45 protein-coding genes, 3 tRNA genes and 1 other RNA gene (1 of these 49 cut by a window edge) are annotated in these 51535 nt (G+C 34.6%); 29 read left to right on the top strand and 20 right to left on the bottom strand.

What is annotated here, in order from left to right; all coding sequences use genetic code 11:
• Nucleotides 1-315, bottom strand: the 5' end (the start) of a protein-coding gene (locus D778_RS07645; RefSeq protein WP_238307618.1) for a translocation/assembly module TamB domain-containing protein. The gene continues 4092 nt to the left of window position 1, outside the view; the window shows 315 of its 4407 coding nt (coding positions 1-315); the start codon lies at nucleotides 313-315; the stop codon falls past the left edge of the window.
• A 93-nt stretch (nucleotides 316-408) separates the two neighbouring features.
• On the opposite strand from D778_RS07645, the gene tsaD reads away from it, so the two are divergent.
• The 8 genes from tsaD (at nucleotide 409) to D778_RS07685 (ending at nucleotide 7250) form a co-directional block, all read left to right on the top strand.
• Nucleotides 409-1431: a tRNA (adenosine(37)-N6)-threonylcarbamoyltransferase complex transferase subunit TsaD gene (gene tsaD, locus D778_RS07650; RefSeq protein ID WP_007649359.1), complete on the top strand. Its 1023-nt coding sequence runs from the start codon at nucleotides 409-411 to the stop codon at nucleotides 1429-1431.
• 110 nt (nucleotides 1432-1541) lie between these two features.
• Nucleotides 1542-2174, top strand: a complete 633-nt coding sequence (locus tag D778_RS07655) for a peptidylprolyl isomerase (RefSeq protein WP_007649361.1) — start codon at nucleotides 1542-1544, stop codon at nucleotides 2172-2174.
• Nucleotides 2174-2881 carry a 16S rRNA (uracil(1498)-N(3))-methyltransferase gene (locus tag D778_RS07660; protein ID WP_007649363.1) on the top strand — a complete coding sequence of 236 codons (708 nt, stop codon included), beginning with the start codon at nucleotides 2174-2176 and terminating at the stop codon, nucleotides 2879-2881. Before D778_RS07655 ends, D778_RS07660 begins: the two co-directional genes overlap by 1 nt.
• A gap of 17 nt (nucleotides 2882-2898) precedes the next feature.
• Nucleotides 2899-3546: a DUF4159 domain-containing protein gene (locus D778_RS07665; protein ID WP_040491851.1), complete on the top strand. Its 648-nt coding sequence runs from the start codon at nucleotides 2899-2901 to the stop codon at nucleotides 3544-3546.
• Between the two features lie 181 nt (nucleotides 3547-3727).
• Complete coding sequence (locus D778_RS07670; protein ID WP_007649367.1) at nucleotides 3728-4234, top strand: TrmH family RNA methyltransferase; 507 nt, start codon at nucleotides 3728-3730, stop codon at nucleotides 4232-4234.
• A 38-nt stretch (nucleotides 4235-4272) separates the two neighbouring features.
• The gene (locus tag D778_RS07675) at nucleotides 4273-5364 is read left to right on the top strand and encodes an AI-2E family transporter (protein WP_007649369.1); all 1092 of its coding nucleotides are present in this window, start codon (nucleotides 4273-4275) and stop codon (nucleotides 5362-5364) included.
• A gap of 7 nt (nucleotides 5365-5371) precedes the next feature.
• Nucleotides 5372-6562: a THUMP-like domain-containing protein gene (locus tag D778_RS07680; protein ID WP_007649370.1), complete on the top strand. Its 1191-nt coding sequence runs from the start codon at nucleotides 5372-5374 to the stop codon at nucleotides 6560-6562.
• A gap of 31 nt (nucleotides 6563-6593) precedes the next feature.
• Entirely contained in the window at nucleotides 6594-7250 is a 657-nt protein-coding gene (locus D778_RS07685) for an HAD family hydrolase (RefSeq protein ID WP_007649372.1), read from the top strand.
• Nucleotides 7251-7330: 80 nt separating this feature from the next.
• On the opposite strand, the gene D778_RS07690 is transcribed toward D778_RS07685, so the two are convergent.
• The 4 genes from D778_RS07690 to D778_RS07705 all read right to left on the bottom strand — a co-directional run bounded on the left by D778_RS07690 (nucleotide 7331) and on the right by D778_RS07705 (nucleotide 9752).
• A tRNA-Arg gene (locus D778_RS07690) sits at nucleotides 7331-7404 on the bottom strand.
• Between the two features lie 17 nt (nucleotides 7405-7421).
• A tRNA-Pro gene (locus tag D778_RS07695) sits at nucleotides 7422-7496 on the bottom strand.
• Nucleotides 7497-7525: 29 nt separating this feature from the next.
• Nucleotides 7526-7609 (bottom strand) — tRNA-Ser (locus tag D778_RS07700).
• A gap of 94 nt (nucleotides 7610-7703) precedes the next feature.
• On the bottom strand, nucleotides 7704-9752 hold the full coding sequence (locus D778_RS07705; protein WP_007649374.1) for an HD family phosphohydrolase: 2049 nt from the start codon (nucleotides 9750-9752) through the stop codon (nucleotides 7704-7706).
• Nucleotides 9753-9880: 128 nt separating this feature from the next.
• Between D778_RS07705 and D778_RS07710 the strand changes: the two genes are divergently transcribed.
• Nucleotides 9881-11062 (top strand): acetyl-CoA C-acyltransferase, encoded by a 1182-nt coding sequence (locus D778_RS07710; RefSeq protein WP_007649376.1) that lies wholly within the window; start codon nucleotides 9881-9883, stop codon nucleotides 11060-11062.
• Between the two features lie 110 nt (nucleotides 11063-11172).
• Complete coding sequence (locus D778_RS07715; protein ID WP_007649378.1) at nucleotides 11173-11922, top strand: C40 family peptidase; 750 nt, start codon at nucleotides 11173-11175, stop codon at nucleotides 11920-11922.
• A gap of 57 nt (nucleotides 11923-11979) precedes the next feature.
• Here D778_RS07715 and D778_RS07720 read toward each other — a convergent pair whose 3' ends face one another.
• Nucleotides 11980-13224 carry a tetratricopeptide repeat protein gene (locus D778_RS07720; RefSeq protein WP_007649380.1) on the bottom strand — a complete coding sequence of 415 codons (1245 nt, stop codon included), beginning with the start codon at nucleotides 13222-13224 and terminating at the stop codon, nucleotides 11980-11982.
• Nucleotides 13225-13257: 33 nt separating this feature from the next.
• Complete coding sequence (gene gyrA, locus D778_RS07725; protein WP_007649382.1) at nucleotides 13258-15804, bottom strand: DNA gyrase subunit A; 2547 nt, start codon at nucleotides 15802-15804, stop codon at nucleotides 13258-13260.
• Between the two features lie 259 nt (nucleotides 15805-16063).
• On the opposite strand from gyrA, the gene D778_RS07730 reads away from it, so the two are divergent.
• Entirely contained in the window at nucleotides 16064-18613 is a 2550-nt protein-coding gene (locus tag D778_RS07730; RefSeq protein WP_007649384.1) for an ATP-dependent Clp protease ATP-binding subunit, read from the top strand.
• 106 nt (nucleotides 18614-18719) lie between these two features.
• Entirely contained in the window at nucleotides 18720-19091 is a 372-nt protein-coding gene (locus D778_RS07735; protein ID WP_007649386.1) for a hypothetical protein, read from the top strand.
• On the opposite strand, the gene hutH is transcribed toward D778_RS07735, so the two are convergent.
• Nucleotides 19088-20596 (bottom strand): histidine ammonia-lyase, encoded by a 1509-nt coding sequence (gene hutH, locus D778_RS07740; protein WP_007649388.1) that lies wholly within the window; start codon nucleotides 20594-20596, stop codon nucleotides 19088-19090. The genes D778_RS07735 and hutH overlap by 4 nt on opposite strands.
• 125 nt (nucleotides 20597-20721) lie before the next feature.
• Here hutH and D778_RS07745 point away from each other — a divergent pair, with 125 nt between their 5' ends.
• Complete coding sequence (locus D778_RS07745; RefSeq protein WP_007649391.1) at nucleotides 20722-21756, top strand: TlpA family protein disulfide reductase; 1035 nt, start codon at nucleotides 20722-20724, stop codon at nucleotides 21754-21756.
• 50 nt (nucleotides 21757-21806) lie between these two features.
• Here the strand turns inward: D778_RS07745 and D778_RS07750 are convergent, their stop codons facing one another.
• Nucleotides 21807-23366: a bifunctional ADP-dependent NAD(P)H-hydrate dehydratase/NAD(P)H-hydrate epimerase gene (locus tag D778_RS07750; RefSeq protein ID WP_007649396.1), complete on the bottom strand. Its 1560-nt coding sequence runs from the start codon at nucleotides 23364-23366 to the stop codon at nucleotides 21807-21809.
• Between the two features lie 122 nt (nucleotides 23367-23488).
• Between D778_RS07750 and D778_RS07755 the strand changes: the two genes are divergently transcribed.
• Complete coding sequence (locus D778_RS07755) at nucleotides 23489-24004, top strand: GNAT family N-acetyltransferase (protein WP_040491827.1); 516 nt, start codon at nucleotides 23489-23491, stop codon at nucleotides 24002-24004.
• 29 nt (nucleotides 24005-24033) lie between these two features.
• Here D778_RS07755 and D778_RS07760 read toward each other — a convergent pair whose 3' ends face one another.
• Complete coding sequence (locus D778_RS07760; RefSeq protein ID WP_007649408.1) at nucleotides 24034-25668, bottom strand: aminopeptidase P family protein; 1635 nt, start codon at nucleotides 25666-25668, stop codon at nucleotides 24034-24036.
• A 210-nt stretch (nucleotides 25669-25878) separates the two neighbouring features.
• Between D778_RS07760 and gcvT the strand changes: the two genes are divergently transcribed.
• From gcvT to D778_RS07790, 6 genes are all read left to right on the top strand, one after another.
• Nucleotides 25879-26961 carry a glycine cleavage system aminomethyltransferase GcvT gene (gene gcvT, locus D778_RS07765; RefSeq protein ID WP_007649416.1) on the top strand — a complete coding sequence of 361 codons (1083 nt, stop codon included), beginning with the start codon at nucleotides 25879-25881 and terminating at the stop codon, nucleotides 26959-26961.
• A 3-nt stretch (nucleotides 26962-26964) separates the two neighbouring features.
• Nucleotides 26965-27879, top strand: coding sequence for a glutaminase (locus D778_RS07770; RefSeq protein ID WP_007649417.1), 915 nt, complete (start codon nucleotides 26965-26967; stop codon nucleotides 27877-27879).
• A 26-nt stretch (nucleotides 27880-27905) separates the two neighbouring features.
• Nucleotides 27906-28739 carry a sugar nucleotide-binding protein gene (locus tag D778_RS07775; protein WP_007649418.1) on the top strand — a complete coding sequence of 278 codons (834 nt, stop codon included), beginning with the start codon at nucleotides 27906-27908 and terminating at the stop codon, nucleotides 28737-28739.
• Nucleotides 28740-28794: 55 nt separating this feature from the next.
• Complete coding sequence (locus D778_RS07780) at nucleotides 28795-29085, top strand: 4a-hydroxytetrahydrobiopterin dehydratase (RefSeq protein ID WP_007649422.1); 291 nt, start codon at nucleotides 28795-28797, stop codon at nucleotides 29083-29085.
• Between the two features lie 138 nt (nucleotides 29086-29223).
• Entirely contained in the window at nucleotides 29224-29946 is a 723-nt protein-coding gene (locus D778_RS07785; protein ID WP_007649424.1) for a YebC/PmpR family DNA-binding transcriptional regulator, read from the top strand.
• Nucleotides 29947-30058: 112 nt separating this feature from the next.
• The gene (locus D778_RS07790) at nucleotides 30059-31525 is read left to right on the top strand and encodes a carboxypeptidase-like regulatory domain-containing protein (RefSeq protein ID WP_007649425.1); all 1467 of its coding nucleotides are present in this window, start codon (nucleotides 30059-30061) and stop codon (nucleotides 31523-31525) included.
• Nucleotides 31526-31659: 134 nt separating this feature from the next.
• Here D778_RS07790 and D778_RS07795 read toward each other — a convergent pair whose 3' ends face one another.
• The 5 genes from D778_RS07795 to D778_RS07815 all read right to left on the bottom strand — a co-directional run bounded on the left by D778_RS07795 (nucleotide 31660) and on the right by D778_RS07815 (nucleotide 36368).
• A complete protein-coding gene (locus D778_RS07795; RefSeq protein WP_007649426.1) occupies nucleotides 31660-32208 on the bottom strand; it encodes a 1-acyl-sn-glycerol-3-phosphate acyltransferase in 549 nt (182 codons plus the stop codon).
• Nucleotides 32209-32210: 2 nt separating this feature from the next.
• The gene (locus tag D778_RS07800) at nucleotides 32211-33293 is read right to left on the bottom strand and encodes an iron-containing alcohol dehydrogenase family protein (RefSeq protein WP_040491829.1); all 1083 of its coding nucleotides are present in this window, start codon (nucleotides 33291-33293) and stop codon (nucleotides 32211-32213) included.
• Nucleotides 33294-33320: 27 nt separating this feature from the next.
• The gene (locus tag D778_RS07805; RefSeq protein ID WP_007649428.1) at nucleotides 33321-34067 is read right to left on the bottom strand and encodes an HAD family hydrolase; all 747 of its coding nucleotides are present in this window, start codon (nucleotides 34065-34067) and stop codon (nucleotides 33321-33323) included.
• Between the two features lie 29 nt (nucleotides 34068-34096).
• Nucleotides 34097-34825 carry a 3-deoxy-manno-octulosonate cytidylyltransferase gene (kdsB, locus tag D778_RS07810; RefSeq protein WP_040491830.1) on the bottom strand — a complete coding sequence of 243 codons (729 nt, stop codon included), beginning with the start codon at nucleotides 34823-34825 and terminating at the stop codon, nucleotides 34097-34099.
• A gap of 118 nt (nucleotides 34826-34943) precedes the next feature.
• Entirely contained in the window at nucleotides 34944-36368 is a 1425-nt protein-coding gene (locus D778_RS07815) for an ATP-dependent DNA helicase (RefSeq protein WP_007649430.1), read from the bottom strand.
• Between the two features lie 123 nt (nucleotides 36369-36491).
• Between D778_RS07815 and D778_RS07820 the strand changes: the two genes are divergently transcribed.
• From D778_RS07820 to D778_RS07830, 3 genes are read left to right on the top strand one after another with little or no spacing between them, the layout of a single operon-like run.
• Nucleotides 36492-37226: a hypothetical protein gene (locus D778_RS07820; RefSeq protein ID WP_202898526.1), complete on the top strand. Its 735-nt coding sequence runs from the start codon at nucleotides 36492-36494 to the stop codon at nucleotides 37224-37226.
• A complete protein-coding gene (locus D778_RS07825; protein ID WP_040491856.1) occupies nucleotides 37210-38031 on the top strand; it encodes a DUF3822 family protein in 822 nt (273 codons plus the stop codon). Before D778_RS07820 ends, D778_RS07825 begins: the two co-directional genes overlap by 17 nt.
• Nucleotides 38031-38561, top strand: a complete 531-nt coding sequence (locus D778_RS07830) for an RsmD family RNA methyltransferase (RefSeq protein WP_007649437.1) — start codon at nucleotides 38031-38033, stop codon at nucleotides 38559-38561. Before D778_RS07825 ends, D778_RS07830 begins: the two co-directional genes overlap by 1 nt.
• Before the next feature lie 75 nt (nucleotides 38562-38636).
• Here D778_RS07830 and rnpB read toward each other — a convergent pair.
• Nucleotides 38637-38950: RNase P RNA component class A (rnpB, locus tag D778_RS14180), an RNA gene on the bottom strand.
• Between the two features lie 204 nt (nucleotides 38951-39154).
• Here rnpB and D778_RS07835 point away from each other — a divergent pair.
• The 4 genes from D778_RS07835 (at nucleotide 39155) to D778_RS07850 (ending at nucleotide 43394) form a co-directional block, all read left to right on the top strand.
• The gene (locus D778_RS07835; RefSeq protein ID WP_007649438.1) at nucleotides 39155-40906 is read left to right on the top strand and encodes a DNA polymerase III subunit gamma/tau; all 1752 of its coding nucleotides are present in this window, start codon (nucleotides 39155-39157) and stop codon (nucleotides 40904-40906) included.
• A gap of 134 nt (nucleotides 40907-41040) precedes the next feature.
• A complete protein-coding gene (locus D778_RS07840) occupies nucleotides 41041-41622 on the top strand; it encodes a hypothetical protein (RefSeq protein ID WP_007649439.1) in 582 nt (193 codons plus the stop codon).
• 58 nt (nucleotides 41623-41680) lie between these two features.
• The gene (locus D778_RS07845; RefSeq protein WP_007649440.1) at nucleotides 41681-42262 is read left to right on the top strand and encodes a MiaE family protein; all 582 of its coding nucleotides are present in this window, start codon (nucleotides 41681-41683) and stop codon (nucleotides 42260-42262) included.
• A 34-nt stretch (nucleotides 42263-42296) separates the two neighbouring features.
• A complete protein-coding gene (locus tag D778_RS07850) occupies nucleotides 42297-43394 on the top strand; it encodes a T9SS type A sorting domain-containing protein (protein WP_007649441.1) in 1098 nt (365 codons plus the stop codon).
• A gap of 75 nt (nucleotides 43395-43469) precedes the next feature.
• On the opposite strand, the gene D778_RS07855 is transcribed toward D778_RS07850, so the two are convergent.
• From D778_RS07855 to D778_RS07870, 4 genes are all read right to left on the bottom strand, one after another.
• A complete protein-coding gene (locus tag D778_RS07855) occupies nucleotides 43470-43997 on the bottom strand; it encodes a porin family protein (RefSeq protein WP_007649442.1) in 528 nt (175 codons plus the stop codon).
• A gap of 99 nt (nucleotides 43998-44096) precedes the next feature.
• On the bottom strand, nucleotides 44097-45002 hold the full coding sequence (locus D778_RS07860; protein ID WP_007649443.1) for a Ppx/GppA phosphatase family protein: 906 nt from the start codon (nucleotides 45000-45002) through the stop codon (nucleotides 44097-44099).
• A gap of 1 nt (nucleotide 45003) precedes the next feature.
• Nucleotides 45004-47079 (bottom strand): polyphosphate kinase 1, encoded by a 2076-nt coding sequence (ppk1, locus tag D778_RS07865; RefSeq protein WP_007649444.1) that lies wholly within the window; start codon nucleotides 47077-47079, stop codon nucleotides 45004-45006.
• 162 nt (nucleotides 47080-47241) lie between these two features.
• Complete coding sequence (locus D778_RS07870; RefSeq protein ID WP_007649445.1) at nucleotides 47242-47730, bottom strand: SixA phosphatase family protein; 489 nt, start codon at nucleotides 47728-47730, stop codon at nucleotides 47242-47244.
• Between the two features lie 476 nt (nucleotides 47731-48206).
• Here D778_RS07870 and D778_RS07875 point away from each other — a divergent pair, with 476 nt between their 5' ends.
• Both D778_RS07875 and D778_RS07880 read left to right on the top strand, forming a co-directional pair.
• Nucleotides 48207-48713 carry a hypothetical protein gene (locus tag D778_RS07875; RefSeq protein ID WP_007649446.1) on the top strand — a complete coding sequence of 169 codons (507 nt, stop codon included), beginning with the start codon at nucleotides 48207-48209 and terminating at the stop codon, nucleotides 48711-48713.
• Between the two features lie 30 nt (nucleotides 48714-48743).
• Nucleotides 48744-51535 (top strand): SprB repeat-containing protein (locus D778_RS07880; protein WP_051052643.1); only part of this gene is annotated, 2792 nt, incomplete at its 3' end.

Below are 51535 nucleotides of genomic sequence, written 5' to 3' on the forward strand. Positions count from 1 at the left end.
GGTCTTTAAGTTAAATACCAAACCATCCAAGTCTATATCTCCAAAGACCAATTTGGAGTTTAAAATATTTTTGAAACTTAAAATGGAAGTGTTTAATTCTTTCGCAGCGAATAAGGTGTCTTTTTTATAATCCCTTATTAAAATTTCCTTTAATTCAACATCGCCATTAAACTGAAGCCCAATTTTACCAATGTTTATGTTGGTACCAAAGTCATCGTTCAATCTTTTGGTAACTTTTTTTCCCAAGTGTGTTTGAATGGAAGGAATAGACAACAACAGCACCAAAATGATGAAAAGCAGCAAAATAATTGCCACCAATTTAGATACTATTTTTAAAAATTTTTTGATACGTTTTAAAGTTATAACTTTGAAACCAAAATTAACAATTATTGTGCCTAAAATTCACTAATGACCTCAGAAAATATTTATATTCTTGGAATTGAGTCTTCATGCGATGATACTGCTGCCGCTGTAATACATAACGGAAAGATATTAAGCAATGTAATTGCCAACCAAAAGATACATGAAGCTTATGGAGGTGTGGTTCCGGAATTGGCATCAAGGGCACACCAACAAAACATTGTCCCTGTTGTAGATCAAGCTCTTAAAAAAGCTAATATTGCCAAAGAACAACTTCATGCCATAGCGTTTACTCGTGGACCTGGTTTAATGGGTTCGTTACTGGTTGGTACTTCTTTTGCCAAATCGCTAGCCATGGGTTTAAACATCCCTTTAATAGATGTTAACCACATGCAAGCCCATATTTTAGCTCATTTTATAGATGAAGAAGGTTTTAACAAGCCTCCATTCCCCTTTTTGGCCATGACCATTTCTGGAGGGCACACACAAATTGTAAAAGTTTCCAATTATTTCGATATGGAAGTTATTGGAGAAACCATAGATGATGCCGTTGGCGAAGCTTATGACAAAAGTGGTAAAATTCTTGGTTTGGGTTATCCTGCTGGTCCTCAAATTGACAAACGTGCACAATTGGGAAACCCAAAAGCTTTTAAGTTTACCAAACCCAAAGTAGCAGGTTTGAATTTTAGTTTTTCGGGCTTAAAGACAGCCATTTTATATTTTATTCAAAAAGAAACGGCAAACAACCCAAATTTTGTAGAGGAAAACATCAACGATATCTGTGCGTCCATTCAGTATACCATTATTGGCATTTTAATGGATAAACTAAAACTGGCTTCCAAACAAACAGGTATTAAACACATTGCCATTGGTGGAGGTGTTTCGGCAAACTCGGGAATTAGACAAGCTTTAAAAACAGGCGAATCCAAATTTGGCTGGACCACTTATGTTCCTAAATTTGAATTCACAACAGATAATGCAGCCATGATTGCCATTGTTGGTTACTTGAAATTTCTGGAAAACGATTTTACTGAACAAGATGTTACTGCTTCAGCAAGATTAAAAATTTAAACACCTTGAAAACCATTGAAAACTCTGTTGATAACCTTACAAAATCGTGTTGTTTTAAGCCATTATTTTTGTTTTTTTGTGGTTATAAACGCTAAAAAAATACTTGCAAAATGAAAAAACTATTACTTGTATTCGCTCTATTTACATCAATAATACATGCACAAGAAGACAACACCACAGAATTGGACTTAATAACAGACACCAGTTCTGCCGAGGCCTTCATAAAAGCCAATAAATCCAAAGGGAACAAACTCATTACCTTCAATGAAGAAAAGCATAAATCGGTTTTGGCTACAGACCTTTTTAAATTACCATTTGGAGGCAAAACAACCACAGAAAACAATTTTGAAAAAACCACCTACAAAGTGGTAGAAAAAAATACAGTCACTCACTATCGTTTAAGTTACATCCTTTTGGATAGCCAGCAAATGGAAGCCAGCAAAACCAAAGCGTATAGAGAACGGATTATCGCAAGCTATCACAATGGTTCCCCTTTTGATTTTTTGGCAAAAAAATACTCTGTAGCAGACAATGCCACTCGTGGAGGTGACACTGGATGGTTTACAAAAGACAACGTTTCTTTGTTTTTTGATGTGGATGTAATAGAAAACAATCATACAGAACATGAAATATACACCTTGGACAACGAAGAAAAAGGCTTGTATTATATTGTTCTAAACACACACCAACCTAAAGAAATAAAAGAAATAAAAGTTCTAAAAATAGTAGAACAAAAAAACTAATGCAGTTATTTTATAATCCAGACATATCTGAAAACACGTCTCAAATAATCTTTACTAAAGAAGAGAGCAGGCACATTGTTAAAGTTTTACGAAAAACTAAAGGTGACTTATTGCATATTACCAATGGTTTTGGTTGGCTTTTTACTGCTGAAATTTCAGTGGCAGATATTAAAAACTGTGTTGCCATTGTCACTGATTCGCAAAAGCAACCACAGAGAGAGTATCAAGTCCATTTAGCTGTGGCTCCAACCAAAATGAATGACAGATATGAGTGGTTTCTGGAGAAAGCAACCGAAATTGGTATTGACATCATTACACCTATTATCTGTGATAATAGTGAACGAAGGGTTATTAAAACAGAACGTTTTGAGAAAATACTGCAAGCTGCCATGAAGCAGTCTTTATCTTGTTACAAGCCTACACTTCAAGAAGCCATCGTGTTTAAGGATTTTATGGAACAACCTGTTTTGGGTCAAAAATTTATAGCACATTGCGAAGAAACAAATAAAAAATCTTTAAAGAAAGAGATAAAACCCAACCAAGATATCACCATATTAATTGGACCAGAAGGCGATTTTAGTGTTAAAGAAATAGAACAAGCCATTCAATCTCAATTTATTCCTGTAACTTTGGGAAACACAAGGCTTAGAACCGAAACAGCTGCCATTGTTGCCTGTCATTCGGTTGCTTTTGTAAATGAATTATAAACTTTTTCATGAAACACATGACTAAATCACGTTTTTTTACTTTGGTATGTTGTTTATTTTCTGTTTTAATCTTTTCACAGGAAATAGCCGTTTTAAAATATAAAGGTGGTGGCGATTGGTATGGCAACCCTACAGCTTTGCCAAATTTAATCAGCTTTTGCAATTCCAACATCAACACCAAAATCAACCCAAAGCCAGAAACCGTAGAAGTTGGAAGCTCAGATATTTTTCAATATCCATTGGTGCACATGACAGGTCATGGCCATGTGTTTTTTAGCGAGGAAGATGCCGACAACTTAAGAGACTATTTATTATCTGGTGGTTTTTTGCATATTGATGACAATTATGGTATGCAACCCTATATTACAGAAGAATTAAAAAAAGTGTTTCCAGATAAAGAACTTACGGAACTACCTGCAAACCATCCAATTTTCAATGTGGCTTACCCATTCCCTAAAGGATTGCCAAAAATTCATGAACACGATGGCAAAAGACCTCAAGCTTTTGGAATTTTTAACGAAAACCGATTGGTTTTACTTTTTACATTTGAAAGCGATTTAGGTGATGGCTGGGAAGACGAGGTAGTCCATAACGATCCAGCTGAAGTTAGGGAAAAAGCATTGAGAATGGGAGCAAACATCATAAAATATGCTTTTGAAAATTAATTAAACCCTTAATGACAAACCGATAACCAACCAGTGAATACCATTAAGCTCAAAATTTAAATAAAGCCTGTCAAAAGCTGTTAAATTTATCAAGCTCAGTTTAATTGAAACATAACATTTTATTTCTAAATACACTACAGTTGTTTTTTAAAGATATGTGTGTATTTATAGCTTTAAAAAAATGCAACTAACTCATTACAACACTCATTTTACCAAACAAACCTTTCCCATTACTTTGGTTTGCGACAACATTACCAACGCTCCCAACATTGGGAGCCTGTTTAGGACAGCAGATGCGTTTGGAGTAAAAAAAATTATTTTTTGTGGCTCTCCTATTCCTAAAGGGCGAAAAATGACCAAGACTTCCAGAGCCACAGAAAACATTGTGCCTTTTGAAGAAAAGGAAACCATTTTAGAAACGCTTGATCAATTAAAATCTGAAAATTATTTTCTAATATCCTTGGAAATCACCAATAACAGCCAAGAAATCAATACGTTTAGGTTTCCACACAATCAAAAGATTGCTTTGATAATTGGAGATGAAAATTTTGGAATATCTGAAACTGTTTTAAACCTTTCGGATGCTATCATCCATATAAACATGTTCGGGCAAAATAGCAGTATGAATGTGGTTCAGGCAACAAGCATTGCCCTTTATGAAGTAACCAAACAGTTCAGCAAAAAATAAACCCTTGGACATTTAAAAGCAAAATGTATCTTTACTAAATGAATTCAAACGACATTTCAAAAGGAATTTTAAAGGCTTTGGCAACAGTATTGGGAATTAGCATCCTACTGTTTTTTCTATATAAAATCCAGTCTGTTATTGTTTATATTGCCATTTCTGCAGTGGTTTCCCTTACCGGAAGACCCATTGTTGGTTTTTTAAGATATCGTTTAAAATTAAATAACTTATTGGCAGTTGCCATAACCATGATTCTTTTATTAGGTGTTATTATGGGTCTCATTGGCTTATTTATACCTTTAATAGTAGAACAAGGTCAGAATTTATCATTGCTAAACATTGAGCAACTGCAAAGCAACATCAAACATATTTACACAGAATTTATTTCTCACTTTAACCTTGGCAAAATTCAAGCAAACGAAGATCCTTTGGCCAATTCCAGTTTGCTCTCTAAAATAAATTTTGCTTTGATTCCTGAATTTTTAAATTCTGTGGTTAGCGGTTTTGGAAGCTTTAGTATGGGGTTGTTTTCTGTGCTTTTTATTTCATTTTTCTTTTTAAAAGACAGCAAATTGTTTGAGAACAGCTTAATGACCCTAATTCCTGATAATAAAGAAGCTCGTTTAAAAAAATCTATGGATAAAATTAAAAATCTATTATCTAGATATTTTGTTGGCCTTGTTTTTCAAATTTCCATATTATTTGTTATTTACACTATTGGATTGTTGATTATTGGAGTAAAAAACGCAGTGGTTATTGCTTTTTTATGTGCCTTAATAAACTTAATCCCATATTTGGGACCAGTAATTGGAGGATGTATCATGATTTTATTGACCATGACCAGTAATTTGGGGAGTGGGTTTAGTGAAGTAATCATACCTACAACTCTCAAGGTCCTTTTAGTAATCATTATTGGTCAATTAATAGATAATTTTATAAGTCAGCCGCTTATTTTTTCAAAAAGTGTGAAATCGCATCCACTAGAAATTTTTCTGGTTATCATTATAGCTGGTTTGTTGTTTGGTATTGTTGGGATGATTATTGCCATTCCAACCTACACAGCCATAAAAGTTATTTTAAAAGAATTTTTATCAGACAACAAAGTGGTTCAAAGCCTAACAAAAGACCTATAACATCACTTTGAATAAGTCGATTTTACATATTGAAAATCAAGATTTTATAAACAATAATCTAAATGCAGACACCAGTACTTTATTGTTTAAAAAACACGCTGGACTGTCCTTGGACATAAAAGTGTTGATAGAGCAAATTGAAGCAAAAAAAAGATGTCAAAAAAAACTGCCTACCTGGTTTGAAACTTCAAATATCTATTATCCAAACAAATTAAATATTGAGCAAACATCTTCTGAAATCACTGCAAAATATAAGGCAAACCTTATCTCTGGAAATTCCATAATAGATTTAACTGGTGGTTTTGGAGTAGACAGTTTTTACTTTTCCAAGCATTTTAAATCAGTCATTCATTGTGAAATCAACAAAGAACTTTCTCAAATGGTTTCGCATAATTACAAACAACTTGGGGCAGAACATATTCAAACCATAGCTAAAGATGGATTAGCGTTTTTAAAGGAATCAACCTTGAATTTCGATTGGATATACATAGACCCATCCAGAAGACATGACAGTAAAGGCAAAGTGTTCTTTTTAAAGGATTGTTTGCCAAATGCACCAGAACACCTTCATGTTTTGTTTGAACATTCCAACAACCTAATGATTAAAACTTCTCCTCTTTTAGATCTATCCGTAGGTTTAAAGGAATTGAAACACGTTAAAACCATCCATGTGGTAGCTGTAAACAATGAGGTAAAAGAACTGCTATGGATGTTGGAAAAAGAAATGCATACAGAAGACGTACAAATAGAAACCATCAATATAAAAAACAAGGATAATCAATATTTTGGCTTTAGATTTCAAGATGAAACCCAGGCTCAATCCAAATGGAGCCTACCTCTTAATTTTTTATACGAACCCAATGCTGCTATTTTAAAATCAGGTGGATTTCATAGTGTTTCCAAGCAGTTTCAATTAAAAAAATTACACCAACATTCACATTTATACACTTCAAGCGATTTAATGGAATTTCCTGGCCGAAGATTTAAAATTGAAGATATTTTGCCTTTCAACAAAAAAGCCTTTAAAAAAGCAGCTATTGCCAAAGCCAATATTACTACAAGAAATTTTCCGGAATCGGTTGATAGCATTAGAAAAAAACTGAACCTTAAAGATGGAGGCAACACTTACATTTTTGCCACTACCAATTTAGAAAACGAAAAAATTTTAATAGTTTGTTCTAAATTATCAAGAAAATGAAAGCTTCTGTATCTTTGAAAAAAATTTAACCGTGTTAAAAGCAGTATTATTTGATATGGATGGCGTGATAGTGGATACAGAGCCTCTTCACCACAAAGCCTATTTTGGGATGTTCAATAGCTTAAAAATAGAGGTTAGCGAAGCACATTACCAAACTTTCACAGGACAATCTACCATGAACGTTTGCAAAAGCCTTTGCAGCCAATTTAAACTACACAACAATCCAGAAGAATTGGTTCAAATAAAGAGACAAATTTTTAAGGATTTATTTAAAAACGACCCTAATTTACAGCTTATTGATGGTGTTTTGGATTTGATAAAGGATTATCATGAAAATGGTTTGACACTTGTTTTGGCTTCCTCTGCCTCTATGGGGACCATAGAAAGCGTTTTTAACAGGTTTGATTTGGATCAATACTTTTTGGCAAAACTAAGTGGAGCCGATTTAAAAGCTTCAAAGCCTCATCCAGAGATATTTGTTAAAGCTGCCGAAGTAAGTGGTTACAACAAAAAGAATTGTTTGGTAATTGAAGATTCCACTAATGGCATTAAAGCAGCAAATGCAGCTAACATATTTTGTGTTGGCTATAAAAGTGCCCATTCAAAAAATCAGGATTATAGCAAAGCCAATTTTATAATAAACGATTTCAAAGAAATTGAATATAACCGTGTTAAGTTGTTTTTTTAACCTTTTTTAATCCAGAATTACAAGATACATTAACATGTTATGAAAACAAAAAAGACCTACCGTAACAGTAAGTCTTTTTGTGAGCCCGATAGGATTCGAACCTATGACCGCCTCCTTAGAAGGGAGGTGCTCTATCCAGCTGAGCTACGAGCCCGTAACTCTTAAAAATTGTCGGGGTGGCAGGATTCGAACCTGCGACCTCCGCGTCCCAAACGCGGCGCGATAACCGGGCTACGCTACACCCCGAATTGGTTATCTTTTTGTCAAAAAAATTGCGGAGAGACAGGGATTCGAACCCTGGCGACACTTACGCGTCGACAGATTAGCAATCTGCTCCATTACCACTCTGGCACCTCTCCTTAATATTTAATGAACTTTAGCAATAAAATTGCGGATGCAAATGTAACGCATATCACTTAAGAACGCAACTATTTTTTTTAATTTTTTAAATATTTATTCTGGATATTCAATACGTAAGTGATAAATGTTTGCTAGCTTGTGTTTTAGCACTTTTTTTATGGATTGAATTTCTTTAAAAGTAATGTTGGCATTTAAAAATTGTTCGTCGACCATTTGTTTGTTTATTATGTTTTCAACAAATGCATCAATTTTACTGGAAGTAGGCTCTTTTAAGCTTTTTGAAGCTGCTTCCACACTATCGCACATCATTAAAATAGCTGTTTCTTTACTAAAAGGTTTGGGTCCTGGATATTTAAATTGGTTTTTATCAATGCTGTCGTCTATTTCTTTTTCTTTCATATAAAAATAATAAACCAAACTGGTGCCATGATGCGTTCTTATAAAGTCTATAACACGATCTGGCAAATTGTTTTTCTTTGCTATTTCTATACCATTGATTACATGGTCTATAATAACCTTGGCACTTTCCTTGGAAGACAATTCATCATGAGGATTGATTCCGGTAGATTGGTTTTCTGTAAAATAAGTGGGATTCATCATTTTACCAATATCATGGTACAAAGCACCTACTCTAACCAACATGGCATTTGCACCAATCTCGTTCGCAGATGCTTCTGCTAAATTGGCTACATTTAATGAATGATGAAAAGTTCCTGGGGCTTTGTTGGAAAGTTCTTTCAATAGTTTGGTATTGGTATCGGATAATTCCAAAAGCGACACATCAGACACCAGGCCAAATAGTTTTTCATAAGCATAAATTAAAGGTTGAACAAACAAAGTAGCCAACCCACAAAGCACAAACATCCCAAAGGTTTCCCATTTTAATGTTTCCACACTCCCTTCATGAATGACAAAAAAAGCAAAATATGCTATAATGTATATTAGTGTGATCTGTCCAACTGAAATGAACAAATTAGCTCGTTTGTAAAGCTCTGAAACAGTTAAAATAGTTACAATTCCCGCAATTATTTGAAGGAACATGTATTCATAGCTGTTAGGTACAATGGAACCTAACAAAAGCACTGTAATAACGTGGGAAAACAACCCTAAACGTGCATCAAAAAATGCTTTTAATACTAAAGGTAAAATACATATGGGAACTACATAGATATACTGAGAGTTATAGTTTACAACCAGAGTGGTTATAAAAACCATTAAAAACACGTTAAAGAAAATAAAAGTTACTTTGGTGTTGTTTTCAAAAATATCATTTCTGTACTTTCTTAAAAACAACAACAGCATTAATAAAGCCAAGGAAACCAATAAGGTATAAGCAAAAACAATCCAATAATAATTGGATTTTGTCCACACTTGGGATTCGTATTCCGATTCCAAGGATTTCAGTTTTTGGTATTTATCCCCTTCAACCACTTCGCCTTTGGAAATAATAAGGGTACCTTTCTCCACACTTCCCCTTGTAAACGAAATTTTTTCCAGATCGCTCTGCAAAGCTTTTTCAGTAAATGCTTTATCGTAACTCAGGTTAGGTTCTATAACTTCAAAAAACAAAGCAATAAAGGGTTTTTGAAACTGCATGAAGCCCTCCTTGGCAAGTTGGCTCGTAAGGATATCCTTAATGTTGTTTTGTTTTATTAAATCGGAATACCTTACAGTTTGTTTTTCTGTACGTCCTTCCAGTAAAATGGCTTTTTTACCCTCTGCGAATGCATAATCTTCATCTAAAACGCCATTAACATAAAGTTTATCAATAATGTTCAATCCCAAATTATATAAATGGGTTTTATTGGAAGTTACCAAAGAGTCTGGAAGTTCCAGTTTAAATTCAGATTTATATTCAGAAATAACGCGATCAACAACTCCCAATTCAACGTTAAAATACAAATTGGCTTTATCTGTAATTTCTTTTTTTTCTGCTTTTATTTCATCATCCGTTTTCTTGATTGCAAAATCAAATGGTGCATATAAATTTTCAGACTGCCAAGGTTTTCCTTTTTCAAAATTGTATTTAAATTTACCACTCTTTGGAAATAAATAAACTATTAAAAATGTGGTGCTTATAAAAAGTATAAGCTTGTAAGCCAAGGAATGATTTCTATATAAAAAATTAATAAAGTCTTTCATTGATAAGGTTCAAGTATTCAAATGTAATAAAAATAACAGCGAAATTGGTGACTTATAATAAGGGAAACATTCTAAATTCTATTAAAAATTGATTAATTTTGCGTCATTAAAAATTAAACCCACATAAAATGAGCAAAGAAGTCGTAATTGTATCAGCAGCAAGAACACCAATAGGAAGTTTTTTAGGCGCATTATCTACTATTCCAGCACCTAAATTAGGAGCAATAGCCATAAAAGGAGCCTTAGATAAAATCCATTTAGATCCAAGCTTGGTCCAAGAAGTAATTATGGGTCATGTGGTTCAAGCTGGAGCAGGTCAAGCACCTGCAAGACAAGCTGCCATTTATGCTGGGATTCCAAATACAGTTCCATGTACAACCGTAAATAAAGTTTGCGCTTCTGGAATGAAAAGTGTTATGCAAGCTGCTCAAGCCATTGCTCTTGGTGATGCTGACATAATAGTAGCTGGAGGAATGGAAAACATGAGTATGATTCCACATTACTACCATGCCAGAACAGGAACAAAATTTGGTCCTGCAACCATGGAAGACGGCATGCAAAAAGACGGTTTGGTAGATGCCTATGACAATAATGCCATGGGAGTTTGTGCTGATGCGTGTGCAACAGAATATAAATTTTCACGAGAAGATCAAGATGCTTTTGCCATTCAGTCCTACAAACGTTCGGCTGCTGCTTGGGAAGCAGGCAAATTTGACAATGAAGTTGTTCCTGTTGAGGTGCCACAGCGTCGTGGCGATGCAATTGTAGTCTCCAAAGACGAAGAGTTTACTAATGTTAAAATAGATAAAATCCCTGCTTTACGACCTGCTTTTACAAAAGACGGAACCGTAACTGCTGCTAACGCTTCCACTATTAATGATGGTGCAGGAGCCATGGTTTTAATGAGCAAGGAAAAAGCCTTGGAATTAGGCTTAAAACCTTTGGCCACCATAACTGGATATGCTGATGCCGCCCAAGAACCAGAATGGTTTACCACAGCTCCTGCTAAAGCCTTGCCAAAAGCTTTGAACAAAGCTGGTATTTCTTTAAACGATGTAGATTATTTTGAATTCAACGAAGCTTTTTCTGTGGTTGGTTTGGCCAATATGAAAATTTTGGGGCTTAACGACACTAATGTAAACGTTAATGGTGGAGCTGTTTCTTTAGGTCATCCACTTGGTTGTTCTGGAGTTAGGATTTTAATTACCTTACTTAATGTTTTAGAACAAAACAATGCTAAAATTGGAGCAGCCGCTATCTGCAATGGTGGTGGTGGTGCTTCTGCTGTTGTAATTGAAAGAAACCAATAATTGTTATTTTTATTGTTATTATTCAATAAACATGAAACTTCAACTAATTGTCTTTTTTATTTAACGTGCTTATAAATAATTAACAATAATAGCGAATAAAAAATTCTTCTATGCAATACGGAATTTGTAATTTAAGCATTGTTCCTTTAAGATCTGAACCAGCCGACACCAGTGAATTGGTATCCCAAGTGTTGTATGGCGATTATTTTAAGGTTTTGGAACAACGTAAGTCTTGGAGCAAAATCCGTCTTGGTTTTGACAAATATGAAGGTTGGGTTGACAACAAACAATACGTTGAGATTACTGTAGAGCAATATGAAGCACTTCATCTGGAAGCCCCTATTTTATCAAAGGATTTGGTAGAGTTTGTTGAAGATGTTAACCAACAGCTTTATGCCATACCATTAGGGTCTTCCCTTAACGGATTGCCTCTTTTAAAGCACACTCATGATGGTGCTGTTATTAACGAGATAAAACCTAAACAAAATATTATTGAAACAGCATTTATGTATTTAAATGCGCCTTATTTATGGGGAGGAAAAACGCCTTTTGGCATTGATTGCTCCGGATTTACACAAATGGTTTACAAATTAAATGGTTACAAACTTTTAAGGGATGCTTCGCAACAATCCACTCAAGGGGAACCTTTAAGCTTTATAGAAGAAAGCGAGCCAGGAGATTTGGCTTTCTTTGATAATAATGAGGGACAAATTGTTCATGTAGGTATTATTATGAAAGACAACTACATTATCCATGCCCATGGCAAAGTGCGTATAGATAGGTTAGACCATTCTGGCATATACAATCATGAGAAGCGTATGCATACACATAAGCTTAGGGTTATAAAGAAAATTATATAAAATAAAAAAAAGCTGCAATTTTAAATTGCAGCTTTTTTTATGTTAATGTTAAAGGAATTAATTTCCTATTAAAGCATCTACTTTTGCTTTCATGGCTTTATACTTTTCAGTATCACCAGTAGCACTGTAAATATTCATTAGTGTTTTTGCAGCATCAATATTATCTGGATCTACTTTCATAACAGATTCCAAATAAGGAATGGCGCTTTTGTAAATTTTGGTACGTTGTAACTTTAATTCGTCATAACGTTTGTTGTCTGCAGGCGAACTACCAAGACTGTTCATTTCTTCGATTAAAGCTTTTTCTTGGTCCAAAATCATGGCTGCCATGTTAATTTCGGCATTGGTATAAGTTGGATCCAATTCTATAGCTCTATCGTAGTATTTTTTTGCAGAATCAAAATCACCAGATTCTTGAGACATTACTCCTAAATTAAATTGTAACTCTGGGTTGTTTGGATCTTTCTCTGTAGCTTCTTGTAACAATTGCTTGAATTTTTCTTTGTTTCCAGATTGGAAATACAAGTTAGCATGGGAAATCAATAAATTTAAATCGTCTGGATTTGCCTGTCTTGCTTTTTCCATGGCTGCCAAAGCTTTATCATTCTCGCCTCTGTTGGTGTATATTAGAGCTATGTTTTTAACTATTTCTGCTTGTTTGGACTCGGTATCTCTCTCGCCAGGTTTTAAATGAGTACCACCTTTTACAGATAAATCCCTAATGGATTTATTTTGAAAGATTTCTTCTTCTCCTGTTTCTTTGTCAATAGCATAATATTCTTTTTCAATACCAGTATATCCCAAATCATCCAATTCTTCAAATAACACCAAAGCTCTATCAAACTCTTGAACTCCTGTTGCTGTTATTGCAGCATAGTATAAATACAAAGTGTCTTTAGTTGAAACCCTGTAAGCATTTTCAAAGTTTTTTGATGAAACACTGTAATCTTTATTTTCATAGGCATCATTTGCTTTTTTAACAAAAGACTGAATCATGGTTTTTTTCAATTCTGCAGTTTCTTCAGTCAAATCACCTTCTATCAACCCTAAGCTTTTAAGCGCTTTGGATACATCATCGTTACTGGCAGCTCCATTGGCATATAAAGCCTCTGCGTTTAAATAATAGTATTCAGCTTTATATTTATCCTCCATGGTAGCTGGATTCAGCTGTCCCAATATGGATTTAGCTTCAGCAAAGTTGTTGTCTTTTATTGCTTTTTCAGCAGATCTTAATTCTTTTTTTTGTGCAAAAGAAAATGTAGTTACAAGTACTGCTAAAGCAACTATAAATTGTTTTTTCATTGTTTTTAAATAATTAAATTGTTTGTTGTTTTTTTATTCGTCTTCTTGGGATTTATCAAGAGTTGTGCCATCTTCATTTTGGTTGGAGATTTGGGTAGTATCTGGAGTTATTAGGTCTCCGTTTTCATCTACCTCATCTTCATCATGCATAACTTTGGCTACAGCTGCAATTGAGTCGTTTCCTTTTAGGTTTATTAACTTAACCCCTTGTGTTGCTCTTCCCATTACCCTTAAATCTTCCACTGCCATTCTTATAGCAATACCAGATTTGTTAATGATCATTAAATCATCATGATCGGTCACGTTTTTAATGGCAACAAGGTTTCCTGTTTTTTCTGTTATGGAAATGGTTTTAACTCCTTTTCCTCCTCTGTTTGTGATTCTGTAATCTTCTAGACTAGAGCGTTTTCCATATCCATTTTCTGAAACTACCAGAATGTCGCTATCCATGTCATCTACAGCTATCATTCCAACAACTTCATCTGTTTTTTCATTGGCCAACCTGATGCCTCTTACACCTGAAGCACTACGTCCCATAGGTCTTGTTTTGGCTTCTTCAAAACGAATGGCCTTACCGGATTTTAAGGCCAGCATAACCTGACTTTCTCCTGTTGTTAATTTAGCTTCCAGTAATTCGTCGTCTTCTTTAATGGTAATGGCATTGATACCGTTTGTTCTAGGTCTGGAATATTGTTCTAAAGACGTCTTTTTTACCTGTCCTTTCTTAGTGGCCATGATGACATAATGACTGTTGATGTAATCTTCGTCTTTTAAGTCTTGGGTACAAATAAAAGCTTTAACAGCATCATCTTGCTCAATATTGATTAAGTTCTGTATAGCTCTACCTTTGGATGTTTTACTTCCTTCTGGAATTTCGTAAACACGCATCCAGAAACATTTTCCTTTTTGGGTAAAGAACAACATGTACTGATGGTTGGTTCCAACAAATAAATACTCCAAGAAATCTTCGTTTCTTGTGGTTGAAGCTTTTTGGCCAACACCTCCTCTATTTTGGGTTTTGTATTCGTTTAAAGACGTACGTTTAATGTATCCAGCATGCGAAATGGTAATCACCACTTTTTCGTCTGGAATCATGTCTTCAATACTCAAGTCACCTCCAGCATATTCAATTGTAGAGCGACGCTCATCGCCATATTTCTGTTTAACTTCTTCCAATTCTGTTTTGATAATCTCCATACGACGTTCTTTTTTATCAAGAATGTCTTTTAAATCTTCGATGGTTTTCATCAATTCTTCGTACTCAGAACGCAATTTGTCTTGCTCCAGTCCTGTAAGCTGACGTAAACGCATCTCTACAATGGCTTTCGCTTGAATTTCCGACAGTTTAAAACGTTCTATTAACTTTTCACGAGCTTCATCAGCATTTGAAGAGGCACGAATAAGCGCTATTACTTCGTCTATATTATCCGAAGCAATAATCAATCCTTCAAGAATATGAGCGCGTTCTTCAGCTTTTCTCAGTTCGTAAGTGGTTCTTCTTACCACTACTTCATGTCTGTGTTCTACAAAATAATGAATAAGCTCTTTTAAGTTCAATAATTGAGGCCTTCCATTTACAAGCGCAATATTGTTCACACTAAAAGATGACTGTAAGGCTGTGTATTTGTATAATTTGTTTAAAACAATGTTAGGAATGGCATCACGCTTTAAAACATATACAATACGCATACCATTTCTGTCAGACTCATCACGTATGGTTGCAATACCTTCCAACTTCTTCTCGTTTACCAAATCTGCAGTTTTCTTAATCATGTCTGCTTTGTTCACGAGATAAGGGATTTCACTCACTATAATGCATTCCCTTCCTTGAACTTCTTCAATATTGGCTTTACCTCTCATGACAATTCGTCCACGACCTGTATGAAATGCTTCTTTTACGCCATCGTAACCATAAATGGTACCACCAGTAGGAAAATCTGGAGCTTTAACATGGGTTATCAATTCATCAATTTCAATGTCGTTGTTGTCAATGTACGCAATGGTACCATCAACAACTTCACTTAAGTTATGAGGAGGCATGTTTGTTGCCATACCTACAGCAATTCCTGAAGCCCCATTTACCAAAAGGCCTGGAATTCTTGTTGGCAACACTGTGGGCTCTTGTAAGGTATCGTCAAAATTCAGCTTGTGGTCCACTGTTTCTTTATCGATATCTGCCAGCATATCTTCCGATATTTTACGCATACGTGCCTCTGTATAACGCATTGCTGCAGGACTATCGCCATCAATAGACCCAAAGTTTCCTTGTCCATCTACCAGCATGTAACGCAAGCTCCACTCTTGGGCCATACGTACCATAGCATCGTAAACAGAAGTATCTCCATGTGGATGATACTTTCCTAAAACTTCCCCAACAATTCTCGCTGATTTTTTGTGTGCTCCTGTTGCTCTAACTCCCAATTCGTGCATGCCATAAAGCACACGTCTGTGAACCGGTTTTAAGCCATCTCTTACATCTGGTAAAGCACGTGACACAATGACTGACATTGAGTAATCAATGTAAGCCGACTTCATTTCATCTTCAATGTTTATTGGAATGAGTTTTTCTCCTTCTGCCATATATAATTTAATTAGTTTTTTTCAAGTTTTTCAAATCGTGCTAATATAACCATTTCATCAGTTATAGTAAGTCTTTCTTATGTATTTTTTGAAGTTTTTTATTAACAATTTAATACTGGATTATTTAATAAGTAAGCTGTTAAATATTTTGATTTTATTAAGTTTTTTTTGTCTATTAGCACAAAACCTATATTTTAAGGTATGGTTTTTGTTTTTAGTAAGATGATTTTATTATTTTTAATGAAGAAAGGATTAATATATGGATGATAATTTTTCCCCAAGAGTAAAAGATGTTATTGCTTACAGCAAAGAAGAAGCATTGCGTTTAGGCCATGACTTTATAGGTACCGAACATTTAATGCTTGGTTTGCTTCGTGATGGTAGTGGCAAAGCCATAAACATATTAAATGCACTAGAAATAGATTTAAATCATTTAAGACGAAAAGTTGAGATATTAAGTCCTGCTAACCCTAACGTGGCTGTGGTTTCTAACGAAAAAAAGAACTTGCACCTAACCAGACAGGCAGAACGCGCTTTAAAAACAACCTTTTTGGAAGCCAAGTTATTTCAAAGCAATTCCATTAATACAGCGCATTTACTGCTCTGTATTTTAAGAAACGAAAACGATCCAACTACCAAGCTGTTGAACAAGCTAAAAGTGGATTACGATAACGCAAAAGAACAATTTAAGTTTATGATAACGAACGAAGAAGATTATATAGAACCTAAAGCAGAATCGTTTCAAGATGATGATGCCAATATGGATGACGATACGTCTAAAGACAATCTGTTCAACTCTCCATCATCTAAAGCAAATAAAAAATCAAAAACACCTGTTTTGGATAATTTTGGTAGAGACCTTACTGCTATGGCAGAAGAAGGGAAACTCGATCCTGTAGTTGGTAGGGAAAAAGAAATTGAACGTGTCTCGCAAATTTTAAGTAGAAGAAAGAAAAACAACCCACTTTTAATTGGAGAACCTGGTGTTGGTAAATCTGCCATTGCCGAAGGTTTGGCAAATAGAATTGTTAAAAGAAAAGTCTCCAGGATTTTATTCAACAAACGTGTAGTAACACTGGACTTGGCTAGCTTGGTTGCTGGAACAAAATACCGAGGGCAATTTGAGGAACGCATGAAAGCCGTTATGAATGAACTGGAAAAAAATGACGATATCATTCTTTTTATAGACGAAATACACACCATTGTTGGAGCTGGAGGAGCTACAGGAAGCTTAGATGCTTCAAACATGTTTAAACCCGCTTTGGCTCGTGGAGAAATACAATGTGTTGGTGCAACCACTTTAGACGAGTACAGACAATATATTGAAAAAGATGGTGCCTTGGAACGTCGTTTTCAAAAAGTGATTATTGAGCCTACCAGTGTTGAAGAAACCATAGAGATCTTAAACAACATCAAGGATAAATATGAAACGCACCACAATGTAGATTACACACCTGAAGCTATTGAAGCTTGTGTAAAGCTAACAAACAGATACATGACAGATCGATTCTTGCCAGACAAAGCTATAGACGCCTTGGACGAAGCAGGTTCCCGTGTGCACATTAAAAATATCAATGTCCCAAAACAGGTCTTGGAACTAGAAAAACAATTGGAAGCCGTAAAAGAAACCAAAACCACCGTTGTTAAAAAGCAGAAATACGAAGAAGCTGCCAAACTTAGGGACGACGAAAAACGCTTGGAGAAAGAATTGGCCGTAGCTCAAGAAAAATGGGAAGAAGAAACCAAGCTTCACCGTGAAATAGTAACAGAGGAAAATGTAGCAGATGTTGTATCCATGATGACTGGCATTCCCGTTAATAGAATTGCACAAACAGAAAGCACCAAATTGGCTCAATTACCAGAACTGATAAAAGGTAAAGTCATTGGTCAGGACGATGCTGTTTCTAAGGTTGTAAAGGCTATTCAACGTAACAGAGCCGGATTAAAAGACCCAAACAAACCCATTGGATCTTTTATATTTTTAGGTCAAACAGGAGTTGGAAAAACACAATTGGCCAAAGTTTTGTCCAAACAACTATTTGACAGTGAAGACTCACTTGTCAGAATTGATATGAGCGAATATATGGAGAAATTTGCCATTTCCAGATTGGTTGGGGCCCCTCCAGGATACGTTGGTTATGAAGAAGGAGGACAATTAACCGAAAAGATAAGACGCAAACCTTATGCCGTTGTATTATTGGATGAAATTGAAAAAGCGCATCCAGATGTCTTCAATATGCTTTTGCAAGTACTTGATGATGGTTATTTAACTGATAGTCTTGGAAGAAAAATTGATTTTAGAAATACCATCATTATCATGACCTCCAACATAGGTTCCAGAAAGCTAAAAGATTTTGGAACTGGAGTTGGATTTGGTACAGCTTCGCAAAAAGCCCAAGAAGATGCCAATGCCAGAAGTGTAATTGAAAATGCACTTAAAAAAGCTTTTGCACCTGAGTTTTTAAATAGAATTGACGATGTTATTGTTTTCAATGCCTTGGAGAGAGAGGACATTGACAAAATTATCGACATTGAGCTTGAAAAATTAATAGAACGCATTAAAGCCTTAGGTTACACGCTTAAATTAAGCAAAAAAGCTAAAGATTACATTGCAGATAAAGGTTTTGACAAGCAGTATGGAGCCAGGCCACTTAAACGTGCCATTCAAAAATACATTGAAGATAAATTGGCTGAAGAAATTATAAACTCCAACATTCAGGAAGGCGATACCATTGCCATGGATTTAGATAGTAAATCCCAAGAGTTAACAGTAAAAGTTGAGAAGGCAAAAAACACCACTAAATCTTAACTTTTTAAAAGCTTATTACATTAAAAAACGCCATTAAAATAATTCATGGCGTTTTTTAATTCCGTAATTGTTTATTTACTAATTTTACTATATAAATAATCTTGTTATGTCAAATATCATTAGTTTACCATTTGGCACAGTTTCCATGCACGACAACTATATGGTTGCGGTTATGAACGAAGGCGTAACAGTAAACCCTGAAATTAACAGCGTTTTAGAAGAGTTGGCAGTAAACCATTTCCAAGACAAAAAATTTGTATATATAACCCATAGAGTCAACTCTTATTCGGTTGATCCCAATATCTATTTTAAAACTTCACAAATACCCAATTTAGTCGGATTTGCCGTGGTTTTGGGTAGAAAGATAAGATTGGACAACCTGGCTTTGGAAAAAATGTTTTTTTCGAAACCCTTTAAAAGTTTTAAGTCGCTTAACAAAGCTATAGAATGGGCAAACGAATTGTGCGCTAAGACTTAAAACAACTCGTTACTATCCACTTGTAAATTATTTAAAAACACAATGGAGTTGTCAATATCTTTATAAAGTTCCCTGTCAAAAGCCACAAAAGGGACTTCCGTTCTATACACATTCAAAAATCTTTCCAAAAACCCTGAAGATTTTAAAGGAGCTCTCAAACACAAGGCTTGAGATGCGTTAAACAGCTCAATGGCCAACACACGTTTTACATTATCTATCAATCTATATGCTTGTGTTGCAGCATTGGCTCCCATACTCACATGGTCTTCCTGGCCATTGCTTGAAACAATACTGTCTATACTTGCTGGTGCAGCCAATTGTTTGTTGGCACTTACTATACTTGCTGCTGTATATTGTGGAATCATAAACCCAGAATTCAATCCTGGACTATCAACCAAAAACGCTGGCAATCCCCTTAATCCTGAAACCAACTGAAACACACGTCTTTCTGAAATATTTCCTAACTCTGCCATAGCTATCTTTAAATAATCCAAAGCCAAGGCTAAAGGCTGGCCGTGAAAATTACCTCCAGAGATAATTTCATCTTCTTGAGAAAAAATATTTGGATTATCAGTTACCGAGTTAATTTCAGTGATAAAAGTTTTTTCCACGAAAGACAAAGTATCTTTACTTGCGCCATGAACTTGTGGCATACATCTAAAAGAATATGGGTCTTGTACATGTATTTTTTCTTGTTGAATCAACTCACTACCTTCCAAGAATTCCCTAATACGTTCGGCCGTTTTTAACTGACCGTTGTGTGGTCTTACCAAATGAACCAACTCATTAAAAGGTTCTATCCTTCCATCAAAAGCATCTAAAGAGATACTTCCTATTAAATCGGCAAAATAAGAAAGCTTATAAGACTCAAACAACAAATAAATGCCATAAGCACTCATAAACTGCGTGCCGTTCAATAGTGCCAAACCTTCTTTGGACTGCATGGTAATTGGCTCCCAATTTAACTCTTTTAAAATGGCCTCTCCAGAATAAAGTTTGCCTTTATAAAACACCTCTCCTTTTCCTATTAACGGTAAAGCCAAATGTGCTAAAGGAGCTAAATCTCCTGATGCTCCCAAAGAGCCTTGTGTGAATATTTTTGGGTAAATACCAAAGTTATAAAAATCCACCAAACGCTCTACCGTTTGCAGTTGCACACCACTATGTCCATAACTTAAAGACTGGATTTTAAGCAAAAGCATTAACCTTACTATAGGTTGTGGCACTTCTTCTCCAGTTCCACAAGCATGTGACATCATTAAATTCTCTTGCAACTTTGTTAGGTTCTCTTTAGTTATTTTCACATTATACAAAGAACCAAAACCCGTATTTATGCCATATATGGGAAGATCCTGACTTTTCAGTTTTTCATTTAAATAGGTCCTGCAATTGGTAATCTTATCTTTTACTTCGTTAGAAAGCTCCAATTGCAAATTATCTGAAACAATGCTGTAGAGCGTTTTTAAATCCAGTTCTTTAGTAGAGATGTAGTGCTTGTTGTCCATGTTAAATTTAATTGGTTTCAAAATTCAACATTACAAATCTTTTATGCAAACATTTGTTAATAATTAACTGGAATGTTGAAAATTCTAATTAAACCTTTATTTTTGATAAAAATAAATAACCAACAATGAAAAAAATTTTATATCTATTACTTGCAATTGCAGTTATCTCTTGCCAAGAAGAACCTAAAGATTACGTTACGTTTTCGGGGAAAATAATCAATAAAAACAGCGACTCCATAGTTTTAAGAACACGCGATTACTCTAAAACCATTAAAGTGAATGAAGATGGCACATTTAGCGATACCTTGAAAGTGGATACAGGTATTTACAACTTTTTTGATGGTAGTGAGAGCACAAATGTCTTTCTAAAAAATGGGTTTGATATCAACATGACTTTAGACACCAAAGAATTTGACGAAACCATAACTTATACTGGAACAGGAGCTGAACACAGTAATTTTTTGGCTGAAAAATCCTTAAAAGAAGAAGAATTGCTGGATATGGACGAGTTAAGTACCATTACAGAAATGGATGAGCTTGACAAAGCGATGGAAAACATTAAAACAGAATTAAGTGAGTTTTATGCATCTAAAACTGGAATAGACTCTTCTTTAACAAACAATGCCGTTAAAGACATTGAGCCCATGTTGAAATTTTATAGAAGCTACTTGGCAGATGCCATTACCTTGAAAAAAGATCTACCAAAAGGTGCGCCATCTCCAACATTTGAAGATTACGAAAACGTAGATGGAACCACTACATCTTTTGAAGATTTAAAAGGGAAATACACATATATAGACGTTTGGGCTACTTGGTGTGGACCATGTAAAGCTGAAATCCCTTCATTAAAAGCACTGGAGAAAGAATACCATGACAAAAACATCCAGTTTTTAAGTTTATCCATTGATGACGACAGGTCTCATGGTGGATCTTGGGACAAAGCCCGTGAAGATTGGAAAGCCATGATAGCTGAAAAAGAATTGGGTGGAATTCAATTATTCGCGCCTAATGGCTGGCAAACCCCTTTTGTAAGGGAATATAAAATCAACGGGATTCCTAGATTTATTTTAATAGATCCAGATGGAAACATCGTGACTCCAGATGCTCCAAGACCTTCCAGTGAAAAACTGAAAGAGTTGTTTGACTCTTTAAACATTTAAATCAACTTTTAAAATACCATAAATAAAGCCACTCAACAGAGTGGCTTTATTTATTTCTTTTTATTCTCTTTAGCATTAGTTTCTTCTTGAGGTGGTTCTGGCTGCCAAAATAAATCTAAGTAAGCATCTCCAATTGTTTCAATAACATGACTGGCAATTAAACTTTGATAACCTGTTTTCTCAACAGCAATATCAGCCGATTTCCCATGTAAATAGACTCCAAAAATAGCAGCAACCAACGGATTGTATCCTTGTGCCAACAAACCAGTAATTACACCTGTTAAAACATCTCCAGTGCCACCAGTTGCCAAACCTGGATTTCCAGTGGTATTTACATAAAGTTTATCTTCCAAAACTGTAATGGTATTGGCTCCTTTAATTACAACCAAAACTTGGTGCTTTTTTGAAAAGGCCTTGGTTTTATTAAGTTTATCAAAATCGTCTTTCCAAGTACCAATTAAACGTTCCAGTTCTTTTGGATGTGGTGTTAAAATAGATCCTTCTGGTAAAAATTTCAACAAAGTTTTCTTTTTGGATAAAATATTCAAAGCATCGGCATCCACTACCAAAGGTGCTTTGTTTTTTCTAAGGAAATCTTCAAAAGCTATAATGGTTTTATCATGGGTTCCCAAACCAACACCTATACCAACAGCCGAAGGATTGAAATTCACTGCTATTTGGGTAATTAGTTCCTCATCGGTATCAGTCACAACCATAGCTTCCGGAAATGAGGTTTGCATAATTTGGTATCCACATTTTGGTAAGAATACCGTTACTAAGCCAGCACCTGAAGCTAAAGTAGCACGACTAGCCAGGGCTGCTGCACCTATTTTACCATAACTGCCACCAACAATTAAAGCATGTCCATAATGGCCTTTATTGGTGTATTTTTTTCTTGGTTTATAGAGGGTGAGCACTTCCTGTTTACCAATAAGTTCTGCTTCGGTTTCAGTTTTCATTAAAAACTCCCTGTCAATACCAATATCCAATACTTCCCACTCTTTAGAATATTTTGCTGTATCTGGTAAAAAGAATACCAATTTAGGCGATTGGAAACTTAAAGTAAAGTTTGCCCAAACCACGCCATCTTCATCTTTTGGCACTTGATCTGTGTGCAAGCCAGATGGAATATCAATGGCCAAAGTAAAGGCTTTTGACGTTTTAAAGTGCTGAAAGAGTTGTTTTACCCAATCGCCTACTTCCCTATTTAAACCTATACCAAAAACTGCATCAATAATTATATCGTCTGCTTCAATGGGTGGAAAGTCGTCTTTACAGCTTAACAAGGTTGGCCATTCTTTGGTAACATGCTTAATTTTATCGTAATTAATCAAAAAATCCTTCGAACGTTTATCGCTACAATTTACTACATAGGTATGCACATTGTAACCATAGGTCACCAAATGTCTTGCAACCACCAAACCATCTCCTCCATTATTACCAATGCCACAAAACACATGTATGGGCACTTGTGCTCCTTGCATTCTGGTATGCAGCCAATTAAATATTTGGATGCCTGCACGTTCCATAAGTTCCGTAGAGGAAATATCTTGTGTTTTGGTTGTTAATTTATCACCTTCGTAAACTTGTTCTTTGGATAGTATTTTCATGTAATGATATTCTTTTTCAATTGTTTTAAGAAATCTGTAAGTCTTTCAAAAATACAGTTAATTTTATATTCAGTAAAATAATACTTTTGAATTTGAAAAAAGCTGTCAACCAAAATTTAAAGATGACAAACATTACAAAAGCAAGCATGAAGGATTGCGACTTACTTGTTTCCATTGGAAGGCAATCTTTTTTGGAGTCTCATGGCAGCAGCGCACCAACAAAAGACATTGCAAATTATATAGATTCAAAATTTACAAGACAGCATTTTGAAACAGAAATGCAAGAGGCAAATACCTTTTTCTACCTGTTGCAATACCATGAAAAACCAATTGGTTACTCAAAAATCACTATAAATGCTTCACAAAAAAACATTACCTTTGCAGAGGTTGCAAAATTGGAAAGATTATACATACTGCAAGAATTTCATCATTTAAAACTAGGCTTGGAACTTTTTAGTTTTAATGTGAAACTTTCCAAACAACATAAGCAACTTGGCATGTGGTTATATGTATGGGTGGAAAACAAAAAAGCCATTGCTTTTTATGACAAAGCGGGATTTAGAATAATTGGAAGTTACGATTTTAAAATTTCTGAAACGCATTCAAACCCGAATCATCAAATGCTTTTAACGTTTTAAACAACCAAAAAAGAAAAGAATAAAATAAATCAATCCAAATTAGGCAAAACAAAATCGTCCAAAGCACTTTTTTCTTTCATTAGCTTTTCAATCTCTTCAGATGTGCGTGGTGCTTCAGCAGAAAGATTGACCGGACCATCTTCTGTGATTAATATATCGTCTTCAATACGCACACCAATTCCCCACCATTTTTCATCGCAATCGCTTCCTTTAGGAATGTATATCCCAGGCTCCACTGTAATTACCATATTAGGTTCAAAAGCGCCATATAATCCGGCATCGTGCACATCCAAACCTATATAGTGGGAAGTGCCATGAGGGAAATATTTTCTGGATTCTTCGGCAGTTTTAATAATACCCAACTCCAATAACCCTTGGGTTATAATATCCCTTCCAACTGTATCTGTGGCATTGTGTGGGTTTCCAACTACTGCTGCAGCGATACCAGCTTCTTGTGCCTTATACACCAAATCGTAAATGAGTTTTTGCTCTTTAGTAAATTTGCCGTTTGCAGGAATGGTCCTTGTAACATCTGCTGTATAACCATGATATTCGGCTCCTAAATCCATTAAAACCAAATCGTTTTCAACATGCATTTTACTATTGTCTATATAGTGTAACACACAGGCGTTATTACCTGCTCCAACAATACTTGGGTAACCTTCGTACTCGCTACCGTATTTTTTATACACGTATTCATGAACTCCTTGAATTTCGGTTTCAGACATGCCAGGATGCATGGCTTTCATTATTTCGCGCTGTCCCATGGCCGAAATCCGAATGGCCTTGGTTAGCAATACCATTTCTTCTGGAGTTTTTATTTGTCTTAAGGCTCCCATAATGGTTGATAATGTCTTTATATCCAAGTTACTTCTAGGGGTTTCTGCCTCTATCTTGATAACTTGTTGTTTTAATTCAATGCGTGTCTTGTTATCTGTAGTATTTACATATTCTGAAATTATTTTATCCTCTTTTAATTCTGGATAATATTGTATGGCTCTACCTAAATCCTTAATTAAATTGTCACTGTTTTCTGTGTTGGTGGTTTTAATCATTTCATAAGCACGTTCTTTTATAGGGTTTGGAAAACTTGTTTCATTGTAGTTCACTTGCTGTTTAAACGTTTCTACCAAACTATATAAATCGGCTGGATTACGTTTGGAATCCCTATAATCATTTTCAAAATCAAAAAACATCACTTTATCAAAAGCGCTATAGTCAATCCCCGAATTTTTAAATTCCGTTCCAAAAAACACCATATCAAAACCCAATTCCTTTTTGGCTCCTTCAACCCCTAAGCGTCTTCCATTGTAAAGTTCCATTCTAGCATTTTTTTCTTGAACATAAAGTATGTCTTTATAACTGTTGCCTTCTGGACTGGTTTGTTCTTCCGAAAAAATAACCAAGACAGCATGAGGTTCTTTAAAACCGGTTAAATAATAAAAATTGGGATCTTGATGGTATACGTAATCTACATCGTTTGCTCTATTCCTTATGGGATTGGCAAATAAAACAGCGACACTGTTTTCAGGCATTTTTTCCCTAAAGGCATCTCTTCGGCTTTTGTGGAAATCGGAACTCAAATAATCGGTTGGATTACCATCTTGAGCAAAAATCAATATTGAGAACAAACAAGTAAAAAGTGTAGTAATTGAAAGTTTCATCTGGAAAGGTTTTAATAATAAACTAAAATACTTGATTATTATAAAGGTATTGGTAAATACTTTAAAAATTAACAAATTTTTAATGGAAGGTCCATTCCTTAATTACAGATATTTTTTGATACTTTTGCGCGACAATACTATTTAATCTAACTAAGATTTCCGTCCCTGTATACAGACAGACAGGTTCTTGGAAATGAAAACATTTTTTCTATGAAAAATACTGCGTTAACATCCACTCACGAAGCTCTTGGAGCAAAAATGGTTCCTTTTGCTGGTTACAACATGCCTGTTCAATATGAAGGCGTTAACATTGAACATGAAACGGTTAGGAAGGCTGTTGGTGTATTTGATGTATCTCACATGGGAGAATTTTTAATAGAAGGGCCTCATGCTTTGGAACTTATCCAAAAAGTGTCCAGTAACGATGCCAGCAAACTTACCATTGGAAAAGCGCAATACGCTTATTTGCCTAATGAAGATGGTGGTATTGTAGACGATTTAATTATTTATCGCATAAAAGAGGAAACCTATTTATTGGTTGTTAACGCCAGTAATATTGAGAAAGATTGGAACTGGATTTCATCTAGAAACGACGTTGGTGCAACCATGCGTGATTTAAGTGAAGATTATTCACTTTTAGCCATTCAAGGCCCAAAAGCAGTTGAAGCGATGCAGAGTTTAACCAGTCATGACTTGGCTGCAATAAACTTCTACAATTTTATAGTTGGGGATTTTGCAGGTATTGAGCATGTTATTATCTCGGCTACTGGATATACAGGAAGTGGTGGATTTGAAATTTATTGTAAAAATAGTGAAGTAAAACAGGTTTGGGATAAGGTTTTGGAAGCAGGAGCAGCTTATGGCATTAAACCTATTGGTTTAGCTGCAAGAGATACTTTACGTTTAGAAATGGGTTATTGCCTTTATGGAAACGACATAGATGATACTACCTCTCCGTTTGAAGCTGGTTTGGGTTGGGTTACCAAATTCACTAAAGAATTCACAAACTCCAAAGCTTTGGAAGCCGAAAAAGCACGTGGTGTTGAAAACAAATTAATAGGTTTTAAATTGGACGAACGTGGCATTCCAAGACAAGGTTATGATATAGTTGATGGTCAAGGGAAAACCATTGGTCGCGTAACTTCTGGAACTATGTCGCCATCTTTGGGAATTGGGATAGGCTTGGGTTATGTACCAAAAATATTTGCAGAAGTAGACAGTAAAATCAACATTCAAATTAGAAAAAACGCAGTTCCTGCAACTGTAGTAAAACTTCCTTTTTACAAGGGTTAGCATATGATAGATTACCAAAGTATATTAAATGCCATTTACAACAATGTCGTTCAGGATGAAGATAAAGGCCAAATTGCCAACTACATTCCAGAATTGGCCAACGTAAACAAAGATAGCTTTGGTATCCATTTACAATTAATTTCCGGAGGCGCATATTCGGTAGGAGATTCCGAAAAGAAATTTTCAATCCAAAGTATCTCCAAAGTCCTTAGTTTGGCTTTGGCCATTTCAAAAGTGGGCACAGATATCTGGAACCGATTGGATGTAGAGCCTTCAGGAAATCCCTTTAATCATTTGTCCTTGTTGGAGCTTGAAAAAGGCATCCCTAGAAATCCATTTATCAATTCGGGAGCCATTGTAATTGCTGATATACTGGTATCCTTATTAGAAAACCCAAAAACAGACTTTTTAGAGTATGTTAGGGACATTACAGGCGATGCCAATATAGATTACAATTATAAAGTGGCCCTGTCTGAAAAGCAAACTGGTTTCAACAACTATGCTGCAGCCAATCTTTTAAAATCATTCAACAATTTAAACAACCATGTGGATGATGTCTTGGATTTCTACTTTCATCAATGTTCTTTGGAGATGACATGTGCACAGCTTACCAAAGCATTTTACGTGTTTGCCAATAAAGGGAATTGCATGCTACAAAAAACCAGGCTTACCAAAAGCCAGGCCAAACGTATCAATGCCATTATGCTTACCTGTGGCTTTTACGACGAAGCAGGCGAATTTGCATTTGAGGTTGGACTTCCTGGAAAAAGTGGTGTTGGTGGAGGTATCGTTGCATTGCTTCCCAACGAATTTATTATTTCGGTTTGGGCTCCTGGTCTAAACGAAAGAGGAAATTCAAAATTAGGCATGCAAGCTTTGGAGCAATTTACCACACTAACCAATCAGTCCATATTTTAATTTCAAATCTTGCGTTATAAACGTGTATGAAAGATAGAAAATACAAACATCGTGTATTGATTTTAGGTGCCAGTGGTTTTTTAGGAAACGCCATCTACAAAGAGCTCTGCGCCTATTTTAAAACCTTTGGAACGTACCATACAGATAATAAGCTATTTGAAAAGAACAGCCATTTTTTTCAATATAATTTAGAAGAAGACGATGTATTTGAAATCTTGGAAGCCGTTAAACCAAGTATCATCATTTCTGCGCTTCGTGGTGATTTTTCGGCTCAGGTTATCGCACATTCGCATATATGCGATTATTTAAAATCGCATCGGGACTGCAGGTTGCTGTTTTTATCTTCTGCCAATGTATTTGATGGTTATAGTAAATATCCCAGTTACGAACAAGATAAAACTCTAAGCCATAGTATTTATGGGCATTTTAAAATTAAAATTGAAAACATGCTCATGCGCTTGCCAAAAAGGCAAATTGCCATTATTAGACTGCCTATGGTTTTTGGAACACAATCGCCAAGAATTCAAGAAATAAAAGAGTTATTAAACAGCAAAGAACCAATAGAAGTGTTTCCAAATTTGGTAATGAACGTAACTTCGGATTCTAAAGTAACACAGCAAATCCACTACATCATTAACAGGAACAAAACAGGGGTTTTTCATTTGGGCAGTACCAATTTAGTGCATCATGATGAGTTTATTGAAGATATTATAAAACGTTTGGGGACTTATAAACCCGTTTTTAAAAGAGTGTACACAACCAACGACGAACGTTATTTGGCAGTACTACCTAAAACAAATGTGTTGCCCAAACATTTGCATGTGTCTAGTGACGATATTTTAACAGAGTTGGCAGTTTAATTGATAGTTTCAACTAAAATCATTAAATTTATTGATATAAAAAAAATATCATATCATGAGTAAATTATCAGAACAGGACATAGAAAAAAAATTATTGCGTTTTCCAGATTGGGAATATTTTGACAATGCCATTCATGCAGAATTTGAATTCGACAACTTTAGGGACTGTTTTAGTGCCATGAGCCGAATTGCTTTTGAATGCGAAGCCTTAAATCATCATCCGGAATGGACCAATACCTACAATATTTTGTCCATTTCCCTTTCCACACACGATGCTGAAGGTGTTACTGAAAAAGATTTCAAATTGGCCGAAGCCATAGAAATGATTGTTGAAGTTCAGGAATAAAATAGGGTTCGGTTATCTGTCTTAATTTTCAGTAGTACATATTGAGAATTTTCTTCATACAAACACATTCAATTATCATATTTTTATAAATTTGCTTCAATAACTTTAAATTTTGAATTTTAAACTTTAATCTAAAAAATGGGAAGAGCTTTTGAATTTCGTAAAGCACGAAAAATGAAACGTTGGTCTGCCATGAGTAAAGCTTTTACTCGTATTGGCAAAGACATTGTAATGGCAGTAAAAGAAGGTGGTCCAGATCCTGCAAGCAACTCTAGGTTACGAGCCGTCATCCAAAATGCCAAGGCTGTAAATATGCCTAAAGACAATGTGGAACGTGCCATAAAAAAAGCAAGCGACAAAAGTCAAGGTGATTACAAAGAAGTTATTTTTGAAGGTTATGCGCCACATGGCATTGCTGTTTTAGTGGAAACCGCTACAGATAACAATACCAGAACCGTTGCCAACGTAAGGAGTTATTTTAATAAATGCGATGGTAGTTTGGGCACTTCCGGCTCTGTGGTTTTTATGTTCGATCATACCTGCAATTTCAGGATTCCTAACGAAGGTTTGGATCCAGAGGAACTGGAACTGGAATTGATAGATTTTGGTGCCGAAGAAGTGTTTGTGGATGAAGATGGCATTTTAATCTACGCTCCCTTTGAAAGTTTTGGTGCCATTCAAGCTGAATTGGAAGCTCGGGATATTGAAATCCTTTCTTCTGGTTTTGAACGTATCCCTCAAGTCACCAAAAAATTAACTCCAGAACAAGTAGCTGATGTTGAAAAACTTCTAGAAAAACTGGACGATGATGATGATGTACAGAACGTGTATCATACTATGGAAGAAAGTACTGAAGAGTAGCTTTTCAAAAATAAATTCATAAATATTTCTAAAAAACCCTTACAAATTGTATGGGTTTTTTCATCTTTATAAGTAACAATTTTATAAGTCAATCGTTTTAAAAATAAAACACATGCTCAAAAAGTCACTAACCATCTTATGTCTATTTGGTTCTATTTATAGTAATTTTGCACAGCAAGTTGCTGGAAAGGTACTCACAAAAACCAACGAACCCATTCCTTTTGCCACCATTCAAATTGGTCCTAATTATGGTGTCATCACCAACGAAGAAGGCAGTTTTTCTATAGAAACCGAAGGCTTTAAAGCATCAGACTCTGTGTATATTTCCTGTTTAGGCTTTGAAAGGAAAGGTTTGGTACTCGAAGAATTTTCATCTAAAATATACAAACTGGACGAGCAGGTTAACGAGCTCCACGAAGTATATGTTACCAATAGGCCATTAACTATAGATTCCATCATGTATTATGTAAATAGGAACCTTAAAAAAAATTATAGGCCAGAATTGGTTCGCTATAATGTTTTTAGCAGAAGAACCGAATACATTGTTGGAAAGGATGCCGATTTTGAAATAGACAAATCCACAGGTTTTAAGAAGAAGCAACTGGACGCGTTCAACAAAGATTTTGATGGCCTTGAAAAAAAACTTGTAAACAACAAATCCAAACAATATACCGAGTTTGTTGGGACATTATTTATTAAAGACAAGGAAACCTCCAAACTGAAAGTGGATAAAGCCATTAGGTTATTGGATGAACGCAACGACCAATCGGTTGAAAAATTGGCCGAAAAAGGACAAGAGCTTATTTTAAAACATTTGGATAAGGACAAAGTCTATACTGTTAAATCTGGTTGGTTTAAAGTATCGGATTCTGTGTCTTTAAAAGAAAACAACAATAAAATGGACGACACCATCAATTCCTTGAAGTTTATAAGGAACATGGTTCATAAAATGGTTGAGGAACATGGGTTTTCGTCCAAAACCATCTTGAATTTTATTACAGATACCAAAAAGTACGAATATGAAATCAAAGACATTACTTTTATAGGGTCTGAAATGGTATACGTGATCCGTTATGCTCCTAGAAGGAGTTCAGCCGATTTTGAAGGTACTTTTTACGTGTCCCATGAAACCTTCGCCATTTTAAAAGCAGATTACAAATTTGCTAAAGGACGAATAGGTGAAAAATTAAATTTAAAACTTCTGCTTGGCGTTAAATACATAGAACAAAACAAAAAAGGCTCTGTAATTTACAAAAAACACAAAGAAGGCTATTACTATCCCAATTATATGACAGACCAGTTGGATCGCTACTTTTATGTGGATAGACCCATCAAATTTAAAGACAACAACAGCAGTGAAAAAGTTTCTTTTGACTTTAAGGTGGAAGGTGTTTTTAAAGAGAAAAACGAAATTTTAGTGATGGATGAAAGTCAAATCAGTATTTCGGAATTTAATGCCACCAAAGAAAAACGAAAAATTGATTACGAAACCCTGAAGGCTTTCGACCCAAACTATTGGAAAGATTACAATGTGTTGGAACCTTTAAAAGAAATGAAGGAATTTAAGGTTATAGATTAAATAAAAAAACAAAAGCTACTTAAAACTAAGTAGCTTTTTTTTCTATTAGTAAATGTTTCTTTTTAGGGACAAAAGTTTACTTTATGTTTCATTTACTAATCTAATTCAATAAGGGCAAAAGGTATGCCAAACGCCTATGAATACTCAGGAATTTTGCCAACTACACCTTCAAAAAACTGTCTCATGAATTTAAAATCGGCTTCCATATCCTCTGTAGGGTAAAAAGGTTCTGACACCTTGTTCTGCTTATTTTTAAAATCCAAGGTAAACATAATTATGGGCACGTTTGCAGCTTTGGCAATAAAGTAAAAACCGGTTCGCCATTCGTCTACTTTTTTTCTGGTTCCTTCTGGTGCTAAGGTTAAACGAAATTCATTGTTTTCTTCAAATAGTTGAGCTATGGCCTGAACCTTATTTTGTCCCGAAGTCCTATCTATGGGTCTGCCACCTATAGCGCGAAAGTAATATCCAAAAGGCCAAACAAAAAGTTCCTTTTTGCCAATAAAATTGGATTTAATCCCAATCACTTTTCTTAATAACAAACCAATGTAAAAATCATGCCAACTGGTATGTGGTAAAGCTATTAAAACAGCTTTTTTAACCGTATCCTTGGACATGTTGGTGTTTCCAACCAACTGCCATCCCAAAACCTTAAAATAAATAAATTTAGCAAGTTTACGCACGCTTACATTTTAAGATAAAGTTCTTTTAATTTGTCTCGTGTCATGGTTTTTTTCCAATGTTTCCCTAAAGCATTTTCCCATAATGGTTCCAAGCTTAAAGCCACATCAATCATAATATCAAACTCTTTGTCAGATAAATTGGCACAGATGCCTTGAGGTAGATCGATATTGTGTTTGTCTTTCATTTTCTTGAAAAGTGCTACACCTTCTGGATAAAACTCTTCCAACTGATTGAACACAATACAATTCCCAACACCATGTTTGGTACCAAGTAAATAACCTAAGCCATAACTCATAGCGTGGGCCACTCCTACTTGTGAGTAAGCAATACTCATGCCTCCATGCCAAGAAGCCATCATTAATTTATCTTGAGCTTCTTCTTCTGTTAAGTTGTTATCCAAGAACAGTTCCACACAAAGTTCATAGGCTTTTTCGCCATAACTTTTACTAAAGGCATTTAAGAAAGTACCGTTTAACGATTCTATACAGTGAATATAGCAATCCATTCCTGTGTAGAACCATTGATTTTTTGGAACGTCCTTGGTTAATTCTGGATCCAGAACCACTTGGTCGAATGGTGTGTAATCTGAATTGATTCCCAACTTTCTTTCTGGGCCTGTTAAAACGGTAGTTCTAGACACTTCGGCTCCTGTTCCAGAAATGGTAGGTATCCCAACGTGGTATATAGCTGGTTTTTTCACCAAGTCCCAACCTTGATAATCTTTAGATTCCCCTTTATTGGTAAGCATAATGGAAACAGCTTTTGCCAGGTCCATAATGGTACCTCCACCTATGCCAATAATACCAGAAGGTAAGGCTTTATAGTTCAGGATAATTTCTTCAACCAGGTCATCCACTTGTGAGGTTTTAGGTTCCTCATCTGCAGAGATGTAATATATCTTGTCTTCGTAAGCCAATGGTATTCTTGAGGTTATCCAAGAATTTCCTTGAAATACGTCGTCCACTATAAATATAAATGGTGCTTTTACATTTAATCGTTTTGGTGAAAGTATATCTCCTAATTGATTAAAACTGCCTCGTCCGAAAACCACTTTGGACACCATTGGGAAATTTTTATAACTCATGAATATGTAATAACTATAATTATCAAATTAGTTTAGTAATGGCAAAATGTCCAATAATCCAGCTACTGTTTTATAGGTTTTGCCATTGGTTTCTTTCTCATCAACCTGTTCGTGCGTCCAAGTTGTATGAAAAGGCACATGAATGGCATGTGCCTTAATATTTACTAAAGGTAATACATCTGATTTTAATGAATTGCCTATCATTAAAAATTCGGATGGTTTAATATCCAAATGATTTAAAAGTTTGGAATAATTAGCCTCTTGTTTGTCTATCAATACTTCAATATGATGAAAATAATCTGTTAAACCAGATTTTTCCAATTTTCTTTGTTGGTCCAGTAAATCGCCTTTTGTTGCTAAAATTAGACGATATTTTGATGACAGCGTCTTTAATACTTCTTCTACCCCATCCAATAACTCCACAGGCTTGTTCAGCATGTCTTTTCCAATATCCAAGATCTCTTGAATGGTTTTGGGAGATACGTTGTTGTTGGACAGTTCCAGAGCCATTTCAACCATGGATAGTACAAACCCTTTTACGCCATAACCATAGAGAGGAAGATTTTTCATCTCCATTTTAAAAAGCTCTTGATCGATTTTGTTTAGGGTTTCGTACTTTGACAACAGTTTTGCAAAGGCTACTTCTGCATCCCGAAAATAGGTTTCGTTTACCCAAAGCGTATCGTCGGCATCAAAACCAATCACTTTTATGTTTTTGTATTCTTTTATCAAATCTGTTTTTTTATAAATAACTTTATAGATTCCTTTTACCATCTATTTTCCTACAGGTAAAGAAATTATTTTTATTTCCACAACTTTTTGGCTCGTTCCAAATCTTCTGGTGTATCTATTTCCACACCTTGCACATCTGTTTCCACCATTTTTATTTTTTTGCCATATTCCAAATACCTGATGCATTCAATTTTTTCGGAAGCTTCCAGTTTTAACATGGGCAATCTGTAAAAATCCAACAATGCTTCTTTTCTAAAAGCATAAACCCCTTTGTGTTTATGGTATTTTACCTGAACGGTTTCGTCTCTTGGGTATGGAATTGGACTTCTTGAAAAATAAAGTGCAAAGTTGTCTTTATCCACAATAACCTTTACGGTATTTGGGTTTTTAATTTCGTCCCAATCTGTAATGTGAACCATTAAGGAAGCTAAATCAATTTCTTTGCTTGCATCGTGCTTAAAAACCTCAATGAGTTTTTTTAAGGAGGACACTTCTGTAAAAGGTTCATCTCCCTGAACATTGACCACAATATCTATATCCATAAATTCTACGGCTTCTGCAATTCTATCGCTTCCACACTCGTGTTCTTTCTGGCTCATAATGGCTTTACCTCCATGATTTGTAATCTCATTGAAAATAATCTGGCTATCTGTAACCACAAAAACATCATCAAATAGGCCTGTGTTTACAGTAGCTTCATAGGTTCGTCTAATAACCGATTTCCCTTCCAAATCCTGCATAAGTTTTCCTGGAAATCGGGAGGCACTATAACGTGCTGGTATCATGGAGATAATTTTCATGTAACATGTGACTTTATTAGTTCAAAAATAGGATTTTTAAAAGATATTAGACGCCTTAAACAGCCGAAACTTTCTCTCTTTCCCAAACTACTAATGTAATAGCAGTAAGTTTTGTTTATTATTCAGCAAAAAATTCATCTTTAAACCCAATAAGATAGAGCTTTTCCTTGGCTCTTGTAACTGCAGTATAAAGCCAACGCAAATAATCTTTGGTGATACCTTCTGGCAAATACGGTTGCTCTACAAAAACGGTGTTCCATTGGCCTCCTTGAGATTTATGACAGGTTATGGCATAAGAGAATTTTACCTGTAAGGCATTAAAGTATTTGTTGTTCTTCACGCTTAGAAACTTTTTATACTTACTGGTTTCGTTTTCATAATCCTTCATAACCTCTTGGTAAAGTCTGTTGGAATCTTCATAGGTCAACGATGGTGTTTCGGCAGAAATGGTATCTAAGAGCAATACGGTTTCAAAAGGTCTCATTCTAGGGTAATCTACCATGCGTATTTTAACTTCAGCAAAACGAAAACCATACAGGTCTAAAATGTTAAAGATCTCCAACACCTCCACAATGTCTCCATTGGCAATAAAACCTGCTTCGGTTGTGGGTTTTATCCAGAAATAATTGTTTTTAACAACCATTAAAAAATCTCCTGCTGTCAGCTCGTTTTCGTTAAACAGGATTCGGTTTCGTATCTGTTGGTTATACAAATTAGCCCGTTTGTTGCTTCTAACAACAATAGCTGTTTCTTCGTTTCCAAGCGTACTGTAAGCATCGTTGATTGCGTCCATGATTTCATGGCCATCAATCAACCTCACGATATCTGTGTAAGTGTTTAAATTAAATTTAAACGTGTCAAAAAACGTATCTGTAAGTGCTTCTCTTAGGTTGGTTGCGTTTACCAGTATTCCAGAATCAAGTTCTTGCCTTACAACTTCATCCAGTTCCATTTTGGTAACTTGTTTGTTATAGTTTAACTCCAAGGTATTTGCATCCAGAGCTGGGCTTAAATCCAGTTTAACAGGTGGCAATTGAGCTGTATCACCTATTAACAAAAGTTTACAATTAAAACCAGAATACACATATTGCATTAAATCGTCGAGCAACGAACCGTTTTCAAATAATTTGGATTCGCCAGGAGTATCTGGAATCATGGAGGCTTCATCTACAATAAATATGGTGTTTTTGTGCTTGTTTGGTTGTAGAACAAACTTAACACCACCTCCTTTGTCCTTTTTGGGAAAGTATATTTTTTTGTGAATGGTAAAAGCTTCTTTTCCTGAATAATTGGAAATTACTTTGGCTGCACGACCAGTTGGAGCCATTAAAACAGCACTTTTTTTTGCTTTCCATAAATTTGAAACTATAGTACCTACAATTGTTGTTTTACCAGTTCCTGCATATCCTTTCAATAAATAAAGTGCTTTGGGGTCTTTACTGAAAATAAATTCGGAAAGTTGCAATAAAACAATTTCTTGCTTGGATGTAGGTTTGAATGGAAATTGCTGTTTTATAAGTGAATAAAATTCCGAAGAGGTCATGAAAGGTGTTAATTTATTAAATTTCATCAAATATAGGAATGATTTTTACGTCCTTTGGTTTTTACGATTAAAAAAAAATTGTAGATTTGCGTTGTACCTTAATAAAATTTAATAACTGACACTATGTTTAAAATAATTCTTATAGCTGTTGCTGTAATAGTAGTTACAATTGGTTTAGTATGGCTAATTGACAAATATGTTCCTTCTAAAGTAAAGCCAGTATTGACTATAGCACTTTGGGCTTTGATTTTCTATTTAGGATATTTAACCTTTATGTCTATTTATGAGCCTATTCAATTTAACAAAGTAAAAAACAAACGTTACGCTGCAGTTATTGAGAAGCTAATTGATATAAGAGATGCCCAATTGGCGCACCAACAAGTTACAGGTAAATTTGCACCAACTTTTGATAACTTGGTGAAGTTTATAGATACAGCCCAATTTACCATTACTCAACGTAGGGATTCCACAGTTATCGATGAAGAATTAACAAGACGTTATGGTGGTGTGGAAACGACCAAAGAAATTACAATTATAGATACCTTAGGTTTTAAATCTGTTAAAGACTCTTTATTTAAAAACTCTGACAGATATAAAACCATGATGAACGTTCCCAATACAGATGCACAGTTTGAAATGCAGGCAGGCTTATTGGAACAAAACGATTTAAAAATTCCGGTTTTTGAGGCAAGTGTAAAGAAAAGTGTCATTTTACACGACCAAGACAAAGACTTGATTGCCCAAGAAAACCAAGTTGTTTCGGTAGATGGAGTTAATGGAGACGCTTTAAAGGTTGGATCTATGGAAGAAGTTAAAACCAATGGAAATTGGCCAAAAACCTATGGAGATAGCGAATAAAACTGAACATAAACTAACTAATCAAGATTTGTCCATTCAAGTAAGTTTGAATGGACTTTCTTTTTGTATCCTAAATACAGATAAGAAAACCATTTCTTATTTAAAACATTTTGAAAAGGACAAAAAACTATCGCCTTTTGAGGCCTTGGACTTTTTGAAACACCTTTTCAATACTGAAACAGCCTTACAAAGCACCTTCAACAAAGTACATGTAATTTATGTGAATGAACTGGCAACCATTGTGCCTAAACCTTTGTTTGACGAAGCACATTTAGCCGATTATTTAAAATTTAACTCAAAAATCTTGAAATCGGATTTTATAGCATTCGATACACTGGAAATAAACGATAGCGTAAGTGTATATGTGCCTTATGTTAACATCAATAATTATATTTACGATACCTTTGGAGCTTTTACTTACAGTCATTTTTCATCAATTTTGATAGATAAGATATTGCAAATTGAAAAACATGAAGAAGATGCCAAATTATATATAAACGTCAGTAAAGATCATTTTGAAATTGTAGTGACCAATAAAGGCAAACTCATACTCTACAATACCTTTGATTATTCAACCAAAGAAGATTTTATTTATTATATCCTGTTCACCATTGAACAATTAAAACTAAATCCTGAAACCATAAAATTAATGCTTTTAGGTGATATTGAAAAAGACTCCAATCTTTACAAGATGCTTTACAAATATATTAGACATATCCATTTTGGAAAACGCTTGGATACGTATCATTATATCCACAAACCAAAATCCAATTATTCCGATTTTGTATTAATACAAAGTTTCTAATGCGCATAGTATCCGGACAATTTAAAGGCAGACGCATTATTGCACCAAAAAAACTTCCTGTTCGCCCAACGACAGATATGGCGAAAGAAGCCTTGTTCAACATCCTTAACAATCAATTTTACCTGGATGAGATAAAGGTTCTGGATCTGTTTGCAGGCACTGGCAATATTAGTTATGAATTTGCTTCCAGAGGCACCACACAAATTACTTGTGTAGACAAGGATTTTGGGTGTATTAAATTTATAAACGACACCTCAAAAAGTTTTAACATGCCCATACAAACCATAAAAAGCGATGTGTTTAAGTTTTTGGAAAAGACCACACAAAAAGCCACGATTATTTTTGCCGATCCTCCTTATGATTTTACTTTAGAGGATTTTATAAAAATCCCTCACCTGGTTTTTAACAAGAATCTATTGGAAGAAGGTGGCATTTTAATCGTGGAACATTCCAAACATACAGATTTATCTCAAGTTGAGAATTTTAGCTATTCTAAAGCTTATGGAGGCAATGTGTTCAGTTTTTTTTGAAATAGCAAATAATGATGGGGATAAGTATAACCATAAAAAACAAATCCCAAATAGCAAGCACTAAATGGGACTGTTTAACAAAGCAAATCTATAAGCCGAATTCTGTACTTTCATTTTCATAAAAGCCCTTATCATTTATCTGAGTGCGCTGTTGCCAGAGCACTTTAGCTGCCTACCCTCCAACATCAAGCGTGCAGCCTTCAAACGTTGGTTTACATGACATTGCACCACATAGAGTTTACCTGATTTCACTACAGCATAACCTGTACATTCTTTCTGTTGCACTTTTCCTAGCCTCACGACTGGTGGCCATTAACCACTATGTTGCACTATGGTGTTCGGACTTTCCTCCATTCGACTAAACGAACAGCGATAAGGCGATCTGCTTGCTGCAAAAATAGGCAAATAAGTTTTAAAAGACTAACGTGCCTTATGCCTAAAACCCTAAAGGGCTAAAATGTTTTTTAAACAAGGCCTCAAGTTGTTTAATGAACTATTATCCCTAAACCAAAAGGGTGTGTATTTGTTAATAACTCGTATTAAATTTTAAACTCTAAATTCTAAAATACGATTTGAATTTTTAACTTTGTTACATGGAACACTTTGTAGTATCTGCACGTAAATACAGACCCCAAACATTTAAAGATGTCGTTGGGCAGCAGGCTATTACAAACACCTTATTGAATGCCATTGAAAACAACCATTTAGCACAAGCCTTATTGTTTACAGGCCCTCGTGGTGTAGGAAAAACCACTTGCGCACGTATCTTGGCAAAAATGATAAACAGTGATGGCAATGAAAAGGAAGATGAAGATTTTGCATTTAATATTTTTGAATTGGATGCTGCTTCCAATAACGGTGTGGACCAAATTAGGGAATTAACCGATCAGGTGAGGATTCCACCACAAGTTGGAAAATATAAAGTGTATATTATTGATGAGGTACACATGTTGTCCCAAGCTGCTTTTAATGCCTTTTTAAAGACCTTGGAAGAACCGCCAAAACACTGTATTTTTATACTTGCAACTACTGAAAAGCATAAAATTATACCAACCATTTTATCCCGTTGCCAAATATTCGACTTTAAACGGATTACAGTTAAAGATGCCAAAGACTATTTAAAGTATATAGCCGAAGAGCAAGGTATAGAAGCTGAAGACGATGCGCTTCACATTATTGCCCAAAAAGCAGATGGAGCCATGCGTGATGCTCTTTCCATTTTTGATCGTGTGGTTAGTTTTTCTGGAAAAAACTTAACCAGACAGGCTGTTACAGAAAACTTGAATGTTCTTGATTACGAAACTTATTTTACCAGTACAGATTATATACTTGAAAACAATATTCCTAGTCTATTAATGCAGTTTAACAACATATTGGCCAAAGGTTTTGATGGACATCATTACATTGCTGGTTTGGCAAGTCACTTTAGGGATTTGCTGGTCTGCAAAAATTCTGAAACCGTGGAATTGTTGGAAGTTGGAGAAGAAACCAAGGAAAAATACCTGATTCAATCACAAAAGGCTTCGCAAACATTTTTACTTCAAGGTATTGAGCTTGCAAACGATTGTGACCTCAAATACAAATCCAGTAAAAACCAACGGTTACTGGTTGAATTATGCCTTATGCAACTTGCCTCTATCACTTTTGATGGAGAAAAAAAAAATAGCAAAAACTTCATAATTCCTGCTAGTTATTTTATAAATAAAGGTATTAAACCTGTTCCTGTTTCTGTTCCAAAAACATTAGAGACCAAGGTTCAGGAACCTAAGCAGAAAACTTATTCAAATACAACTACAAACCCTGTTCAACCTACAAAAAACCCAGAGAAAAAAGTATCTGAACCTAAAGAGGTCCACATTCCTAAAATTTCGCTTAATAGTGGTAAGAAAGCTACATCTGGCTTGTCTTTAAAAAGCATTAAAGCCAAAAAAGAACATGAAATCAAACAGATGGAAGTGGTTGTTGATGAAGAAAATTTGCCAACAGACGCTTTTACCTATGAAGATTTTATGGGGTATTGGAACAGCTTTATCAAACAATTGGAAGAAAAAGGACAATTTAATTTGGCTTCCATTTTATCCATAGACACTCCAAAACTTGAAGGAACCACCATTTACTTGGAATTTCCAAATGCCACCAATAAAGTTGAAGTGGAACGTCAGCAATACGATTTAATGATGTTCTTGAAAAAATCCCTTAACAATTACGAGCTTCAACTCTCTATAGACGTCAATGAAGAGATGGAAAAGCAATACGCGTACACAACCAGGGAAAAATATGAAAAGCTCTTGGAAAAAAATCCAATGATAGAAACTTTAAGGAAAACCTTTGATTTGGATATTTAAAATAAAATAAATTGTTTTCAATTTCAGTTTAAAGTTATCCAATAATTAAAAACATTGGTATTATATAATTTGAAAGCGTTAAGAGTTTGATAACAATTAGCTAAATTAGTGCCTTTGTAAACCTTTTTTTTTTGATGAAACAGTTTATTTTTTTATTGGTAATCGCTACCATTGGAATAGTTTCCATAAGCTGCGATGGCAGAGACAGAGTGTTTAAAACCAATACAGAAGTTTTAATTGAAAACAAATTATTGGACTCTTTTTCTGAAAACATCACCTACGTTCCGGAAACTTATACAGAAGTTGCAACAGATACCATTTTATACAACGGGTTTCATGTAAAATTGAAAACCTATACAATTATGGACAAACATATTGTAAACGAATTTAAGCAAGACAGTATTGTTTATAAGAAATATTATAGGGAATTTGTTACAGATGTGATTGTTACAAAGAATGACAAAGAAATTTTTAATGAGAGAATTGATAAAGAATTCATACATAAACACAACAACAATCTTCAATTAAATAAGGCTATTATTAATGTCATGGTAAACCAAGTCTCTTCAGTTAAAAATCATGGCCTTGTTTTATCTGCAATGATAAAGGACATTCAAAATGAGACAATAAAATTTTGTGACATTCTTATAGATTCTGAAGGAAACCTTGTTTTGAAGGAAGTTCAAGAGCTTTATGCTTTTAATGAACAAACTTGAACTTTAAACTTTGAACTTTGAACTTTGAATATTAAACTTTAACCATAAACCATACCATATGCTTGGCTTAAAATTACCAACAGATCCACGTTGGATAAATATAGTAGAAAAAAACATTGAAGATATTTTAACAGATCATGCCTATTGCGAACAGAAAGCTGCAAGTACAGCTATCTCTTTAATAGTTGGCTTTCCAGAATATACTGAACTGGTGCAGGAAATGATTGCTTTGGTAAAAGAAGAAATAAGTCATTTTAAAATGGTTCACGATAGGATTTTGGACAACGGTTGGACTTTGGGTCGCGATAGAAAAGACGAATATGTATTAAAACTAATTACTTTCTTTCCAAAAGGAGGCAGTAGAACCACACAATTGGTCCATAGACTGCTTTATGCTGCTTTAATTGAAGCCAGAAGTTGTGAACGTTTTAGGTTACTGTCAGAAGAATTGGAAGACAAGGATTTGGCAGAATTTTATCGAAAACTTATGGTAAGTGAAGCCAACCATTATACCATGTTTTTAAGGTTTGCCAGACAATATGGAGACCGAAAGGAAGTGGATAAAAAATGGCAAGACCTACTTGATTTTGAAGCAGATATCATGAAAGACCTTGGTAAAAAAGAAACCATTCATGGATAAGATTTTGTATCTTAGGTAAAAATCTCAATTATTTATGAAAACATACTACTTTGTTTTCGCCTTACTTATTAGTTTAAATTCTTTTAGCCAAAATGAAATACAAGGCGAATGGTTTTTACATTACATTAACATTGAAAACACGCAACAATACAGTACCATACCAAACTCGATTAATACATTTAATATAGACAGCGAAACCACTTTCTATGGAAATATATGTTCCAATAGCTATGCTGGCAGTTATGTATTTAATAATGATAATACAATTAGTATTACCAATTTTTCTGCTTTGGGAGGCTTCTGTAGTTATGAAAATGAAGAGGATCTTTTTCTTAATCCTTACATGTGGAGTTTTTTAGGATTGTATACCGATGTTCCAATCTTTTCATACGAGCTAAATGGTACTGGAATTAACGAAACTTTAAAACTAATACATAGCAATGGTAATTATGTCTTATATGGCAGACAAGAATTGGCTTTGGAGACAAGTTTATTGGGTGATTGGTATCTGCATACCATTACTGCATATAGCAATCCACCTATAACAACTTCTCCATATAATTACAGATTGAATTTTACAATAGATAATTCCAATTTCAATTTGTATGACAATGAAGGAGAAATGAAATGTAATGCATATTGGGCTTCTTCAACAATTCCATCTCCAAATGTATTAGAACTTATATTTGGTGGAGCTACTCTTGCTTTTTGTGAACCCTCAGAAGAAGATTTATACTTACATCTATTAACAGATCATAATAATTCAGGCACCATGTTACATGCTTACAATATTACAGGAACTAGTAATAATGCCATTTTAACATTAACAAACAGTGACAACAATGTACTTGTTTTTGGCAGACAAACCCTTTCAAATTCTAAATTTACAGAAAGAAATTCAATTAAAATCACACAAAATCCAGTACATGAGGAATTGAAAATTTCGACAGAAAATGATGATTTTGAAAACTTATCGTATTCAATTCACTCTATGGAAGGTAAAATCATTATTGAAAAAGAAGTGTTAAGTCAGAATAAAATTAATGTTTCATATTTAAAAACTGGTGTTTATTTTTTAGTTGTTTCAGACAAAAACAGTCAACAACATATTTTAAAATTTATCAAAGAATAATCATTCTTAATATTTAAAAACAAAAAACTCCAATATGTCGCCATATTGGAGTTTTTTTATTGTTTAATATCTCTACTAAATCTTTACACCAACACCTATTTGAATGTTGCTGTTTTTTGCTTCGAACGCAGATTCATCGTCAAGCACATTGGTAAAACCATAATGGTATCTGGCATCAATAAAAATATCGTTGGTAACAAAAAACTCCAAGCCTCCTACAACAGAAAAAGCAAAGTTTTTGTAACCATCTTCATGTTCCCAAACTTTTACACCTGCCATTGGACCAGCACCTACAGAGAATCTTTCTCCAAATCTATATTTCATTAATACTGGTATTTGTATGTAATCAATCCTTAAATCTTTGTCTTTGGCACCTTCGGCAGAAAACTGGATTTCTGGAGCAATGGCAACAGTCTTGGATAAATCGTATTCACCAAAAAAACCAATGGCAAAACCGTTTCTATGTGTGTTATCAAAAATTGGACTTGGTTCAAAATCCAAATTGGAAATGTTTAAACCAGCACGAATGCCATATAAGCTTCCTTGTGAAAATGAATAGGTTGAGCATATTACAAAAGCCAAAAGAAAAATTGTTTTTTTCATAATAAAATATTTTTAAAAAAGTAGTTTCGGGTTTCTAATGAAGCTAATATATACGTTTTGCCGAAAAGTGATATATATTAAAGATTAAATGTATAATTTTTACTGTGTATTGCTTGAAACCGTATCGTAATAGATGCTTTTTATAATGCCATCGGACAATCCGATTTTTGGAACATAAATATCTTTGGCACCACTCCATTTCATGGCAGAGAGGTAAATACGTGTGGCAGGAATAATAACGTCTGCTCGGTCTTGATTCAAATCCAGTTCGGTAATTCGCTCTTCATATGAATACGATTGTAAGGTATTGTAATAAGAAGTTAAATAGAAATAGGTTAAGGGTTTACCCAAAGGTTTCCCGGAGATTTTAAATATTTTATTAATGTTACCACCAGAGCCTATAACATCAATTTTTTCATAAGCTTCTGTATGTTTCTTGATCCAAGTCTCCAGTTCGTTCCAGGTTTCTTTTTTAACAATGTCGTTCAATAATCTTACCGTCCCAATTTTAAAGGACTTTGAAGTTATGGATTTTCCATTGTGGATTACAGTAAATTCGGTACTTCCACCTCCAACATCCACATACAGATAGGTTTTGTTTTTATCAATAAACTGATGCAGGTCTGTTGCGGCAATAATGGCAGCTTCTTCCTCACCTTCTATAATATCTATTTTAATGTTGGTTTTTTTATAAATCAATTCTGAAATGTCCTTCCCGTTTGCTGCTTCTCTCATGGCTGAAGTAGCACAAGCTTTGTATTTTACAACTTTATGGGTTTTCATTAACAACTTGAAAGCTTTCATGGTATCCAACATTCTTTCTTTGTTATGGTCTGAAATGTATTGCTCCAAAAATACATCGGCTCCCAAACGAATAGGCACTCGTACCAATGAGCTTTTTTTAAAGCGTGTATCCTTACCTTTCTCTTCAATTATATTTGCTATTAAAAGTCTAACAGCATTGGATCCAATATCTATAGCAGCATATTTTTTTATTGAAAGCATCTTAATTTTCAAGTTTTTTTAAATAATAATCGTACAAAGCAAATTGCGATCTAATTTTTGGTGCTTTGCTTTTTCTATATTCGTTTTTTTGGGATTCGTTTAAAATCCTGGCTTTTACATTATCGCTCCAAGATATATTAAAGGTATCTATAAGTTCTTGTTTAATGTCTTCGTCATAAATTGGACAACTCACCTCTACCCTGTTTTCTATGTTTCTGGTCATGAAATCGGCTGATGAAATGTAAACCTTTGGGTTATTATCATTGCAAAACATGTACAGTCTGGTATGTTCCAAAAACTTATCTACTATACTTATTACTTCAATATTTTCGCTCATTCCTTTTACACCTGGAATCAAGCAACAAATGCCACGAATAATCATTTGAATTTTAACACCTGCCCTACTGGCTTCATATAACTTGTCTACCATTTTAAAACTGGACAAACTATTCATTTTCAATCTGATATAGGCTGGTTTTCCAGCTTTCACGTTTTGGATTTCGGTATCTATAAGTTTAAAAAAGGCTTTTTGTGTATAATGAGGCGAGGTAATAATGTGTTTGTATCTGTAGATTTTGTAATTTATTTCAAAGAAATTAAACACCTTATTAATATCTTTTAATATTCTTTGGTCTGAGGTAAATAAAGTGTAATCTGTATATATTTTAGCTGTAGACTCGTTAAAGTTCCCTGTACTTATAAAACCATAACGTTTTAATTTATGGTTTTCTTCTCTCTCTATCACACACATTTTACTATGCACTTTTAAGCCTTGAACACCAAATATTAAATTAATGCCTTCGTTTTGCATTTGCTCGGCATAATCTATGTTGGCTTGTTCGTCAAAACGAGCTTGTATTTCTATGGATACAGTTACTTTCTTTCCATTTTTTGCAGCATTGATGAGAGAACTTGCCACATGCGAAATTTCGGCAAGTCTATAAATGGTTATTTTTATGGTTTTTACTTTTGGGTCCAATGCAGCTTCCCTTAAAAATTTTACCACATACGAAAAGGTTTGATAAGGCGCATAAAGCAAGTAGTCTTTTTTAGCCACACTATCAAAAATGCTGGCTTCCAAACTCAAGCCTTTAATTGGTAAGGGTTCAATTTTATTGTAGAGCAAATCGGTTCTACCAAGACTTGGAAAGCCCATATAATCCCTACGATTGTGGTAACGACCACCAGGAATAATGCTATCGTGGGAATCAATTCCCATTTTGGACATGAGATACGTTAAGGTTTCGTTATCTATGGTTTTATCATAAACAAACCTAACAGGTTCACCTATTTGTCTGTGTTTAACACTATCGGAAATTTTTTCTATGAAACTTTTACTCAAGTCACTGTCAAAATCCAGTTCACCATCGCGTGTAATTTTTATCATATGTGCAGTGATGCTGTCATAATCAAAAATGTTAAAAATATCGTCCAAGCAATATCGAAGCAAATCATCCAGCATGATGATATAGCTTATATCGTTCTGTTCTGGCAACACAACAAAACGATCCATGGTTTTTGATATTTCTATTAAAGCATACTGATGGTTTTTTCCATTGTTCAAAACCATTTTAACAGCTAAATAAGAGGCACTATCCTTTAAGTTGGGCAAGTCTACTTGATTACTTAAGATAATGGTTACTAAGGCTGGGCTTACTTTTTGAATAAAGTATTGTTTAATGAATTTATGTTGCGCTTCGTTTATTTCATCTTCTTTTATAAAATAAATATGCTCTTTTTCCAGCTTGCTTTGAATATTGCTCAAAATTTCTAAGCTTTCACTTTGTTGCGCGATAACAATTTGGGTGATTTCCTCCAACAATTCCTTGGCCTTGATGCCTCCAAGCTCGCTTTTTGCACCTTTTCCAGCTTCAACAATACGCTTTACGGTTGCATAACGTACTTTAAAAAACTCATCTAAATTGTTTGAGAAAATTCCTAAAAACCTCAATCTTTCAATTAATGGCACATTTTTATCTGCAGCTTCCTGTAGCACTCTTGCATTAAATTGCAACCAACTTATTTCTCTGTTAACATAACTGTTATTAAGCTTCTCACTTTTTGTCATTAAAAACATATTTAGATACTACAAATATATTCTATTAGTATGAAATACCGAATAGAATGACCTCATACTTTAAGTTAAAGCACAAGCCAATATTGAAAAAATAAAAGCAGGAATGATGGTTCTGGAATTTACACCAATAAAAACCCGTTTGACCATTAAATTTTCAAGGAATCACTCTCTTAAATCCCTAGGAAAAATAATTTTTAGTGTTTGTCCTTTAAAAATGTGTTTCCAGGAGTCCACATGAAATTCTATAACCACAAGCCCACTTGTAGGCACATTGTCTATATATCTATCGCCAAAGGTATTCACAAAATGGGTCAAGGCATGGTTATGTCCAAAAACCATCAAGCATTGAATATTGTCTGATGTGTTTTTTATTGTTTTGATAAGGCTTTCTCCTGTAAAATCATAGAGTTCTTTATAATAATGAACCAAATCTGGATTTATTTTTAGGTTTTCAATAAAGATTCCTGCAGTTTTTTTAGCTCTTTTTGCAGTACTTGAAAGTACCATATCCGGTTGTGTTTCAAACTGTTTAAAGTATAAAGAAACAAGTTCTGCATCTTTAATACCTCTAGATTCCAAGCCTCTTTCATGATCTGACAAGTCTTCTTTCCAAGAAGATTTAGCATGTCTAACAATAATTATTTTTTTCATTTTTACGATTAAATGCAATTTTTATCGACAAAGTGTTGCATATGTCGGACATATGACTTATTTTGGCCACAAATAAAAATATAAGTAAGCTATTATAAAACTATAAAAATTAATTGTTAATTAGTAATTGCATGGCATAAAGTTCCATGAATGGTTAATATTAAGGTTTTCAAAATTTATAAGTTCGGTTAATTATTGCATTTCATCGATTAAGTGTTTGTAGAACTCCTGTTATCGAATATTTGAGTTATTTAACATTTATTTTTGATTTGATTGAAGAATCGCTATTTATTTGTATTGTAAGCTATTAATCAAAGATGATCCCAAATCAAGAAATTAACTTAATCCATTATGCATTGATACGTCAATGTACTTCCCTCAACAATTTTCAACATATTGAAATACAAAGAATTAAGATAAAATTTAGGTTTTAACATTTTTATTATTTAAGGTTTACAATTTAAACTTGAAAAATTATGAAAAAAACAATTGAACGAACGTTTTCAAACTTTCTATTGGTTTGTATGCTATCCATTTTCTTTTCTGCCAACCTTTTGGCACAAGAAAACATTCAGAGAATATTCGATGACAATTCTGAAAACAGCAATTTAAGGACTTCTGTGACTATTCCTGACCAATTATTGCATGGAAAAAATCCTACCATATACATAGAGAATTCGAGAATTATTAATGTCACTGGTGAAACAAGTCCTAAGGTGTTAAAACTTTTAGATGGAACTTCAAGCAGCTTATTATTAGACAACAACAATTTGTATAGTCAGGTAGAAGTAATTACCATAACATTAAATAGAGCATCCGATTTGAACAATAGATTGGATTTGTCAAGAATCAATGGATTTCCTTCATTGAGATATGTGTATGTAAAATGTTTGTTTGAATGTACAGACCAACAAATTAGAAACTTCCTCTTAAATACAGATTCTGTTACAACTGTATTTTATAAAGTTGTAAACCCGTCCTAAATAAAATTATAATATTTAATTATTATACAGATGAAAAAATTATACGCTATTAAAATTCAAGCTAATAGAAATGTTTTAAAACTAGTTTTATTAACAGTTATGTTATTAAGTGCTAGTTTCTTTAGCTACAGTCAAGTTAGGGTTCCGTTTACTCCAAGGGAATCTGATTTTACTCCGGGTCAAACAGTATACAATATTAAAGGGGACTTTACCATGATAGGTAATACCAACCTTACCCTGGAAAATTATACCGATACTAGAAACAATAGTAATAACGATATGGAGTATGTTGATGTTGATGGCGATCCATCAACCAGCAACTCTTCATCGTCAACCTTAACGTTTTCAACTGAAAATGGAGCTAATCCTAATTGTTCCAATATCATATATGCAGGACTTTATTGGACTGGTAGAGGTGGAAGCAATATTACTGAACTTCAACAAAGAACCATTAAGTTTAAAGGCCCTGGACAGTCCTATCAAACTTTGGTTGCAGATGCTGGCGATATAAGATATCCTGGTGACAGCAGAATGTTTGCTGCCTATAAAGAGGTAACCTCTGAAGTGAGAAGTGCTGGCTTGGGTGAATATTTTGTAGCAGATATTGCACTTACCGAAGGTGATGGAGGAAGTACTGGTTATTATGGTGGCTGGGGAATGGTAGTTGTTTATGAAAACTCTAAAATGAATTGGAGAGATGTAACTGTTTTTGATGGTTATGCTTATGTAACTGGCGGAACTGCCAGTCATACCTTAAATGTGTCAGGGTTTAAAGCTGTTCAAAATGGCGATGTGAATTTCAAACTAGGGATGATGGCTGGTGAAGGTGATGTTGGAATATCTGGTGATTATTTTCAAATTCGTAGACAATCCGACAATCAATACCAAAGTTTAAGCCACTCTGGAAATAGCACAAATAACTTTTTTAATTCATCCATACAAACAGGTGGAAATCCTAGAAATATTAACCGTCAAAACAATACTGGTTTGGATATTAGTATGTTTGATGTCCCTAACCCTAACAACTCTATAATAAACAATAACCAAACCTCTACACAGTTTAGGTATGGTTCTACCCAAGATACTTATATTATCTTCAACATTGTATTTTCTGTAGATGCCTATGTACCAGAAGCAGAAGGTATTGTAACTACTACATCTGTTAACAACATGCCAAATCCGGTACCACTTGAAGTTGTACCAGGAGATATTGTGGAATATGGTATTGAAATTAAAAACAAAGGGACTGAAGCTGTGAACAACACAGTTATTACCTTACCAATTCCTTATACATCATCCTATAATGATTTAAGTATTAGTTATACGGTAAATCCACCTTTATCATCACCTCCTGTTCCTGCTCCTTACTACAATCCTAATTTAGGAGCAACAGGATCGATAGTATGGGAAATAGGTACTTTGCCAGTTCCAAACAACCCTAACGATGTATTGGCTACTCTTTCATTTGAACTTATTGCCACTACCGATTGTGCCTTATTGGTAAATGCAAATTGTGGTACAGATATTTCTTTGGGAGGAACTATTAGTGGTGTTGGTGACACCTCAGAAACTGTATTTAATCAAGAATTAATTCAAGGATACCAAACTGATGGTGCGTGTATTGGTGAACCAATCCCTACTCCTAGCATAATTCCAATAAATTCTCAACAATATGTAATTGATAATTGTGGAAGTTATACGGCTGTAAGGGACTTTTATTTCTGTAATATAGGATCTACGCCTATCCAAACTTCACAGGTTAGTGCAGAATTTCCTCCAGGAACAAAATATTATAACGAATATCCTTTAACCCCTTCTACTATTCAATACAATGCTTCTAATCCGTTTCCTCCAGTAACAGGAACGTATTATGCTATTCCTCCTGGATCAACAACTTGTTATTATCAATTTACTATACATGTAGAGGTTATTACATCTACTCCTACTGCTAACGATGTCTTTTATTGTATAGGTGACACTGCTAGCCCTTTAGCAGCTACTCCTTCAAACCAAAATTATATTTTATTATACTATACAGATAATAATCCTTCAACTATAGGACAAACCAGTATCACTCCTGACACAAGTACTTCTGGAACAACAACATACTATGTGGCTGAAGCTATTGATGAGGATTGTGTGAGCCCTAATAGAATTCCTATAGTAGTTACAGTTTACGAACAAATTACAATCTCATTAGAAAGCATTACACCTACTAGTTGTAATGACAACAATACTGGTGCCATAGATATTTCCGTGTCAGGTGGTTCTGGCAGTTACACATATTCATGGAATGATACTGCTAATTCTACTTCGCAAGATATATCAGGTTTACCTGCAGGATCATATACGGTTATCGTTGATGATGCCAACTCAAATTGTACAGCAACTGCAACTTACGAGATTGTAGTGGATGACAACACGGCTCCTATTATTACAGCTCCTTCTGGAATAACTGTGGAAGGTTGTGTTTCTACCGATGTTATAATAGGAGGTTTAACAGCATTGGCATACTCTGAAACAGAAGTAATCATAACCGAAGCTGAATTTTTAGCTGAAGGTGGCACCTATACTGAAGATAACGTTGCTGAAATAACTTATCAAGACAGTGCTTCTGGAACATGTCCAATAACCGTAACAAGAACATTTACTATTACTGATACTTGTGGATTATCTGCCTCGGCTACGCAAACCATTACTGTTCAAGATACAACAAACCCAGTATTTGAAACGGCTCCTGCCGATATTACCGTTGAGTGCATAGATGACGTTCCTGCCATGACAAACCTTGGCTGGACCGATAACTGTGATGGTTCTGGCTC

Source organism: Xanthomarina gelatinilytica, from assembly GCF_000348685.1.
Lineage (GTDB): Bacteria > Bacteroidota > Bacteroidia > Flavobacteriales > Flavobacteriaceae > Xanthomarina > Xanthomarina gelatinilytica.

Bases quoted from the DNA above. Each gene is read 5' to 3' on its own strand.
- tsaD (WP_007649359.1), top strand. From the start codon at position 409: ATGACCTCAGAAAATATTTATATTCTTGGAATTGAGTCTTCATGCGAT.
- D778_RS07655 (WP_007649361.1), top strand. From the start codon at position 1,542: ATGAAAAAACTATTACTTGTATTCGCTCTATTTACATCAATAATACAT.
- D778_RS07660 (WP_007649363.1), top strand. From the start codon at position 2,174: ATGCAGTTATTTTATAATCCAGACATATCTGAAAACACGTCTCAAATA.
- D778_RS07665 (WP_040491851.1), top strand. From the start codon at position 2,899: ATGACTAAATCACGTTTTTTTACTTTGGTATGTTGTTTATTTTCTGTT.
- D778_RS07670 (WP_007649367.1), top strand. From the start codon at position 3,728: ATGCAACTAACTCATTACAACACTCATTTTACCAAACAAACCTTTCCC.
- D778_RS07675 (WP_007649369.1), top strand. From the start codon at position 4,273: ATGAATTCAAACGACATTTCAAAAGGAATTTTAAAGGCTTTGGCAACA.
- D778_RS07705 (WP_007649374.1), bottom strand. From the start codon at position 9,752: ATGAAAGACTTTATTAATTTTTTATATAGAAATCATTCCTTGGCTTAC.
- D778_RS07710 (WP_007649376.1), top strand. From the start codon at position 9,881: ATGAGCAAAGAAGTCGTAATTGTATCAGCAGCAAGAACACCAATAGGA.
- D778_RS07715 (WP_007649378.1), top strand. From the start codon at position 11,173: ATGCAATACGGAATTTGTAATTTAAGCATTGTTCCTTTAAGATCTGAA.
- D778_RS07720 (WP_007649380.1), bottom strand. From the start codon at position 13,224: ATGAAAAAACAATTTATAGTTGCTTTAGCAGTACTTGTAACTACATTT.
- gyrA (WP_007649382.1), bottom strand. From the start codon at position 15,804: ATGGCAGAAGGAGAAAAACTCATTCCAATAAACATTGAAGATGAAATG.
- D778_RS07730 (WP_007649384.1), top strand. From the start codon at position 16,064: ATGGATGATAATTTTTCCCCAAGAGTAAAAGATGTTATTGCTTACAGC.
- D778_RS07735 (WP_007649386.1), top strand. From the start codon at position 18,720: ATGTCAAATATCATTAGTTTACCATTTGGCACAGTTTCCATGCACGAC.
- hutH (WP_007649388.1), bottom strand. From the start codon at position 20,596: ATGGACAACAAGCACTACATCTCTACTAAAGAACTGGATTTAAAAACG.
- D778_RS07745 (WP_007649391.1), top strand. From the start codon at position 20,722: ATGAAAAAAATTTTATATCTATTACTTGCAATTGCAGTTATCTCTTGC.
- D778_RS07750 (WP_007649396.1), bottom strand. From the start codon at position 23,366: ATGAAAATACTATCCAAAGAACAAGTTTACGAAGGTGATAAATTAACA.
- D778_RS07755 (WP_040491827.1), top strand. From the start codon at position 23,489: ATGACAAACATTACAAAAGCAAGCATGAAGGATTGCGACTTACTTGTT.
- D778_RS07760 (WP_007649408.1), bottom strand. From the start codon at position 25,668: ATGAAACTTTCAATTACTACACTTTTTACTTGTTTGTTCTCAATATTG.
- gcvT (WP_007649416.1), top strand. From the start codon at position 25,879: ATGAAAAATACTGCGTTAACATCCACTCACGAAGCTCTTGGAGCAAAA.
- D778_RS07770 (WP_007649417.1), top strand. From the start codon at position 26,965: ATGATAGATTACCAAAGTATATTAAATGCCATTTACAACAATGTCGTT.
- D778_RS07775 (WP_007649418.1), top strand. From the start codon at position 27,906: ATGAAAGATAGAAAATACAAACATCGTGTATTGATTTTAGGTGCCAGT.
- D778_RS07780 (WP_007649422.1), top strand. From the start codon at position 28,795: ATGAGTAAATTATCAGAACAGGACATAGAAAAAAAATTATTGCGTTTT.
- D778_RS07785 (WP_007649424.1), top strand. From the start codon at position 29,224: ATGGGAAGAGCTTTTGAATTTCGTAAAGCACGAAAAATGAAACGTTGG.
- D778_RS07790 (WP_007649425.1), top strand. From the start codon at position 30,059: ATGCTCAAAAAGTCACTAACCATCTTATGTCTATTTGGTTCTATTTAT.
- D778_RS07800 (WP_040491829.1), bottom strand. From the start codon at position 33,293: ATGAGTTATAAAAATTTCCCAATGGTGTCCAAAGTGGTTTTCGGACGA.
- D778_RS07805 (WP_007649428.1), bottom strand. From the start codon at position 34,067: ATGGTAAAAGGAATCTATAAAGTTATTTATAAAAAAACAGATTTGATA.
- kdsB (WP_040491830.1), bottom strand. From the start codon at position 34,825: ATGAAAATTATCTCCATGATACCAGCACGTTATAGTGCCTCCCGATTT.
- D778_RS07815 (WP_007649430.1), bottom strand. From the start codon at position 36,368: ATGACCTCTTCGGAATTTTATTCACTTATAAAACAGCAATTTCCATTC.
- D778_RS07820 (WP_202898526.1), top strand. From the start codon at position 36,492: ATGTTTAAAATAATTCTTATAGCTGTTGCTGTAATAGTAGTTACAATT.
- D778_RS07825 (WP_040491856.1), top strand. From the start codon at position 37,210: ATGGAGATAGCGAATAAAACTGAACATAAACTAACTAATCAAGATTTG.
- D778_RS07830 (WP_007649437.1), top strand. From the start codon at position 38,031: ATGCGCATAGTATCCGGACAATTTAAAGGCAGACGCATTATTGCACCA.
- D778_RS07835 (WP_007649438.1), top strand. From the start codon at position 39,155: ATGGAACACTTTGTAGTATCTGCACGTAAATACAGACCCCAAACATTT.
- D778_RS07840 (WP_007649439.1), top strand. From the start codon at position 41,041: ATGAAACAGTTTATTTTTTTATTGGTAATCGCTACCATTGGAATAGTT.
- D778_RS07845 (WP_007649440.1), top strand. From the start codon at position 41,681: ATGCTTGGCTTAAAATTACCAACAGATCCACGTTGGATAAATATAGTA.
- D778_RS07850 (WP_007649441.1), top strand. From the start codon at position 42,297: ATGAAAACATACTACTTTGTTTTCGCCTTACTTATTAGTTTAAATTCT.
- D778_RS07855 (WP_007649442.1), bottom strand. From the start codon at position 43,997: ATGAAAAAAACAATTTTTCTTTTGGCTTTTGTAATATGCTCAACCTAT.
- D778_RS07860 (WP_007649443.1), bottom strand. From the start codon at position 45,002: ATGCTTTCAATAAAAAAATATGCTGCTATAGATATTGGATCCAATGCT.
- ppk1 (WP_007649444.1), bottom strand. From the start codon at position 47,079: ATGTTTTTAATGACAAAAAGTGAGAAGCTTAATAACAGTTATGTTAAC.
- D778_RS07870 (WP_007649445.1), bottom strand. From the start codon at position 47,730: ATGAAAAAAATAATTATTGTTAGACATGCTAAATCTTCTTGGAAAGAA.
- D778_RS07875 (WP_007649446.1), top strand. From the start codon at position 48,207: ATGAAAAAAACAATTGAACGAACGTTTTCAAACTTTCTATTGGTTTGT.